Here is a 57,671-nt window from a genome sequence, read left to right on the forward strand (position 1 = left end):
TCTTGTCGTTCGGGACGCCGACGAGCGTCACGGCCTCGAGCTGTACTCCCCCGGGCACCAGCACCTCGGGCTCGAGCAGGTCGGGGTCGGCGAGCGAGAAGCGGCGGACCATCGAGGCCGCGTCGTCGAGGCCCACGGCCTGACGGACGCCCTGGACGGCGGCGTCGCCCTCCGTGACCACGAACCCGTCGTCGAGCGACGAGACCGGCACGACCAGCATGACGAAGTCGGTGGCCTTGGCGGCACGTGCGGCGTCCGACCACTCGTAGCCGTCGGCGCCCGAGCGCAGGACGTCCCACGCGGAGGCGTGGGGCGACAGCGAGAACGGGACGTGCTCGGCGAGGACGGCACCGGAGGCGCTGGTCACCGAGGCGCGGAGCGCGCGGGTCGCCCCCGAGCTCACGTCGAGCTCGGGCTCCGCCGCGGCGCCGGGGCGGAGGGCACCGGCTGCGATGATGCCGGGCAGGTTGCTCACGTGGGTCCAGTGGTAGACGCGCTGCTGCGCGAAGACCGGGACGGGGGCCGCGGCCGACTGCGCGGCGACGGCGACGGCCGCGGAGTCGCGGGCCAGCGCCGGCGTGCTGCGCAGCGACTCGGGCTTGCGCGACGCGGCGCGGCGCTTGGTGGTGAGGGTCCGGACCTCACCGTCGGCATCGAGCAGGGGCTCGCGCTTGCGGGGGGCGCAGATGTCGCAGAGCTCCCTCTCGAACCCGTGGATGCACTCGTCAGTCACTGCAGTAGTTCCTCTCGGGCGTCCGACTCGATCGGACGCAACCCTCTACGGTACGTCATGAGCCTGCGTGGCCGCGACTCAGCGATAGAGCAACGAGCGCACCTCGGACTCCGCCGAGCCCAGGCGACGCGGGTCGATCGTCTCGCCGTGCTCGTACGCGTCGACGAGACGCGGGTCGACGTACGACTTCCGCGCGATGCTCGGGGTGTTCCCCAGGACGTCCGACGCGTCGCGCATCGCCTGCGCGAGCGCCCGGCGGCGCCGACCGACCGTGGGCTGCGGTCCGCTCCGGGCGAGGCTCACGGCGGCCGCGACCGTGCCGTGCAGGGTGCGGAAGTCCTTGGCGGTGAAGTCGTCGCCGGCCCGCAGCTTCACGTACTCGTTGATCTCCGACGCGTGCAGGGGCCGCCAGGGGCTCCCGGCCTCCGGCCGCCAGGCCAGGAGGCGTGAGCGGCCGCCCCGGGTCTTGAGGCTGCGCACGACCGCAGCGAGGTCGGGGTCACGGATCTCGCTGTCCCACTCCTGGCCGCTCTTGCCGGGGAAGGAGAGCGCGACCACGTCGCCGGACACCTTCGCGTGCGAGCAGAGGAGGGTCGAGAGCCCGTGGCTGCCGTGCTCCTCCGCGTAGCGCTCCGAGCCGACCCGCAGCGAGCCGGTGTCGAGCATGCGGAACGCCGCCCCGAGGGCGCGGTCGCGGACGGGCTCGTCGAGGCGCAGGTCCATCGTGACGAACCTGCGGGCGGTGGGCAGCGACTCCGCGAGGGAGAGGGCGCGGTCGAACTTGATCCGGTCCTTCTGCTCACGCCAGGTCGGGTGGTAGATGTACTGGCGCCGGCCGGCGGCGTCCTTGCCCGTGGCCTGCACGTGCCCGTTGGGGTACGGCGCGATCCAGACGTCCGTCCACGCGGGCGGGATCCCGAGGTGGTCGAGCCGCTCCCGCACGACCGGGTCGGTGATGGTCGACCCGTCGGCGTCGCGGTAGCTGAAGCCCGTGCCCGAGCGGTGACGCGAGATGCCGGGATGGGCCTGATCGGTGCGTCGGAGGCGCGGCATCGGTCGAGTGAACACCGTCCGGTCGAACGGTGGCCGGGTCGCCGGGGTACAACGACGGCCCCCGTGCCCCTCGAGGGCTCCGGGGGCCGGCGACGGGGCCGTGGGCCCTACTCGTTGCCGATCTTCTTGTCGGCGGCGCTCTTGGCCTGCTGGATCTTGTCGGAGTGCTTGCCCCCGGTGGCCTTGTCGGCAGCGCCGGCGACGGCGTCGAGGATGCGGTCGCTGACGCCCTCCGCCTTCTCGCTCTTGAGGGCGTCCTGCACCTTGCCGTCGTTGAGGAACGACTGTGCCTTGCGGGTGATGTCGTCGAAACCGGCCATGACGTCTCTCCTGTCTGCGCCGGCGCTTCCGGCGGCACCCCATGGTGACACGCCGGACCTTGGTGACACGAGAGAGGGGGCCGGGCCCTCTCGGGCCCGACCCCCTCTCAGGAGATCAGCAGTGCTGGAGTGACCAGTACTTACTTGGCGATCTTGGTGACGGTGCCGGCACCGACCGTGCGGCCACCCTCGCGGATGGCGAAGCGCAGGCCCTCTTCCATGGCGATGGGCTGGATCAGCTGGACGGTGATCTCAGTCGTGTCGCCGGGCATGACCATCTCGGTGCCCTCGGGCAGCGTGATGACACCCGTGACGTCGGTGGTGCGGAAGTAGAACTGCGGGCGGTAGTTCGCGTAGAACGGGTTGTGACGCCCACCCTCGTCCTTGGAGAGGATGTAGACGTTCGCCTCGAACTCGGTGTGGGGCGTGATCGAGCCGGGCTTGACCACGACCTGGCCGCGCTCGACGTCCTCGCGCTTGGTGCCGCGGAGGAGCAGGCCGACGTTCTCACCGGCGCGCGCGTCCTCGAGGGTCTTGCGGAACATCTCGATGGCGGTGACGGTCGTCTTCGACGACTTCTCCTTGATGCCGACGATCTCGACCTCGTCGTTCGGCTTCAGGATGCCGCGCTCGACACGACCGGTGATGACGGTTCCACGACCGGTGATCGTGAAGACGTCCTCGACGGGCATGAGGAAGGGCTGGTCGGTCGCGCGGACCGGCTCGGGCACGTTCTCGTCGACCTGGTCCATCAGGTCGGCGACCGTGGCGGCCCACTTCTCGTCGCCCTCGAGGGCCTTGAGAGCGGAGACCTGGACGACGGGGGCGTTGTCGCCGTCGAAGTCCTGGCTCGAGAGGAGCTCGCGCACCTCGATCTCGACGAGCTCGAGGATCTCCTCGTCGTCGACCATGTCGGACTTGTTCAGCGCCACGACGATGTAGGGAACGCCGACCTGGCGGGCGAGCAGGACGTGCTCACGCGTCTGGGGCATCGGGCCGTCGGTGGCGGCGACCACGAGGATCGCGCCGTCCATCTGAGCCGCACCGGTGATCATGTTCTTGATGTAGTCGGCGTGGCCGGGAGCGTCGACGTGAGCGTAGTGACGCTTCTCCGTCTGGTACTCGACGTGCGAGATGTTGATCGTGATGCCGCGCTGCTTCTCTTCGGGCGCGTTGTCGATCTGGTCGAAGGCCGACGCCTCGTTGAGGGTCGGGTACTTGTCGTGCAGGACCTTGGTGATCGCCGCGGTGAGCGTGGTCTTGCCGTGGTCGACGTGACCGATGGTTCCGATGTTGACGTGCGGCTTGGTCCGCTCGAACTTGGCCTTAGCCACTGTGGGTCCTCCTCAGGACTCGGTTGCAGTGGGGCCGGGGGCCGGGTCGATGACCCGGCCTACCGGACACTGCGGATTGGTGTGTGTACATGTTACGCGGTCGAGGAACGGCCGCGAGATTCGGGACTATTCGCCCTTGTTCTTCTGGATGATCTCCTCGGCCACGGCCGAGGGGACTTCCTGGTACGACTCGAACGTCATCGAGTAGACGGCACGGCCCGAGGTCTTCGACCGCAGGTCTCCGACGTAGCCGAACATCTCCGACAGCGGCACGCTGGCCCGAACGACCTTCACACCACTGGCGTCTTCCATCGACGAGATCTGCCCGCGACGCGAGCTGAGGTCGCCGATGACGTCGCCCATGTACTCCTCGGGCGTACGCACCTCGACCGCCATGAGCGGCTCGAGGAGAACGGGCTGGGCCTTGCGAGCCGCCTCTTTGTAGGCGATCGACCCAGCGATCTTGAAGGCCATCTCGGACGAGTCGACGTCGTGCGCCGCACCGTCGAGGAGCAGGGCCCGGACGCCCACGGTCGGGTAGCCCGCGAGGACTCCGACCTGCATGGCGTCCTGGATGCCCGCGTCGACCGACGGGATGTACTCGCGCGGCACGCGGCCACCGGTGACCTTGTTGACGAACTCGTAGGTCGACTCGGCCGTGACCTCGAAGGGCTCCAGCGCGATCTGGACCTTGGCGAACTGGCCCGAGCCACCCGTCTGCTTCTTGTGGGTGTAGTCGTAGCGCTCGATGCCCTTCTTGAGGGTCTCGCGGTACGCGACCTGGGGCTTGCCGACGTTGGCCTCGACGTTGAACTCGCGCTTCATGCGGTCGACGAGGATGTCGAGGTGGAGCTCGCCCATGCCCTTGATGACCGTCTGGCCGGTCTCGGCGTTGAGCTCGACGCGGAACGTCGGGTCTTCTTCGGCGAGCTTCTGGATGGCCAGCGAGAGCTTCTCCTGGTCGGCCTTCGTCTTCGGCTCGATGGCGACCTCGATGACGGGCTCGGGGAAGGTCATCGACTCGAGGACGACCTGGTCCTGCGGGTCGCACAGGGTGTCGCCGGTGGTCGTGAACTTGAGGCCGATGACCGCGTAGATGTGGCCGGCGGTCACGCTGTCGACCGGGTTCTCCTTGTTGGAGTGCATCTGGAAGATCTTGCCGATGCGCTCCTTCTTGTCCTTCGTGGAGTTGACGACCTGGGCGCCCGACTCGATGGAGCCCGAGTAGACGCGGACGTAGGTGAGGCGACCGAAGAAGGGGTGCACCGCGACCTTGAAGGCGAGGGCCGAGAAGGGCTCCGTCGACTCGGGCTTGCGGATGATGACCTTCTCGGCGTCACGCACGTCGTGGCCCTCCATGGGGGGCACGTCGAGGGGCGAGGGGAGGTAGTCGATGACCGCGTCGAGCATCGGCTGCACGCCGCGGTTCTTGAAGGCCGAGCCACAGAAGATCGGGTAGACCTCGCTGTTGACCGTCAGCTTGCGGACGGCGGCCTTGATCTCGGCGACGGTGAAGTCGGTGTCGCCCTCGAGGTAGCGCTCCATGAGAGCGTCCTCCGCCTCGGCCACGCGCTCGATGAGCTTCTCGCGGTACTCGGCGGCGCGGTCGGCCAGGTCGGCCGGGATCTCCTCGATGTCGTACTTCGCACCGAGCTCGACGTCGCCCTTGGCGTCGCCGCGCCACGTGAGCGCACGCATCTCGACGAGGTCGATGACGCCCTCGAACGAGCTCTCGGCACCGATCGGCAGCTGCATCACCAGGGGCTCCGCGCCGAGGCGGTTGACGATGGTGTCGACGGTGAAGTAGAAGTCGGCGCCGAGCTTGTCCATCTTGTTGACGAAGCAGATGCGGGGCACGTCGTACTTGTCAGCCTGACGCCAGACGGTCTCGGACTGGGGCTCGACGCCCTCCTTGCCGTCGAACACGGCGACGGCGCCGTCGAGGACGCGGAGCGAGCGCTCCACCTCGACGGTGAAGTCGACGTGGCCGGGGGTGTCGATGATGTTGATCTGGTTCTTGTTCCAGAAGCACGTCGTGGCCGCCGACGTGATGGTGATGCCGCGCTCCTGCTCCTGCGCCATCCAGTCCATCGTGGCCGCACCGTCGTGGACCTCACCGATCTTGTGGGTGATGCCCGTGTAGTACAGGATGCGCTCGGTGGTCGTCGTCTTGCCAGCATCGATGTGAGCCATGATGCCGATGTTGCGGACCTTGTTCAGGTCGGTGAGCACGTCCTGTGCCACGGGTTCCTCCGAAGGGGTAGGTGGGGAGTTGTGGGAGCCGGGGAGGCGCGGTGCGGGGAGTGCCCGCAACGCACCTCATCGACTGGTTACCAGCGGTAGTGCGCGAAGGCCTTGTTCGCCTCGGCCATCTTGTGCGTGTCCTCACGACGCTTGACAGCGGCGCCGAGGCCGTTGGAGGCGTCGAGGATCTCGTTCATCAGGCGCTCGGTCATGGTCTTCTCACGACGAGCCTTGGCGTACGAGGTCAGCCAGCGGAGCGCCAGGGTGTTGGCGCGGTGCGGCTTGACCTCGACGGGGACCTGGTAGGTCGAGCCGCCGACGCGGCGCGAACGCACCTCGAGGGTCGGGCGCACGTTGTCGAGCGCCTTCTTCAGCGTGGCGACGGCGTCCTGGTCGTTCTTCGCGGCGACGCCGGCGAGGGCACCGTAGACGATGCGCTCGGCGAGGCCCTTCTTGCCGTCGAGGAGGATCTTGTTGACGAGCTGGCTGACGATCGGCGCCCCGTAGACGGGATCGGCGACGACAGGGCGCTTGGGCGCGGGTCCTTTACGAGGCATTACTTCTTGTCCTTCTTCGCACCGTAGAGGCTACGAGCCTGCTTGCGGTTCTTCACGGCCTGGGTGTCGAGGGCGCCACGAACGATCTTGTAGCGCACGCCGGGGAGGTCCTTCACGCGACCGCCGCGGACGAGCACCATCGAGTGCTCCTGCAGGTTGTGGCCCTCGCCGGGGATGTAGGCGGTGACCTCGGTGCCGTTGGAGAGCTTCACACGGGCGACCTTGCGGAGCGCGGAGTTCGGCTTCTTGGGGGTGGTGGTGTACACGCGGGTGCACACGCCACGCTGCTGGGGGTTGGACCGCAGGGCGGGGGCCTTGGTCTTGACGACCTTCGGCGTACGACCCTTGCGGACCAGCTGCTGGATGGTTGGCACTGGTTCTCCTAGATTGCGCTCTGCTCGTGCAGGGCTCTGCTCTGTCCGACCGGACGGTCGGCATCCTCGTCGTGCCTCACGCCGGCGCCGCACCCGGAGGTGCTCACCAGCGCTGAGCCCGACCGCGGCGCTGCTCGAGAGACGAGGCCGCTGGTCGTCGTGGACGGCCTGGAGGCCACCACGAGAGACGGTGCATCCGACCCCCACGACCGGGCGGACCCCGTCGTGGTGCGGATTTTTCGGGCGCGCCGTTGAGCGCACACCCGATAGAGCATAGCTTCCGGTAGGGGCTTAATCAAATGATCGCGGGCTGCCCCGGGACGGGTCGACGCGCGACGCCGCCGCGACCCCGAGCACCACGAGCCCGGCCCACAGGGCGCTGCCGAGCACGAACGGCGAGAGGACGTACCGGCCCGCGAACAGGACGGCCGCGGCGCCGTCGTCGCGCACCAGCGCGTAGCCGACCGAGCCGACGACGACCATGGCCGCCCAGACGAGGAGGGCGGTGACGAGGGCCGGGGGCAGGAGGCGCGGGGCCGGGGTGCGGGGCGCGCCCGCGCCGGGGCCGTCGGCGGTGCCCGTCGGGGCCGGTCGGCCCGGGCCGACGCCGTCGGCGGGCTGGGCCGGGAAGGTGCCCCGCGACTCCGGCGCCCTGCCCTCGGCCCGGTCGGCGACCGCGGCCGAGCGCATCAGCGCCAGGAGCACGACGAGCAGCGCCGCGGCCGCCATGGCGGGGCCGAGCAGAGTGCCGGCGTCGGGCTCGCTGATGACGTCGCGGTCGAGGAGCAGGCTCTCGAAGCCGGCCGTCGCGATGAGGAGCGCGGCGAAGAGCACCGTGCCCATGAGTGCGGACACGGCCCTGGTCATCCCGCGAGCGTACGCCGCGCCTCCGACAGGGCCCGGGCGGACGACGGGACCGCCCCGCCGCGCCTCCGGGGAGGGCGGCGGGGCGGTCCCGTCGAGCGGAGCGTCGACCCGCGTCAGGCGCGGCGGCGTGCCCGCCCGGCGCGGCCCGCGGCCACGGCGGTCAGGGCGAGGCCCAGGCCGACCAGCACGGCGGCGATGCCGAGCGGCGTCGTCGTGTCGGAGCCCGTGAAGGCGAGCTCGCCGTCGGCCGGGTCCGCGGCGGCGCGGGTGGCCGTCGGGGTGAGGCGCGTCGGAGCCCCGGCAGCCGGCGTGGTCGCCGCGGGGGCGGCCGCGGCGGGCGTCGTCGGGGTGGTCGGCACGGTCGGCGTCACCACGGCCGGGGTGGTCGGCGTCGTCGGCGTGGTCGGGGTCGTCGGCGTCGTCGGGGTCGTCGGCGTGGTGGGCGTCGTCGGGACGACGGCCGCCGCGGTGATCGCGAGGAACTGCAGGCGGTCGGTGTCGCTGTCGGTCACGACGACGGTGTCGCCGTCGACCGCGACGCCCCACGGGTTCGAGAAGGCGCAGGCGTCGGCCCCGCCGGCCCCCACGGTGGTCCAGGTCTCGCCCTCGCGGACGAGGAGGACGTCGCGGGCCTCGTCGGTGACGTAGAGGCGGCCGGCGGCGTCGACGGCGATGCCCGCGGACTCGTCGAGGCGGAAGGGCACGGCGATGGTCGACACGGTGCCGTCGGCGGCGACCACGCGCACCTCGTCGGCGGGGCGGTCGATGACGTAGACGAGGCCGTCGGCGCCGACGGCGACGCCGATCGTGCCGTCGGTGGTCTGCGGGTCGCTGGCGGGCAGCACGACGGCCCACGTGGTCTCGCCGGGGGCGAGCGCGACGACCTGGTCGGTGTAGCCGGTCGTGGCGTAGACGGTGCCGTCGGCGGCGACCGCGACGCTGGTCACGCGGTCGAAGCCGGCGTAGTCGGGCAGGGCCGTCCAGACCTGGGTGTCGGGCTGGTAGCGCAGCACGCGGTCCGCCTCGGTGTCGGCGACGACGAGGCTGTCGGCGCCGGCGGCGCTGCCGTCGAACGCGAGGCCGAAGGCCTGGCCCACGGGGCCCAGGTCGGCGCCGGGCGCGGGGGCGTCGGTGTAGGTGCCGTCGGCCGCGCGCTGGTGCAGCACGCCGGTGGCCGAGTCGAGCACCCAGATGCTGTCTCGGGCCGTGTCGACCGCGACGCCCTTGGGGTAGTCGAGGCCGTCGGCGCGGCCGGGGACGTCCTCGGACGTCGTGCACGACAGCGTGGCCGGCGCGGTGGCGGCGAAGGCGGAGGGCGCGGGGAGGAGGACGACGGAGGCGGCGAGCAGGGCCGGGATCGCGACCGCAGCCAGGCGGGTGCGACCGCTGAGGCCGCGCCTCCCGGCGTCGGTCGGGACGGTGGAGGGCAGGGCGGGGCGCGCGCCAGGGCGCGCCGACGAGGACATCGACATTCGGGTGTGCGACTTTCGTGCGGAGTGGTTCGCGACCGCGGGCGTTCGGGGCGCCCGGGACGACGAGCTGGGTGGGCTCGGCGTCGTCGTGGTGGGTGGCCACGAGGGGCAGGTCGCGGGCGCGCCCGGTCGGGATGGTCGGGCGGCTCTCCTGGAGACTACGGGCTCGGGCCCGGGAGGGCGATGTGGACGACGGGTGGTTCCCCCCGCCCGGGGGGCGTGGTGGCCCTCACCCGGGGTACACGGGGACCGGGCGGCCGGGGCGGTGGCGGGGGACACGCGCGCGGTCGTCGTCGCCGTCGTCGCCGATCGGCCCCCGACGACGCCGGTCGCCCCGGACGACGAACGAGTGGTCACGACGTGCTCCTCCGCCGGGGCGGGGAGGGCACGTCGTGACCACTCGAGGGTCGTGCAGGTGGGGGGCTACTCCCCCGCGGCCGTGCTGTCGTCGGCGTCGCCCTCGGCCTGCGCGGTCGGCGTCGTGGTGGCGTCGGTCGGGGTCGAGGCCGCGTCGAGCAGCACGTAGACGTTGCCCGAGACCGTCCAGCTGTCGGGGGCCGCGCCCTCGCTGCCGGCCTCCTCGCTGCCGGAGCTGCCGAAGGTCTCGAGGGCGAAGAGCCGGCTGCCGCCCTGGAGGGCCGCGACGAAGTCGAGGGCGTCGGAGTACGAGCCCTCGACCGTGATCGAGACCGGCACGACGGAGAAGTTCGCCGCGGTGATCGCCGGGTCGCTCACGAGGTCGGGCGCCGTGGGGGCGACGGGCTCGGCGGCCGGAGCGGCCGTGGCGGCGTCGGTCGACTCGGCCGAGGCGTCCGTGGTCGCCGCGGCGTCGGCCGGGGCGGCGGCCGCGACCGGGGCGTACGCCTCGGCCTCGGTCGTCGTGATGTCGACCACGGTCGTGCTGGTCTCGTCGGAGAGCCGGCTGACCTCGCTGATGAAGGTCGAGAGCGACGCCGACGACGGGATCGCCGTCTGCAGCGTGCCGAGCTCGGACCGCAGCGCGGGCAGGGCGTCGTTGTCGGCCTGCAGCTGGGCGATCGCCGCCCGGATCTGCTCGTTCTGCGTCGTCACCGTCGTGATCTGCTCGCGCGACGCGGTGGCCGCCGAGAGCTGCGGCTGGACGCCGAGCAGGAAGCCGAGGGCGAGCACCACGACGGCGGTGCCCATCGCGGCGAACATCATGAGTCGGTTGCGGTCCACGTCAGTCGTCCTTCTCGTCGAACCGGCCCGAGAAGGCGTCGGCGGTGATGTGCATAGTGACGGTCGCCTCGTAGACGCCGTCGGAGAAGGCGACCGACCCGGGGGTCGCGTCGGCGAAGCCGGGCAGGGTCGCGAGGCCGTCGAGCCAGACCGGCACGGCGGGCAGGGTGGGGCTGGTCGCCGTGAAGACCACGGTCGCCACGCGCGAGCCCTCGAGCGGGGACGTGCCCTGCGCGTACGACTCGAGCGGCGAGGCCTGGTCGAGCGAGACGCTCGTCACGGTGACGCCGACGGGCAGCGTGCCCTGCACGGAGCGCAGGTAGGTCGCCCAGTCGATGTCGGTGGAGCCTCCGACGGCCTGGCCCGACTCGATCAGGTCGACCTGCGACTGCGTGTCGCGCACCTCGGAGAACTTCGCCTGCTGCGCGAGCAGCGTGCTCGTCTCGCTCTGGACCACGGTGAGGTCGTCAGCCGCGGAGAGCGAGCCGAGGGTCGCGGCTCCCGAGGCGACGACGGTGGCGGCCACGAGCACGACGACGCCGAGCCAGGTGCGGCGCGTGGTCGAGGCGGCGCGACGCTCGGCCCGCACCTCCGGGGGCAGCAGGTCGACGCGGGGGGCGCCTCCCACGGTGATGGCGGCGTCTCTCTTGGACGATCTCATGCGGCGCTCCCGAGGGCGAGGCCCAGGGCCACGGTCAGGTCGGAGGGGCGGGCCCGGAGGGCCGCCTCGTCGACGGTCTTGGCGACGGCGACCGTCGCGAGGGGGTCGCCGAGGGCGACGGGGAGGCGCGTGACCTCCGACAGGGCGTCGGAGAAGCCCGGCATGGCGGAGCCTCCCCCGGCGAGCAGGATGCCCGCGACGGGGTTGGCGGGCCGCGTGTTGACGAAGTACTGGACGGTGTTGCGGAGGCTGCCGAGCAGGTCGTTGGTCGACTCGAAGATGGCCGACGACGCCGCCTGCTCCTGCGGGGTGGTGACGACGGTCGAGAGTCCGCGGGCGTGCTTGAGCTGCTCGGCCGCGGCCGGGCCCGTCTCGAGCGCGGCGGCCACGGCCTGCGTGATGTCGTCGCCGCCCGAGGGGATGATGCGGACGAACTGCGGCACGCCGTCGGTCACCATGACGACCGAGGTCGTGTTGTGCCCGATCTCGACGACGGCCACCGTGCCGACCACCCGGGGGCGGTTCACGAGGAGGCGCACGGTCGCGAACGGGATGAGGTCGACGCCCAGCGTGGTCAGGCCGGCGAGCTTGCTGGCACGGACGTTGCCCAGCACGGCGTCCTTGACGGCGGCGATCAGCAGCCCGTTGACGACCGGGCCGTTGTCGCCCACTCCCTCGCTGTACGGGTAGAAGTCGAGGAGCGCGTCGGCCACCGGCACCGGCAGCATGTCCTGCACCTGGAAGGGCAGCGCCTCCTTGATCCGCTGCGGCGACATCTTCGCGACGGTGAGGTCGCGGGCCAGCACGCGCTGGTTGCCCATGCCGAGCACGACCCGCTTGCTCTTGAAGCCGCCGGCCGACCAGAGCTGCTTGAGCGACCCGGCGACCGTCTGCGGCTCGAGCACCTCGCCGCGGCTCGCCGCGCCCTCGGGCAGCTCGACCTCGGCGAAGCGGACCACGGTCGGCTTCGCCTTGTCGGCGTCGGCCACCTCGACGGCGCGCACGGTGCGGCTGCCGATGTCGATGCCCACGATGTTCTTGCCCATCAGTGCTGCTCTCTGTCAGGTCGCCTGGTCATGCCAGGCCGAGGAGGGTGAGGTAGCCGGTGGCGACGATGCCGCCGGCGAAGACGCCGACCCAGGCGCCCGCGAGCATCCAGGGTCCGAAGGGGATGCCGCCGCTGCGCTGCACCCGGCGGGTGGCCAGCAGGACGACCGAGAAGAGGCCGCCGAGCAGGAAGGCCGCGAACGACCCGACGGCGAGCTCGGCCCAGCCGAGCCAGCCCAGGTAGAGGCCGAGCACGCCGGCGAGCTTGATGTCGCCGAGGGCCATGCCGCCCTTCCAGCCGAGGCCGAGGGCCAGGTAGAAGAGGAACATCGCCGCGAGGCCGACGCCGGCGCGGAGGAGCGCCGCCCAGTCGCCGACCAGCGCGCTCGAGGCGGCGAGGAGGACGCCGCCGACCGCGTAGCTCGGCAGGACGATCGCGTCGGGCAGGCGGTGGTGCTCGACGTCGATCACGGCGAGCGCGACGCTCGCGCCGGCCAGCCAGAGGAAGGCGAGCAGGGCGAGGAGGCGCGACACCAGCGGCAGGACCTCCGTCGGCACGTCGGTGAGCGGCCAGAGCCGCGCCGCGACGACGAGGAAGAAGACGCCCGTGGCGAGCTCGACGATCGGGTAGCGGGCCGAGATCGCGGCCGAGCAGTCGCGGCAGCGCCCGCGGAGGGCGAGCCAGCTGACCACGGGCACGTTGTCACGACGACGGATCGGCGAGCTGCACGACGGGCAGGCACTGGCCGGGCGTGCGATCGAGACGCCGGCCGGCACGCGGTGCACGACGACGTTGAGGAACGAGCCGATCAGGAGGCCGAGGCCGCCGGCGACGAACAGGGCGACGAGCCAGGGGGCGGCGGCGGTCACGAGGCGGCTCCCGTCGAGCGGTAGGCGGGCAGGACCTCGGTCTGCGTGGTGATGCCGTACGAGGTGGTCACCGGGCTGAGGAACTTCGGCGGCGCGAGGTAGCGGAGGCGTGCGTCGTAGCCGTAGGCCTTGATGTAGCCGTTCGAGCCGTTGCGCACGACGCCGCGGAAGGCCTGGGCGATCGAGCCGGTGACCGTGAGCGTGCCCCGGTCGCCGCCGCGCCCGTAGTTCTGCACGAGGAAGGAGTGGTTGACCGAGATGATCGCCGCGTCGATCTCACGACCGGAGTCGCCGAGCATGGAGGCTCCGGTGCTCGCCGAGACGGGGTTCCAGACCCAGGCGATCCCGTCGGAGGCTAGGCCGAGGATGTTGGTGCTCGCGTTCGCCTCGGCGTAGACGACGTCGCCGGTGACGTAGAGGTAGTTCTGGGCGGCCACCGTCAGCTGGCCCTGGAAGGTGCCCTTGACGAAGACGTCGCCGCTGCGGGCGCCGTAGGCGCACGCGCCGGTGCCAGGGCCGCCCGTGGTCGACGAGGTCGGGACGGACTCGCCCGCCCGCGGGTAGCCGACGTGGTTGTTGCCGCACGAGGTCTCGGTGAGGTCGCCGACGGACGCGGCGGCGTTGACGTTCTGCTTCGCGGCGCCGGCGACCGGGACGGGGATGGCCTGCACGTAGACGATGTTGTTGGCGGGCACGGTGATGGTCGCGCCCTTGGCCGAGCCGAGCTGGCCGTCGGCCGTGCCTGGCAGCCCGCAGTCGGCGGTGGCCGTGCCGGCGGTCGCGTCGGCGTTCGAGATGCGGGTCATCTTCGTGTACGGCGACTTCACCGTCATCTTGCCGTCGGCGGTGAAGACGATGTCGGTGGGGCCGGTGTACAGGCAGCCGGGCCGCGGCACGTCGCTGGGGAGGTCGGTGCGCATCTCGCGGATCTTGTCGCCGAGGGTGTCGGGCATCAGCACGCTCGAGACCTGGTCGGGCCCGGCGCCCGCGACGCGCTCCTTGAGGAACTTCTGGCCCGAGCAGGCGTAGCCGTTCGAGTCGACCTTGCTGTACGAGCGACCGTTCGTCGGGTTCGCGGTCGTGACGGTCTGCTCGAAGGTGGCGGAGCAGACGCGCATCGTGTCGTTCGAGTGTGCGGGGCCGGCGATGACGTCGCCGCCGCTGAACGCGATCTCGCCGCAGCCGTCGTCCTGCGTGCGGCCCTCCCACGAGTGCTTCTTGCAGTCGGCGTTCGACTTGCCGGTCAGCGTCGGGTCCTGCGACTCGATGTCGGTGAAGTACAGGTAGTCGATGAAGCCCTTCTGCCGCAGGTCGGCGATGACGGTGCGCGTCGCGCTGCCGACCTTGCCCGTCGAGCGGATGCGCAGGGCGCCGGTCGCGACGAACTTCGAGTTGTCGACCTCGTAGCGGAAGCTCGCCCGGCCGCCGCTCGAGGGCACGGCGGCCCAGGTGCCCGTGGTGCCGGTGCCGAAGGCCGGGTTGACCTGTGAACCGGTGGGCAGCGACACCGAGCTCGCCGTCGTCTTGCTGAAGGGCGCAGCGGGGTTGCCGAACTGCTGGTAGCTGTTGTCGTTGGCCAGGCGCGCCTGGTACTCCTCGACGCCCGCGTAGGCGGCGGAGAGCGCGGCGTTCCAGTCCTGGTCGGTGTCGGCCTTCTTCAGGCCGCTCGTCGCCACGGTGAGGGCGGTCGCCGCCATGATGATCAGCACCATGCCGAAGATGAGGGTGATGGCCATGGCCATGCCCCTGTCGTCGCGGAGGCGGTCCAGCCGGTCGAGGCGGAGCGTGCGGCGGAGTCGGATCACGAGACGGACCCCCCGAGGAGGTTCGAGAGCGAGACGGTGTTCTGCAGCGTCACGGTCTGGGCGGTGCGGGCGCCCGCGCGGTCGACCGCGAGGCTGATGCGGACGGCCGCGATGGACGACATCTGCGTCGTGGTGAGGGCGCCGGAGGCGTCGGGGACGAGCTGCTTGCCGCTGAAGTCGACGTAGCTGAAGAGGGGTGTGCCCGAGGCGGCCGTGCTGAGCACCGAGCCGCCGATGACGCGCTTCGTCGCGGTCGCGGTGAAGGTCCAGTAGTCGGCCGCGGAGGCGCCGACGACGGTCGACTCGACCAGGCTGCGGTCGGGCTGGACGGTGAACGACACCTTGCGGGGCACCGTCGCGACCGAGTCCGCGGTGTTCAGGGCGGTGGTCAGGGTCAGGGCCTCGGTCGTGGCGACGCTGAACGAGGGGGTCTCGGTGCCGCCGGGCACGGGGATGGTGCGCGCGGCGCGGATCGTGCGGGTCAGGTCGGCGAGGCCGGTCGACGCGACGCGGGTGTTGAGGTCGATCGAGCGAGCCTGACTGGTCGCCTTGGCCAGAGAGACGAAGGTCGTCGACACCACGGTGATGACGATGCCGAAGACCATCATCGCGACGAGCAGCTCGGCGAGGCTCACGCCCGCGTCGTCGCGACGGCGGGCGAGCAGCGCGCGCAGCGCGGTCACGAGGCGGGCCTCGGGTCGAGGCTGACCACGTTGGTGCCGGCGCCGCCGCCCCCGAAGATCGTGCCGAGGATCGTGCCGATCAGGCCGCTCAGGGAGACGCCGCGGAAGGTCGACGTGGTGCTGCTCGCCGAGGTGATCGCCCAGGTGCCGTAGGGCAGCGCGAGCGTGACCTCGTTGGCGGCCGTCTTGCCCTTGACGGTGAACTCGTAGGCCTGCGGGACCGCGCAGCCGGGATCGCCGTTGAGGGCGGCGGTCGAGACGGCACGGACGACCTTGTCGTTGCCGTCGGCGAGCTTGATCGTGGTGACGCCCATGGGCAGCGAGTAGCTCGCCTTCTTGTCGGAGGCCGCCACGAAGGGCTGCACCGGGGCCGTCTTGCCCGCGGCGTTGGCCGGCCAGAGCGAGGGGTCGGGCGACAGGCAGCTGCCGCCGGCGGTGCCGGTCGGACGGAAGTCGCCGGCGACCATCCGGTAGCCGGTGCTCAGGGGGTAGAGCCAGACGTCGGCCGGGGTGCCCGACGTGGTGGTCGGCGACGGGCCGCCGAGCACGGTGGTCTTGAGGTTGTCGGGCAGCAGCACGGTGCCGCCGGTGTAGTTCGCCGCGTACTTGATCGCGTAGTCGTCGCCGAGCTCGTAGGTGAACGGCACGGGGGCCGAGTCGCCCTTCGCGACGACGACGGTCTTGACCGGAGCGGCGGCCTGCGACGCGTCACGCCACGGGGCCGCGTCGGAGCGCGAGATGGTCACCTTGTACGCGCCGGGCAGGATCTTGATCGCGACGGCGCAGCCGTCGGCGTTCGTGGCGGCGGGCTTCGAGGCGGCGGTGAGGGCCTTGCCGGGCGTCGACGACCCGGTGTCGGGCTCGACGGTGACCACCAGGCCCGGCACGGCCGCGCCCTGGGAGTCCTTGACGCCGACGAGGATCGTGCCCGTGTCCTGGTCGTTGAGGCGGCTGTTCGGGGCGAGGATCGTGTCGCTGGTCACCGGGGAGTCGGGGCTCCGCATGCCGGTCCAGGTCACGGCCACCTGCAGGCGCTTGTAGAACAGCGAGCCGTTGCCGGTCGCGGCGGCCGGGGTGCACGTCGCGTCGACGCCGGTGGTGGTCTGCCAGGCGGCGGTCTGTGCGACCTTGTAGGTGACGCCGCCGACGTCCTTCGTGGTCGTGGCCGAAGTCACCTGGATGACGTCCGCGACGCCGCGGGCGACGTCGACGGCCTCGGAGGCGAGGTTCGTCGCGACCTCGCGGCTGCGGTTGTCGCTGGTGATCGAGAGGGTCAGGCCCACGGCGACGACGGAGCCGACGGTGATGACCGCGAAGACCAGGAGGGCGACGACCACCTCGACGATCGAGAGGCCGGCGTCGCGGTCGGCCGGGTCGGCGGGCCGCAGCCGGTCGCTGAGGAGCTGGAGCATGGTGGGTCACCTCCCGGTCGGTTCAGGGGTGGAGTTGCGGAGGGATGTCTCGGGGGGAGGGTGGGCGCCCTCCCCCCGAGGCGAGGGGTTGCTACTTGCAGGCGCCTTCGACGACTGCTGCAGCGTCGGTGATGCTGAAGGCCTTGCCGGTCTTGCCCGTTCCGTTGATGCAGAAGGTGGTCGTGCCCGCGGTGGGCGCCTTCTGGAAGCCGAGGGTGTTGTCCGCGCTGACGGTGTAGCCGTACTTGGCGAGGCTGGCGTCGAGGGCGGTCGGCAGGTTGCCGGTGTCGGTCTGGAAACCGATGACCGCGGTCTTGGCGTTCGAGAGGTCGCTCTTCACGGAGGCGTCACGGGCGTTGTTCTGCACGCCGAGGTACACCGGGATGGCGATGGCGGCGAGGATGCCGATGATGATCACGACGACGAGGAGCTCGATGAGCGTGAAGCCCTTGTCCTTGTCGGCGGCGAGGTTCTGGCGGCGAGCGTTGAGCTTGCCCATGAGCGCGAAGTACATGAGGGAGTCCATTCCGGGTACGGGGTGCAGGGGGAGTGATCGGCAGCGGTCACTGATCACCGCCGGGAACGATGCTGCCAGCGGGCCGCGGCCCCCGGAATCCCTTGGACGGGGGGTTATGCCCTGCGACACGGCCCCAGTCCGGGGCTCCCCCGAACGGGACAGAACCCCTGGTCACGCCTCGATCACACCCGTACGGGGCACACACGCGGAAGACCCCCTCCGGGCGACAGCTGTCGCCCGGAGGGGGTCCGGGGCAGGGCGGGTCGAGCGCTACTTGATCAGCGAGGTGATCTGGAAGATCGGCAGGTAGAGCGCGACGATCATGCCGCCCACCACGACGCCGAGGAAGGCGATCAGCAGCGGCTCGATCAGCGCGGTGAGCGACTCGGTGGTCGACTTGACCTCCTGGTCGTAGAAGTCCGCGACTTTCTCGAGCATGGTCTGCAGCGAGCCGCTGTCCTCCCCCACCGCGATCATCTGGGTCACCATCGACGGGAAGACGCCGGAGGCGGTGAGCGGGCCGGCGATGGACTCGCCCTGCCGGACCGACTCCGCGACCTCGACCAGCGCCTCCTCGAGCACGTAGTTGCCCGAGACCTCGCCCACGATCCGCAGCGCGGTGAGGATGGGCACGCCGGCGCCGATCATGTTCGAGAAGTTGCGGGCGAAGCGCGCGATCGCGATCTTGCGCAGCAGCACGCCGAAGACCGGCAGCTTGAGCTTCAGCGGGTCGAGGCGCGAGCGCACCTTGACGCTGTTCTTGTTCGTGCGCCACCAGATCGAGAACACGATGCCGAGCACCAGGGCGACGGGCACCACGTACGGCATCGCCTGCGACGCGTAGACGAGCATCATCGTCGGCAGCGGCAGCTTGCCGCCCAGGTTCGTGAACATGTCCTGGAAGATCGGGACGATGAAGAGCAGCATCACGACCACGGCGACGAGCGACATCACGAGCACGACGACCGGGTAGGTCATCGCCGACTTGATCGTGCCGCGGAGGGCGACCTCCTTCTCGAAGTTCTCGGCCGTCGACTCCAGCGCCTTGTCGAGGAACCCGCCGACCTCGCCCGCCTTGATCATGTTGATCATCAGGGGCGGGAAGTCCTTGTCGTGCTTGCCGACCGCGTCGGAGAACGAGACCCCCGTCTCGACGTCGTCACGCACCTCCCCCATGATCTTCGCCAGGCGCTTGCTCTCGACCTGGTCGGCGAGGATGGTCAGGGTGCGCAGCAGCGACAGGCCCGACCCGATCATGGTCGCCATCTGGCGCGACATGACCGCGATGTCCTTCATCTTCACGGCCTTGTCGCCGAGGCCCGGGATCGACACCTCGCGCTGCAGGCCGGTGCCGGCCGCCGCCTCCGAGATCGAGATCGGCTGCACGCCCATCGTGCGCAGGCGCGTGATGACCGCGCCCTCGCTCGAGGCGTCGACCTTGCCCTTGACGACCTTGCCCGCCGTGTCGCGCCCCTTGTAGGCGTAGGCGACCGCGCCGGCCATCAGGCGTCGCCCCGCGAGAAGGCGTCGCCGAAGTCGATGCCGCTGTCGAGGCCCTGCGACTCGCTCTTGTTGATGACGCGCGTGACGAGACGGTCGAAGCCCTCGCGGTCGTGCACCTTCTCCATCGCGGCCTTGTGCGTCACCACGCCCGTGTTGACGAGGTCGGCGAGCTTCTGGTCCATGGTGTGCATGCCGAGGTCACGGCCCGCCTGCATCGACGAGGCGATCTGGTAGGTCTTGCCCTCGCGCACGAGGTTGCCGATGGCCGGCGTCATCATCATGATCTCCGTCGCGACGACCCGGCCGCGGCCGCTCGCCTTGGGCAGCAGGGTCTGGCAGACGACGCCGCGGAGCGTCGAGGCCAGCTGGGTGCGCACCTGGTCCTGCTGGTGCGGCGGGAAGACGTCGATCACGCGGTCGATCGTCTGCGCGGCGCTCTGCGTGTGCAGCGTCGCGAAGACGAGGTGCCCGGTCTCGGCGGCCGTGAGCGCCACCGAGATGGTCTCGAGGTCGCGGAGCTCGCCGATCAGGATCACGTCCGGGTCCTGGCGCAGCACGTGCTTGAGGGCGGCGGCGAAGCTGTGGGTGTCGTGCCCGACCTCGCGCTGGTTCACCAGCGAGCGCTTGTGCTGGTGCATGAACTCGATCGGGTCCTCGACCGTGACGATGTGGTCGGCCCGGGTGCGGTTCACCAGGTCGATCAGCGCGGCGAGGGTGGTCGACTTGCCGGAGCCCGTGGGGCCCGTGACGAGCACGAGGCCGCGGGGCAGCTTCGCGAAGGTCGACACCGACTCGGGCACGCCCAGCTCGTGCAGCGGCTTGATCTCGGTCGGGATGAGGCGGAACGCCGCCCCGAGCGAGCCGCGCTGCTGGTAGAAGTTCACGCGGAAGCGCGACTCGTCGGAGAGCGACCAGGCGAAGTCGAGCTCGAGCTCGTCGTCGAAGCGCTCCTGCTGCTCGGGCGTGAGCAGGCTCGCGAGGGCCGAGGCGACCGTCTCGGCGTCCCACGGCTCGGGCGAGGTGTGCGTCGGCTGCAGGGAGCCGTCCACGCGCAGCGTGGGAGCGGCGTCGACCGTGACGTGGAGGTCGGAGGCTCCGCGCTGCACGACCTCGATCAGGGCGGCGACGAGACCGGGGTGCGCCGTGGTGCGGGCGTGCTCGTGCAGCTCGATGCCGAGGTCGGTCGCGGAGACGACGGGCAGGGCGGCCGTGACCGGAGTCGCGGGCGAGGCGACGGGGGCGGCGTGCTGCGGCTGGGGCGGCGCCACGGCGGCCGCCGCGGGGAGCACGGGGCGGGCGGCGGGAGGCGTCACGGGCACGGGGGCGGAGGCGGAGGCGGAGGCGTGCATGACGGGCGCCGGGGCCGGAGCAGCGGCCGGAGCGGCAGTCGGCTCCGCGACGGCCACCGGGGCGACGGCCACGGGCGCGACCGACACCGGCGCGACCGACACGGCCGGCTCGTCGGCCATGTCCGCGATCGCGTCGAAGCGCGGGTCGCTCCAGCTCGGCGTGGCCGGGGCGCGCGTGAGCCCCGCGACCGCCGGCGACGACGGGGCGCGACCGCTGCCGACCTCGGCCGCGGCGGACGCGACCGCTGCGCCGAGGGCCTCGGCGAGGCGCGCGGCCCGCCGGCTCGAGGGCGCGGGCGTCGGGGTCCAGCCCAGCACCGCCTCCTGGTCGCCCTCGAGCGCGTAGACGTGCTTCGTCGGGTCGACGGGGGGCGAGGCGGGCACGAGCGTCACCGGCGCGGGCGGCTCCCACGACGTCGCGGGCGTGTCGGTGCTGACCTCGCGGCCGGGTCGGCCGGGGGCCCACCCGTCGGCGGCGTGGGGCTCGTCGGGGATCTCGTAGACGCTCATGCGGCGGCCTCCGGGGCGGTGGTGGCGGATCGGGTCTCGGGGGCGACGACGCGCGTCGCGGGAGCAGGTGCCGCAGCCCCGGCGGGGGCCGGGGCAGGGGCGGAGGAGGCGCGGGGCCGGGTCACGCGACCACCCGCAGGATCTCCTCGACGCTGGTGAGGCCGAGCTTCGCCTTCTCCCAGCCGTCCTGGCGGAGCGTGAGCATGCCCTGCTCGCGGGCGGTGCGGCCGATCTCGGCGCTCGAGGCGCGGGTCACGGCGAGGCGCTCGATCTCCTCCGAGACGCTCATCACCTCGTGCAGGGCGATGCGCCCGCGGTAGCCCGTGTTGGAGCACTGCTGGCAGCCGACGGGCTGGAAGACCGTCGGGTCCTCGCCGTCGCGCAGCTCGAACTTCAGCGCGGCGAGCTGCCGCGGCGAGTAGTTCGTGGGCTGCTTGCAGCGGTCGCAGAGGCGCCGGGCGAGGCGCTGGGCCACGACGCAGTCGATGGCGCTGCCCACGAGGAAGGGCTCGATGCCCATCTCGGTGAGGCGCGTGATGGCGCTCGGGGCGTCGTTCGTGTGCAGCGTGCTGAGCACGAGGTGGCCGGTCAGCGACGCCTCGATGGCGATCTGCGCGGTCTCGTGGTCGCGGATCTCGCCGAGCAGGACGACGTCGGGGTCGGAGCGGAGGATGCTGCGCAGCGCGCTCGCGAACGTGAGGCCGGCCTTCGGGTTGACCTGCACCTGGTTGATGCCGCGCATGCGGTACTCGACCGGGTCCTCGACCGTGATGACGTTGATCTCGGGGCGGGCGACGGCGTTGAGCGTCGTGTAGAGCGTGGTCGACTTGCCCGAGCCCGTGGGGCCCGTGACGAGGATCATGCCGTACGGCTTCGAGTACGACGCCGCGTAGACGTCGAAGTTGCGCTCGAGCAGGTTGAGGTCGCGGAGGCTCATCGACGTGTTCGAGTTGTCGAGGATCCGCATGACGACCTTCTCGCCCCACACCGTGGGCAGCGTCGCGACGCGGAGGTCGATCTGACGGCCGCCGTGGCGGACCGACATGCGGCCGTCCTGCGGCTTGCGGCGCTCGGCGATGTCGATCTCGCTCATGATCTTGAGGCGCGAGATGACGCCGTTCTGGATGGCCTTCGGGGCCGGCTGCATCTCGTGCAGCACGCCGTCGATGCGGTAGCGGATCCGGACGTCGGTCTCGCTCGGCTCGATGTGGATGTCGGAGGCGTGGTCGGTGATCGCCTGGCTCACGAGCAGGTTGACGAAGCGCACGATGGGCACGTCGTCGTCGGGGCCGTCGGTGATGTCGGCCGCCGCCTCCTGCGCCTTCTCCTCCTCGAGCGTGCTCGTGAGGTCGTTGAGCTCGTCGTCGGCGCGGAGGTAGCGGTCGATCGCGGCGAGCAGGTCGCCCTTCTCGGCGACCACGGGGTCGACGCCGATGCGGAGGCCGGCGCGCACGTCGTCGATGGCGAAGACGTCGCCCGGGTCGGCCATCGCGAGCAGCAGGCCGCCGTCGCGCACGCCGATGGGCAGCACGCTGTGGCGGCGACAGACGGCCGCGGGCACCATCGTGACGGCGGCGCGGTCGACGGGGTAGTCGATCAGCTCGACGAAGTCCATGCCGGCGGCCTGCGCACGGGCGCGGGCCACCTGCGAGGTGGTCACGACGCCCTGCGACAGGAGCTCGCGGATGGAGGCCTCCTCGTCGGTGGAGCGGCGACCGACGCGGTCGAGGTACTCCATGGGCAGCAGGCCGTGCAGGATCAGGATCTCGGTCATGGAAGCCACGGGACGTACCTCCTCGGTACAGCCGCCGCGGGTGGTCGGGATCGCGTCGGCACGGTCGCCCGGGTCGGGAGTCCGAGCGGTGTCCACGCTAAGGCGAGCGGCCCTCGGGGGCACGTCCCAGAGCGGGTGCCCCCGCAAGGGGGCACAGGGCGTCACCCGTCGCCGCGGCCGGCCGTGCAGGAGGCCTGCGGGAGGCGCGGGCCGACTACCCGAGGACGCGCTGGTACAGCACGTGGTCCTGCCACCGCCCGGCGATCCGGAGGTAGCTCGGCGCCGTGCCGATCAGCGTGAACCCCGACGCCTCGAGCACGCGCCGGGAGGGCACGTTGTGCGGCAGGGCGCTCGCTTCGAGGCGGTGCAGCCGCAGGCGCGTCGCGGCGAGGTCGGCCACGACCGCCACGGCCGCCCGGGCGAGGCCCCGGCCCGTCCGCTCCCGGTCGACCCAGTAGCCGACCGAGGCGGCCTGGACCGGGCCACGGACGATGTGGTTCAGCGAGATGCCGCCGACGACGCGGTCGCCGTCGGGGCCTCGCTCGACGAGGTGGAGGGGCAGGGCCTCCCCCGAGTCCGCCGCCGCGATCCGTGCCGTCAGCAGGGCGAGCTGGCCGGCCGGCTCGAAGAACGAGGCCGGGCGAGCAGGGTCCCAGGGGGCGAGGTGGTCGCGGTTGCGCGCCTGCGCGGCCGCCAGCGACGCGGCGTCGCCGACCCGCGCCTCCCTCAGGGTGACGTCGTCGGTGAGGGCCTGCTCGAACTGCACCCCACCGAGCGTAGGCGCGGGCACGACGAAGGGCCCCGGCTCTCGCAGGTGCGAGAGCCGGGGCCCTTCGTGGTGCTGGGCCTCCTGGGGAGGTGCGGGTCAGGTCAGACCCTCACCGCGCCTCCCCGGGGGTGCTCAGTTGTAGGTGCCGGGCGTGAAGTCGTCCGACGAGAACGAGTCGAAGTCGACGAAGCTGAGGTCAGCCTCGTTGAACGACGCGTCGTCGGTGAAGACGCGGTTGGGGTACCGCTCGGCCTTCGCCTCCTCCGTCGCCTCGACCGACACGTCGCGGTAGCGCGACAGGCCGGTGCCCGCGGGGATCAGCTTTCCGATGATCACGTTCTCCTTGAGGCCGACCAGCGGGTCGCTCTTGCCCTCCATGGCGGCCTGCGTGAGCACGCGGGTCGTCTCCTGGAAGGACGCGGCGGACAGCCACGACTCGGTCGCGAGGGAGGCCTTGGTGATGCCCATGACCTCCTGTCGAGCCGACGCCGTGCGCTTGCCCTCGGTGAGCGCACCGCGGTTGATCTCGTTGTACTTCGACCGGTCGACCAGCTCGCCGGGGAGCAGGTCGGTGTCGCCGTGGTCGACGACGGTGACCTTGCGGAGCATCTGACGGACGATGACCTCGATGTGCTTGTCGTGGATCGGCACGCCCTGCGAGCGGTAGACGTCCTGGACGCCACCGACGAGGTGCTGCTGCACCGCACGGACGCCCTTGACTCGCAGGACCTCCTTCGGGTCGACCGCACCGGCGATGATCTGGGCACCGAGCTCGACGTGCTGACCGTCCTCCACGAGGAGGGTCGAGCGCTTGAGCACCGGGTAGATCACCGGCTCGTCGCCGTTGTCGAGGTTGAGGATGACGCGGCGGGCCTTGTCGGTGTCCTCGATCGTGATGCGACCCGCGCCGTCGGCGATCGGGGACGCGCCCTTGGGGGTGCGCGCCTCGAACAGCTCCGTCACGCGGGGGAGGCCCTGCGTGATGTCGTCGGCCGAGGCCGAACCACCGGTGTGGAAGGTGCGCATCGTCAGCTGCGTGCCGGGCTCACCGATCGACTGGGCCGCGATGATGCCGACGGCCTCGCCGATGTCGACCAGGTTGCCGGTGGCCAGCGAACGGCCGTAGCACTGGGCGCAGACGCCGACGGCGGCCTCACAGGTCAGCACGGAGCGGACCTTGATCGACTCGACGCCCGCGGCGACCAGCTGGTCGATGAGGACGTCGCCGACGTCCGCACCGGCCTCGGCCACGACGGTGCCCTGCGGGTCGACCGCGGCGGCCGCGAGCGACCGGGCGTAGACCGTGTTCTCGACCGTGGCGTCGCGCACCATGACGCCGTCGGCGTCGGGAGCGGCGATCGGCAGCTCGAGACCGCGCGAGGTGCCGCAGTCGTCCTCACGGATGATGACGTCCTGCGACACGTCGACGAGTCGACGGGTCAGGTACCCCGAGTCGGCCGTACGGAGGGCCGTGTCGGCCAGTCCCTTGCGGGCACCGTGCGTCGCGATGAAGTACTCGGCCACCGACAGGCCCTCGCGGTACGACGAGATGATCGGGCGGGGGATGATGTCGCCCTTCGGGTTGTTCACGAGGCCTCGCATGCCGGCGATGTTGCGCACCTGCAGCCAGTTACCACGAGCACCCGAGGTGACCATGCGGTTGATCGTGTTGTCGACCGGGAAGTTCGACCGCATCTCGGCGGCGACCTCGTTCGTGGCCTCCGTCCAGATCTTGATCAGGTCGGCACGACGCTCGGCGTCGGAGATGAGGCCCTTGTCGAACTCGGCCTGCACCGCCGCGGCCTGCTTCTCGTAGCCCGCCACGATCTCCGGCTTGCGCGGAGGCGTGAGGACGTCGGAGAGCGCGACCGTGACACCGGAGCGCGAGGCCCAGTAGAAGCCCGCGTCCTTGATGTTGTCGAGGGCCGCCGCGACGGCGACCTTCGGGTAGCGCTCGGCGAGGTCGTTGACGATCGTCGAGAGCATGCCCTTGTCGGTCACCTGCTGGACGAACGGGTAGTCCGCCGGCAGGTTCTCGTTGAAGAGCGCACGGCCGAGGGTCGTGTCGAGCAGGATGTCCTGGCCGACCTCGTAGCCCTCGGGGCCCTCGCCCTCGGCGAAGTGCACGCCGTTCATGCGGATCTTGACCATCGCGTTGAGGTCGAGCGAGCCCTGGTCCTTGGCGAGGATCGCCTCGGACACCGACGAGAAGGCACGGCCTTCGCCGGTGGCGCCCTCGGTGACCGTCGTCAGGTAGTGCAGGCCGATGATCATGTCCTGGGCGGGCAGGGTCACCGGTCGGCCGTCGGACGGCTTCAGGATGTTGTTCGACGCGAGCATCAGGATGCGCGCCTCGGCCTGGGCCTCGACGGACAGCGGCAGGTGCACGGCCATCTGGTCGCCGTCGAAGTCGGCGTTGAACGCCGCGCAGACGAGCGGGTGCAGCTGGATGGCCTTGCCCTCGACCAGCTGGGGCTCGAAGGCCTGGATGCCGAGACGGTGCAGGGTGGGCGCGCGGTTCAGCAGCACGGGGCGCTCGCGGATGATCTCCTCGAGCACGTCCCACACCTGCGGGCGCGAACGCTCCACCATGCGCTTGGCCGACTTGATGTTCTGAGCGTGGCTCAGGTCGATCAGGCGCTTGATGACGAACGGCTTGAACAGCTCGAGCGCCATCTGCTTGGGCAGACCGCACTGGTGCAGCTTCAGCGTCGGGCCGACGATGATGACCGAACGACCCGAGTAGTCGACGCGCTTGCCGAGCAGGTTCTGGCGGAAGCGACCCTGCTTTCCCTTGAGCATGTCGCTCAGGGACTTCAGGGCGCGGTTGCCGGTGCCGGTGACGGGACGACCACGACGGCCGTTGTCGAACAGTGCGTCGACGGCCTCCTGCAGCATCCGCTTCTCGTTGTTGACGATGATCTCGGGGGCACCGAGGTCGAGCAGTCGACGGAGGCGGTTGTTGCGGTTGATGACGCGGCGGTACAGGTCGTTCAGGTCGCTGGTCGCGAAGCGGCCACCGTCGAGCTGCACCATCGGGCGCAGCTCCGGCGGGATGACCGGGACGACGTCGAGCACCATCGCGGCCGGCGAGTTGCCGGTGGCGAGGAAGGAGGAGACGACGCGCAGTCGCTTGATCGCGCGGATCTTCTTCTGGCCCTTGCCCTCCGAGATCTGCAGGTGCAGGTTCTCGGCCTCGGTCGCGAGGTCGAAGGCCTCGAGGCGCTTCTTGATGGCCTCGGCGCCCATGTGGGCCTCGAAGTACATGCCGAAGCGGTCCTGGAGCTCGTGGAAGACGGCGTCCTCGGGCTTGAGGTCGCCGACCTTGAGGGTGCGGAAGTCCTCCCACACGCGCTCGAGGCGGTTGATGTCCTCGTCGAAGGCCTTGCGGGTCTGGCCCATCTCCTTCTCGGCGACGTCCTTCGCGCGACGCTTCTGGTCGCTCTTGGCGCCCTCCTCCTCGAGCACCGCGAGGTCGTCCTCGAGCTTCTTGAGGCGGTCGGCGATGCGCGTGTCGCGCTGCGACTCGAGCTGCTTGATCTCGAGGCGGAGCTCGTTCTCGAGGCCGGGCATGTCGGCGTGACGGCCCTCCTCGTCGATCGAGATCACCATGTAGGCCGCGAAGTAGATGACCTTCTCGAGGTCCTTCGGGGCCATGTCGAGCAGGTAGCCGAGGCGCGAGGGCACGCCCTTGAAGTACCAGATGTGCGTGACGGGGGCCGCGAGCTCGATGTGGCCCATGCGCTCACGGCGCACCGACGACTTCGTGACCTCGACGCCGCAGCGCTCACAGACGATGCCCTTGAAGCGGACTCGCTTGTACTTGCCGCAGGCGCACTCCCAGTCACGCGACGGCCCGAAGATCTGCTCTCCGAAGAGGCCGTCCTTCTCGGGCTTCAGCGTGCGGTAGTTGATGGTCTCCGGCTTCTTGACCTCACCGTGCGACCAAGCACGGATGTTGTCGGCCGTCGCGAGGCCGATCCGCAGCTCATCGAAAGTTGTTGCTTCGATCAAAATTCAGTCCCTTGTCAGAAAGATTCGACGTGTCGTTGTGGGAGGGGGCTCAGATTTCGTCGACGTTCGACGACTCGAAGCGCGAGGAGATGTTGATGCCGAGCTCTTCGGCGGCACGGAAGACCTCGTCGTCCGTGTCGCGCAGGCTGACCGTCTGGCCGTCGGCCGAGAGGACCTCGACGTTCAGGCAGAGCGACTGCATCTCCTTGATGAGGACCTTGAAGCTCTCCGGGATGCCGGGCTCCTGGATGTTCTCGCCCTTGACGATCGCCTCGTAGACCTTCACGCGGCCGAGGATGTCGTCGGACTTGATCGTCAGGAGCTCCTGCAGCGCGTACGCGGCGCCGTAGGCCTCGAGGGCCCACACCTCCATCTCTCCGAAGCGCTGTCCGCCGAACTGCGCCTTACCACCCAGCGGCTGCTGCGTGATCATCGAGTAGGGGCCCGTCGACCGAGCGTGGATCTTGTCGTCGACGAGGTGGTGCAGCTTGAGGATGTACATGTACCCGACCGAGATGGGGTTCGGGAACGGCTCACCCGAACGACCGTCGAACAGGCGCGCCTTGCCGGACGAGCCGATCAGGCGGTCGCCGTCACGGGTCGGCAGGGTCGAGTCGAGGAGGCCCTCGATCTCGCGCTCGGCGGCGCCGTCGAACACCGGGGTGGCGACCTTGGTGCCGGGAGCGGCGCTGAGCGCCTCCGGGGGCAGGTTCTTGGCCCACTCCTGGACGCCCTCGACGTTCCAGCCCTGCGCGGCGATCCACCCGAGGTGGATCTCGAGCACCTGGCCGAAGTTCATTCGACCGGGGACGCCGAGCGGGTTGAGGATGATGTCGACCGGCGTGCCGTCCTCGAGGAAGGGCATGTCCTCCACGGGGAGGATCGTCGAGATGACGCCCTTGTTGCCGTGGCGGCCGGCGAGCTTGTCGCCCGCGGTGATCTTGCGCTTCTGGGCGATGAACACGACCACGCGCTGGTTGACGCCCGAGCCGAGCTCGTCGTCGCCGTCCTGCGAGTCGAAGACCTTGACGCCGATGACCGTTCCCTGCTCGCCGTGGGGCACCTTCAGGGACGTGTCGCGGACCTCACGGCTCTTCTCGTTGAAGATCGCGCGCAGCAGGCGCTCCTCGGCGCTGAGCTCGGTCTCGCCCTTCGGCGTGACCTTGCCCACGAGGATGTCGCCGGGGCGGACCTCGGCGCCGATGCGGATGATGCCGCGCTCGTCGAGGTCGGCCAGCAGGTCCGGGCTGACGTTGGGGAGGTCACGGGTGATCTCCTCCTTGCCGAGCTTCGTGTCGCGGGCGTCGACCTCGTACTCCTCGATGTGGATCGAGGAGAGCGTGTCGTCCTTGATGAGGTTCTGCGACAGGATCATCGCGTCCTCGTAGTTGTAGCCCTCCCACGGCATGAACGCGACGAGGAGGTTCTTGCCGAGCGCGAGCTCGCCGTTCTCCGTCGCCGGGCCGTCGGCGATGACCTCGCCGACCTCGATGCGCTGACCGGCGTCGACGATCACGCGGTGGTTGTAGCTGGCGCCCTGGTTCGAGCGGTCGAACTTGCGCAGGTAGTACTCCTGCGTGCCGCCCTCGTCGAGCTGGACCACGACCACGTCGGCCGAGACCTCGGTGACGACGCCCGCGGCGTCGGCGGTGACGACGTCACCGGCGTCGATCGCGGTGTAGCCCTCCATGCCGGTGCCGACCAGGGGGCTCTCGCTGCGGACCAGCGGGACGGCCTGGCGCTGCATGTTGGCGCCCATGAGGGCGCGGTTCGCGTCGTCGTGCTCGAGGAACGGGATGAGCGAGGTCGCGACCGACACCATCTGGCGCGGCGAGACGTCCATGTAGTCGACCTCGTCCTTGGCGACGAGCTCCACCTCGCCGCCCTTCTTGCGGACGAGCACCTTGTCGTCGACGAAGTCGAAGCCGTCGGTGAGGGGGGCGTTCGCCTGGGCGACGACGTAGTCGTCCTCCTCCGACGCGGTGAGGTAGTCGATCGTCGCGGTGACGTGACCGGCCTCGACCCGGCGGTAGGGGGTCTCGATGAAGCCGAACGAGTTGATGCGCGCGAACGAGGCGAGCGAGCCGATCAGGCCGATGTTCGGGCCTTCCGGGGTCTCGATCGGGCACATGCGGCCGTAGTGCGAGGGGTGCACGTCTCGCACCTCGACGCCGGCGCGCTCACGGGAGAGACCGCCCGGCCCGAGGGCCGAGAGGCGACGCTTGTGCGTCAGGCCCGAGAGCGGGTTGTTCTGGTCCATGAACTGCGACAGCTGCGAGGTGCCGAAGAACTCCTTGATCGCGGCGACGACGGGGCGCACGTTGATCAGGGTCTGCGGGGTGATCGCTTCGATGTCTTGAGTGGTCATGCGCTCGCGGACGACGCGCTCCATGCGGGAGAGACCGGTGCGGACCTGGTTCTGGATCAGCTCGCCGACCGCGCGGATGCGACGGTTGCCGAAGTGGTCGATGTCGTCGACGTCGAGGCGGAGCTCGACGGCGTTGCCGTCGCGCGTGCCGTCGATCGTCTTCTCCTCGGCGTGCAGCGAGACGAGGTACTTGATCGTCGCGACGATGTCGTCGACGGTCAGGACCGAGTCGCCGAGGGGCGCGTCGATGCCGAGCTTGCGGTTGATCTTGTAGCGACCCACCTTCGCCAGGTCGTAGCGCTTCGGGTTGAAGTAGAAGTTGTCGAGGAGCGCACGCGCGGCCTCGGCCGCGACCTGCTCGCCGGGACGGAGCTTGCGGTAGATGTCCTTGAGGGCCTCTTCCTTCGTGAGGATGGCGTCCTTCTCGAGGGTGGCCTCGATGGACGCGAAGCCCTTGAACTTCTCCGTGATCTCTTCGCTCGTCAGGCCGAGGGCCTTGAGGAAGACGGTGACGCTCTGCTTGCGCTTGCGGTCGATGCGGACGCCGACCTGGTCGCGCTTGTCGATCTCGAACTCGAGCCAGGCACCGCGGCTCGGGATGACGCGGGCCGAGTAGATGTCCTTGTCGGAGGTCTTGTCGGAGGCGCGCTCGAAGTAGACGCCGGGGCTGCGGACCAGCTGCGACACGACGACGCGCTCGGTGCCGTTGATGATGAACGTGCCGCGCTCGGTCATGAGCGGGAAGTCGCCCATGAACACGGTCTGCGTCTTGATCTCACCCGTGAGGTGGTTCATGAACTCGGCGTTGACGTAGAGGGGGGCGGCGTAGGTCTTGCCGCGCTCCTTGCACTCGTCGATCGAGTACTTGGGGTCTTCGAGCTCGGGCGCGGTGAACGACAGCTGCATCGTCTCGCCGAGGTCCTCGATCGGGGAGATCTCCTCGAAGATCTCCTCCAGGCCGGAGTGGAGGGCGAGGTCGGTGCGACCCTGCTCGGTGGCCTCGGCGAGGCGCTGCTTCCAGATGTCGTTGCCGACGAGCCAGTCGAAGCTCTCGGTCTGGAGCGCCAGGAGGTCGGGGACCGTCAGCGTGTCGGTGATCTTGGCGAACGAGAGGCGCGATGCGCCACGGCCGTTCTTGGGTGAGTTGGTGTTTGCGGTGTTCGCAGCAGCCAAGGAAGTAACCTCCGTGGACCCCGTCGGGTCATCACTGTCGGACAGTATGAGTGAGTGGTTGAACGGCCCTCCCGGAGCCGTCGGGGCGTACAGTCCGAGGACCAGCCCGTTCCGACGACCGGACGCGCCCCCGCCGCGATATTCGGAGGCCGTCTCGAGGTGCGTCGTCGACCGCAATATGACGACGGGACGCACGGGGAGCGCAAAGGTCAATACTATGCAGCCGGGACACGCCTGGCAAGCCCTGTCGTTGACTCTCAGCGGAACCTTCGGTATAACGCGGGAGCGGCCCGTGTGTTCCCGCCCCCGAGGGGTGGGAAGCTGGGCCACATGGCTGCTGCGCACGACGACCCCTCCGGCGAGATCACCATCGGCGCCGGCCTCGCCCGCGTCGACGAGGACCGCCACCGACCCGGCGCGTTCACGCTCGTCGTCGACGGCACCCCGCAGTCGCACGTCGACCTCGACGACCCCACCCACCTCGCCTTCGAGTACGTGCGGCGCATCGGCCACGCCATCGACCTGCTGCCCGAGGGGCCGGTCACGGCGCTGCACCTCGGAGCCGGCGCGCTGACGCTGCCCCGCTACGTGGAGGCCACCCGCCCGGGGTCGCGACAGCAGGTGGTCGAGCTCGAGGCGGACCTCGTGGCGCTGGTGCGCGAGAAGCTGCCGCTGCCGAGGGGCGCCTCCATCAGGGTCCGCTACGGCGACGCCCGCGAGGTGATGCTGAAGCTCCCGGCCGGGCTGCGCGGCACGGTCGACCTGCTCGTCGTCGACGTCTTCGGCGGCTCGCGCATCCCCGCCCACGTGACCTCGCTCGAGTTCTACTCGGCCGCGGCGGAGTTCCTCTCCCCCACCGGCATGCTGATCGTCAACTCCGCCGACGGGGCCGGGCTCGCCTTCGCCCGCGGCCAGGCGTCGACGCTCTCCACGGTCTTCGACCACGTCGCCGCCGTCGCCGACCCGGCCACCCTCAAGGGCCGCCGCTTCGGCAACGTCGTGCTGATCGGCTCGCCGTCGCCGCTGCCGACCGACCGCATGCCGCGGCTCTACTCGTCGGACCCGCTGCCGGCCAAGGTCGTGCACGGCCGCGAGCTGCGGGACTTCGTCGCCGGCGCCCCCGTGGTCACCGACGCGACGGCGGTGCCGTCGCCCGAGCCGTCGCGGAGCGTGTTCGGGGCGCGCTGACCGCACGTCACGGCGAGGCACCACGTCTTCGCACGGGAACCACGCCGCGGCGGGGTTCCGGTGCGAGAACGTGGTGTCTCGCGGGCCGAGCGGGCGCGGGCGGGGGCAGCGCGCCTACTGGTCGGCGCGGGCGCGGGCGCGCCGAGCGCGCGGCGGCTACTGGTCGGCGCGGGGCGCGGGGGCGCCGAGCGCGGCTCGGAGGCGGGCCTCGGCGTCGTCGGGGGCCGCGGCCGCCGCGACGTTGGCCTCGGAGACCGCCTGGACGACCTCCTCGCGCTGGATCTTCACGCCGCGGGGGGCGTCGATGCCGATGCGCACGCCCTCGCCCCGGGAGTCGAGGACGGTGATGACGATGTCGTCACCGATGAGGATCCGCTCCCCGACCTTGCGCGTCAACACCAGCATCGGGCCAGCTTAGCGACGTGAGGGTCGCTGGCTACTCGCGCCACCCCACGGGCACGCCGAGCAGGTGCACCGTGCCGGGGGTCGCGGTGTCCTGCGCGCCGACGACCGCGACGGCCGCGACGGGCTGCACCGTGCGGACGGCCTCGACCCAGCGCGCCGTGTCGTCGTGCTTGCGGCCCACGTCGACGGCGACCCAGAGCTGGTCGGCGCCGATCGAGCGGAGCGCCTCGGGGGCGTCGTCGTCCCACGCGAGGGCGGTGACGACCGACGAGCCCTCGTGCACCCCGGTGGCCCGGGCGAGGATGGCGCTGCGGCGGTCGGAGACGTCGACCGAGCGCAGCCCGAACGCCGACGCCATCTGCGCCGCCACCCGGAACGCGTCGCCAGGGCGGCCCACGACGACGACGAGGTCGCCGGCGCCGCGCAGCAGCCCCGGAGCGGCCGGCAGGTCGGCCTGCCCGGCCGCGGCGAGCGCGGGCGACGTGGTGGCGGCGGCCGCGGCGAGGAACTCCGCGGCGGTGGTCAGCGGGCCCGGCCGGGCGTCGTCGGCGGCGGCGGGGGCGACGACGGGGTCGACCGCGATGCCGTTGAAGGTGAAGTCGTCCATGATGTCGGCGAACGCGTCGGTGCGGGTCGAGACGTCGGCCGGCGACGGGACCGGCACCGCGCCTCCGGCGGTCGACGAGGAGGCGGTGGTCGCGGCCGCGGCGGAGGCGGCGGCCGCGGCGGCACGGGCGGCGCGACGGGGGCTGTCGACGGCGCCCGCGTCGGCGGTACGCGGCAGCACGACGACCTCGGGTGCGGGGCGCCGGGCGGCTCCCCCGCCGGCGAGCACCTCGTCGAAGGGGTCTCGCGCGGGCGAGGGGGCGGCGGCCGCGGCGCCGGGGCCGGTCCCGTCGTCGAAGCCGTCCGCCGCGTCGGCGTCGGCGAGGAGCGCCGCGATGCCCGCCCGCGAGGCGGGCTGCGTGATGGTCACCCGGGCGACCGGGCGGTCGGTGGTCGGGTCGGGCACCTCGACGGTCACCTCGTAGTGCTTGCGGGCGAAGAGGCCGCCCACTCCCCCGACGGTCACCTTCTGGGCGGCGACGACCCGGGCGCCGGGCCCGTGCACCGCGCGGGCCTCGGCGGCGAGCTGCTCGAGCGACTCCCCGCTCATCTGCACCCTGCGCGCCACGTCAGGCCGCCGTGATCGGGTCGGCCGCGCGGACGACGCCGACGGTCTCGATGGTCGAGCCGGCGGCCGTGGCCTCCTGGTACGAGAGAACCGGCAGGCCGTTCTGCTGCGCCGACACGAGCCGGTGGATGGCGGGGCGGAGCGCGGGCGCACAGACGAGCACCGCGCTGAGGCCCTGGGCCTCGACGCTCGCGACCGAGTCGCGCAGCGAGCCGAGCACCTGCTCGACCCGGTGGCCGTCGAGCAGGATCTGCGTGCCCTGGTCGCTCGGCCGCAGCCCCTCGAGCATCGACTGCTCGAGGCCCGGGTCGATCATGATGACGCGCAGCACGGCCCCGTCGAGGTAGCGCGCGGTGAGCGCGGGCCCGAGGGAGGCGCGGGCCGCCTCGATCAGCCCCTCCGGGTCGGTCGACTGCTTGGCGCGGAGCGTCAGCCCCTCACAGATGCGCGCGAGGTCGTTGATCGGGATGCGCTCGGCGAGCAGCCCCTGCAGCACGCGCTGCAGCTCGGCGAGCGACAGCATGCTCGGCACGAGGTCGTCGACGGCGGCGGCGTTGACCTGCTTGACGCCCTCGGTGAGCACGCGGACGTCCTCGCGGCTGAGGAGGCGGGCGGCGTTGTCGCCGATGATCGACGAGAGGTGCGTGACGAGCACCGAGACGCGGTCGATGACGGTCGCGCCGGTCATCTCGGCGCTGTGGCGCATCTCGGCCGGCACCCACTTGCCGGCGAGGCCGAAGACGGGCTCGATCGTGACCGTGCCGGGCAGCGAGTCGAGCTGGTCGCCGAGGGCGAGCACCGAGCGGGCGGGCGCCTGGCCGCGGCCCGCCTCGACGCCGGCGATGCGGATCGAGTAGGTCGACGGCGGCAGGTCGACGCTGTCGCGGGTGCGGACGGGCGGCACGACGATGCCCATGTCGACGGCGATCTTGCGGCGCAGCGCCTTGACGCGGCCGAGCAGGTCGTCCGAGGCCCCGCTGACCATGTCGACCAGGTCGGGCGCGAGCAGGATCTCGAGGGCGTGGACGCGCATCTGCTCGAGGAGGTCCTCCGTGGTGTCGGTGGGGGCCGTGGGCGGGACCTCGGCCTCGAGGGCCGCCCGCGCCTCCTCGGCCTTGGCCTTCGTGCTGAGGCGCTGGGCGATGATCAGCAGCGTCGCGCCGATGACGAGGAAGGGGATAATCGGCATGCCGGGGATGAACCCCATGCCGATCGCCGCGACGCCCGCGATGGCGATCGCGATGCGCGACTGCCCGAGCTGCGCCGCCGCCTGCGAGCCCATGTCGCTGTCGGCGCCCGAGCGGGTGACGATCATGCCGGTGCTGACCGCCATCAGCAGCGCGGGGATCTGCGTGACGAGGCCGTCGCCGATGGTGAGCAGGCCGTAGTGGCCGAGGGCGTCGGCGGGCTCCATGCCGTTCTGCAGCACGCCGATGGCGATGCCGCCGATCAGGTTGATGACGATGATCAGGATGCCCGCGATCGCGTCGCCCTTGACGAACTTCGACGCGCCGTCCATCGCGCCGTAGAAGTCGGCCTCGGCGCTGACGTCGGCGCGGCGCTGCTTGGCGACCTCGTCGGTGATCAGGCCCGCGTTGAGGTCGGCGTCGATGGCCATCTGCTTGCCGGGCATCGCGTCGAGGGTGAAGCGCGCGCCGACCTCGGCGACGCGCTCGGCGCCCTTGGTGACGACGACGAACTGGATGATGACCAGGATGCAGAAGATGACGGCGCCGATGATGATCGAGCCGCTCACCGCCACGTGGCCGAACGCCTCGATGACGTGGCCGGCGAAGCCCTCGCCGAGCACGAGGCGCGTCGACGCGACGTTGAGGCCGAGGCGGAACAGCGTCGCCACGAGCAGCAGCGACGGGAAGACCGAGAAGTCGAGCGGCTTCTTCACGAAGAGCGTCGTCAGCAGGATCACCAGCGCGAGCAGGATGTTGCAGATGATCAGCACGTCGAGCATCGGGGCCGGCACGGGCACGACGAGCAGCAGCACGATCGCGACCACGCCGACGGGCACGGCGAGCTTGGGGAGTGTCTTCTTCATCAGGCGGTTCCTCCGGTGACGGACGGACGGGGAGCAGTGGGGGCACCGGCCGGAGGCGCGGTTCGGGAGGCGGCGTCGCGCGCGACCCGCAGGCGGCGGGGCATCGCGTCGGCCTCGAGCGAGCCGGGCGTGAGCACGCCGGCGACCTCGTCGGGGGTGGTGGGGCGGGGGTTGGCGTGGGTGCCGGCGACGGCGGACGCCCCGCGGGCCTGGAGGGCCATCACGAAGGTCAGCACGCGCGCGACCGGCGTGTAGAGGTCGACCGGGATCTCGTCGCCGAGGCCGCAGGAGGCGTGCAGGGCACGGGTCAGGGGGACGTCGCGGACGAGCGGCACGCCCGACTCCTCGGCGCGGGCACGGATCGCGGCGGCGACGGCGCCGGCGCCCTTGGCGACGACGCGGGGCGCCGACTTGCCGGGCTCGTAGCGGAGCGCGACGGCGTAGTCGGTCGGGTTGACCATGACGACGTCGGCGTCGACGATCGCGCCCATCATGCGGTTGCGGCTCATGGCGAGCTGACGCGAGCGGCGCTGCGACTTGACCAGGGGGTCGCCGTCGCTGCTCTTGCTCTCGTCGCGCACCTCCTTCTTGGTCATGCGGGTCTTCTTGCGGTTGCGGCGCATGACGACGAAGACGTCGGCGGCGGCGAGCAGCAGCCCGGCCACGATGGCGGCGCGGAGCAGGATGCCCGTGCCGGCCTCGGCCTCGGCGAGCAGCGCGGAGACGCTGAGGCCGCCGCCGCTCATCAGCACGGGCATCAGGCCCTGGATGGCCATCCAGAGCACGACGCCGACGACGGCGGTCTTGATCAGGGCCTTCGCGCCGTTCCAGAGGGCCTGGGTGCCGAAGGTGTTCTTGATGCCGGCGAGGAGGTTGAACTGCTCGTAGTTGCCGGTCATCCGCTTGATGTGGACGCCGCCCTGCACGATCGCGGTGACGAGCACGGCGACGCCGACGACGGCCAGCATGGGCGCGATGGTCGCCGCCATCGACCCCACGCCGTCGCCGAGGAGGGCGACGACGGTCGTGTCGTCGGGGTGGCGGATGATCTCGCCGATCGAGAACAGCTGGTCGGTGCCGGCCTCGGCCCCGCGCTGGATGGTGCTGGGGATCATGACCGCGGCGGCGCCGACTCCGATCCACGCGCTGAGGTCCTGCGAGCGCGACAGCTGGCCCTTGGAGTGCACCTCCTTCATCCGCTTGTCGGTCGCGGCCTCGGTCTTCTCCCCGGAGTCGTCGGCCACGGCTACCCCACCCCCAGGAGCATCTTCGAGGCGTCGCCGGTCAGCGAGCGCACGACGCCGGGCAGGGCGAGGAAGACGCCGCCCGCGAGCATCACGGTCATCAGGATCTTGAGCGGGAAGCCCATGGCGTAGGCGTTGAGCGCGGGGGCGACGCGGCTGAGGAGGCCGAGCCCGACGTCGGCGAGGAAGAGCACGACGGCGAGGGGGCCGGCGATCTGCAGGGTCGCGAGGAACATCTGCGAGACGCCGTGCGCCATCATCTCGACCGGGCGGGAGAGGTCCATGCCGAGCCCGAGCGGGAACGCGTCGAACGAGCGGGTCAGCCCGCCGATCAGCAGCTGGTAGCCGCCGCTCGCGAACATCAGCGCCAGCGCCGTCATCTGGAAGAGGCGGGTGAACTGCGCGCCGTTCACCATCGACTGCGGGTCGAACGCCTGCGCGAGCGTGAAGCCGCCGAAGAGGTCGATCAGGCTGCCCGCGGCCTGCACGGCCGAGAACGCGAGGAACACCAGGAACCCCAGCACGGCGCCGACGACGACCTCGAGCACGAGCGCCACCACGAACTGCCCGGTGGCGAGCGACTCGTACCCGGGCGTCACGCGCGGCGCGACGGCGAGGCCGAGGCCCACGCCGAGCATCGCCTTCACGCGGCCAGGGAAGGCCTTGTAGGAGAACGGCGGCGCGATGACGATGAACGCCGTCATGCGCACGGCGGCCAGCATCGTGGCCTCCAGCCAGCTGAGGTCGAGGGTCACGGTCGGGCCTAGCCGCCGCTGAGGAGCTGCGGGATGCGGTCGAAGACGGCCGTCGTGAACGAGACCATCTCGGAGATCATCCAGTGCCCGCAGACGATGAGGGCGACTCCCACCGCCACGGCCTTCGGCACGAACGAGAGGGTGACCTCCTGGATCTGGGTGATCGACTGCAGGAGCGAGATCGCGAAGCCGACGACGAGGGAGGTGATCAGCACGGGGGCGGCGAGCTTGCCCGTGATGATCAGCGCCTGCATCGACAGGTCGAGGACGGCGTTGGAGTCCATCAGCTGCCCACCTGGTAGCTCTCGATCAGGCTCGTGATGATGAGGCCCCAGCCGTCGACGAGCACGAACAGCAGGATCTTGAAGGGGAGCGAGATCATCACCGGCGGGAGCATCATCATGCCCATCGACATCAGCGCGGCGCTGACGACGAGGTCGATGACGAGGAAGGGGATGAAGATGACGAAGCCGATGATGAAGGCGGCGCGCAGCTCGCTGATCATGAACGACGGGATGAGCGTGAGCATCGGCACGTCGGTCTGGTCGGCGGGGTTCGGCTGGTCGGCCGAGCGGGTCATCAGCGCGAGGTCCTCCTCGCGGGTGTGCGCCAGCATGAACTCGCGGAGCGGCGCCGAGCCGGCGTCGATCGCGCCCTGCAGGTCGAGCTGGCCCGAGAGGTAGGGCTGCACGGCGTCGTCGTTGATGTGCCCCAGGATCGGCGCCATGATGAACAGGCTCAGGAAGAGCGCGAGGCCCGCGAGCACCTGGTTCGGCGGGATCGACGGCAGCGCGAGCGCGTTGCGGGTCATCGCCAGCACGACGAAGATCTTCGTGAACGACGTCATCATCAGCAGCAGCGCCGGGGCCACGCTCAGCAGCGTGATGCCGATCAGCGTGACGACCGCCTGGCTGGGCGTGCCGTCGGGGCCGGTGATGTCGATGTCGAGGCCGCCCGTGCCGGTGCCGTCGGTGACGGTCTGGTCGGTGTCGGTGTAGTCGGTGGGGGTCGTGCCGGCGGTGCCGTCGGTGCTGCCGACGGCGGGCGCGGTCGGGTCGACCGGCGCCACCGGCGAGACGGGGGCGGGCGCCGGGGCGGCGCTGGCGCTCTGGCCGATCAGCATCAGCAGGGCCGAGGCCACGACCATCGCCAGCAGGCCGACGACGACCGTGCGGGCGAGGCGGGTGTCGGCGAAGCGCACGGGGGCGGCGTCGATCGAGACGAAGCTGCTGCGGCGGGTGGGGCCCCCGGCGAGCGCACGGCCGCGCAGGCCGTCGCGCAGCGTCGGGGCGACCCGCGCGACGAGCGCGGAGCCGAAGGAGGCGCGGGTCGGGCGGGCGAGGGAGGCGCGGGTCATCCGGCGCGTCCGGCCCGCAGGGCCGCGGCCGCCTGGCGCCACGTGCCGGGGGCGAGGATCGAGCCCTCGAGCGGGGTCGAGGCACGGCCGCGGCGGCGCTCTCGCGGGTCGCGCGGGGCGCGGGCGGCGGTGGCCGACGCGGAGGCGACGGTCGCGGCGCGGCGGGCGGCGCCGCGGGGGCGGAGGAGCTCGGGGGCCGGGGCGACGGCGACGGGGGCCTGTGCGGCGGCGGCGGCGGCCGACGCGGCCGGGACGGCGGCCACGGGCAGCGGGGGCTGGGTGGCGAGGACGGCCTCGAACGACATGGGCGCGGGCGCGGGCACCACGGCGGGGGCCGGGGCGGTGAGGGGGGCGATCGGGGTGACCCGCGCCTCCTGCGGGGCCGTCACGGGCGCGACCGGGGCCGGCACCAGCGCCAGCGGCGCGGGGCCGGGCACCTCGGCGGCCGAGAGGACCGTGACCGACGACTCGGTGACGCCGAGCACGAGGCGCTCGCCCTCGACGTCGACGACGACGACGCTGGCCTTGGCGCCGAGGCCCTGACGGGCGACGACGGTGACCGGGGCGGCCGACTTGCCGGAGCCCCGGACGCCCTTGACGAGGCGCTTCTGCAGCACCCACAGCAGGGCGAGCACGACGCCCAGCGAGAGGGCGACGCGCAGCGCGACGAAGAGCGTGTCCACCGGTCAGACCAGGCCGTCGGCGACGTCGAGGATCTTGGTGATGCGGACGGCGTAGTCCTGGTCGACGACGACGACCTCGCCGTGCGCGATCAGGCGGCCGTTGAGCAGCACGTCGGCGGGGGCGCCGGCCGAGCGGTCGAGCTCGATGACGGCGCCGGGCTCGAGGCCGAGCACGTCGCGCACCGACATGCGGGTGCGGCCGATCTCGACCGTGAGGGCCATCTCGACGTTGTTGATGCGGCCGAGGTTGCCGGCGACGGAGTCGAACAGGGGCGACGAGGAGGCGCGGGCCGGGCTCGACCCCACGGTGCCGCCTTCGCGGATGCGGATCGCGAACCAGCCGGCGGGCTGCCCCGCGGCGGTCAGGTCGAAGACCACCGTGTCGGGGTCGGCGAGGAGCGCGTCGGCGGGCTCGCGGCGGCTCTCGCCGAGCACGCCCACGCCGAGCACGCCGGTGGCGGCCTCGAGGGCGGGGCGGAGCACGTCGCCGACGGAGACGAGGGGCGAGTCGGTGCCGGCGGCGGCGGTCAGCTGCTCCATGTCGACGAGCACGAGCGCGGTGTCGGCCGAGACGGCGCCGACGAACGAGGTCATGACGACGCTCGACGCGGCCGTGCGGCGGCCCTGGGCGACGACGGCCTCGAGCGGCACGGCACGGAGCGGCGACGGCGTCGGCAGCACGGAGACGAGCGCCTCCGCCGCGGCGGTGTGCAGGGTGATGGTCGTGCCGGTCATGAGGTTCCTTCTTCGGTGCCGGTCAGGGAGGTGGAGACGACGATGCCCGCGAGGCGGGAGCCGTTGGCCCCGACGGCGGCACGGCCGACGGACTGGCCGTCGACGGTGATCTCGAGCGGTCGCGAGCGCGGGTGCGGCAGGGGCAGCAGGTCGCCGACGGCGAGGCCCAGCACGACGCCGGGGCGGACGGAGGCGGGGGCCAGCTGGAGCGCGACGCCCACCGGCACGGCGGCCAGCTGCGCGCCGAGCAGGCGACGGGCGTCCGCGGCGCCGACCGTCGGGTTCGACTCGCCGAGCTGGGGCAGCAGCACCTCGGCCGGGATGGCCACGGTGCCGAGGGCGGTGCGCTCGCCGACGCGGATCTCGAACGTCGCGACGATCATCAGGTCGGACTTCTGCGCCGCCTGGGCGAACTGCGAGTTGTACTGGAAGCCGCCGACCGAGACCGCGTCGACCAGCAGCGAGCCGAACGAGTAGCGGAGGTCGTCGAGCGCGTCCTCCATCAGGCGGCGCACGAGGGCCTGCTCGACGGGCGAGAAGGTGCGGTCGGGCATCGCGTGCGGCTTCGAGGCGCCGAGCATGTGGCTGACCCAGCCGAGGGCGGCCGAGGTCGGGAACTGCACGACCGCCTTGGGGCCGACGCCCTCGAGCGGGCAGAGCACCATCGCCGTCGTGGCCGGCAGCGACGAGGCGTACTCGTCGTAGGTCAGCATCTGCACGTGCTCGCAGGTGACCTGCGAGAGCACGCGGACCTTGGCGGTCAGCTGCGTGCCCCACTGGCGCGCGAAGGTGTCGAAGGCGAGCTCGAGCACCCGCGAGTGCTCGCGGGCGAGCGTCGTCGGGCGGCGGAAGTCGTAGACCTCGACCTGGCGCGCCGACCGGGCGACCGGCCCGGCGGCGGGCGCGGGGTCGGCGGGCGCCGACGCGGGCGCGCTCGTCACGGCGGGGTCGAGGAGGGTCACGGACGGACCTATCGGCCCGTGCCGTCACCGCGTTAGAGGTGCGTCGTCAGTGACCCCCGGACTGGGCCCCCTCGTCGTGCGACTCCTCCTTCTTCTCGCTCTTCTCGGACTTCTTCTCGTCCTTCTTCTCCGTCGGGGCCGCGGCGGCCTCCGCGGGGGCCGCGGGCGCGACCGGCTCGGGGTTCCTGCCCGCGGTCACCGCGCCTCCCGCTGCCTCGGCCGCCTGCTCGAGCTTCGGCAGCAGGGCGCTGACGTCGTCGCTCTGGTTGGAGAGCACGACGATGTCGACCCGGCGGTTCGCCGCGAGGTCGGCGTCGGTGCTGCCCTGCACGAGCGGGCGCGACGAGCCGAAGCCGACGGCCTGGGCGTGCTCGACCGGCAGGCCGCCGCGCTCGACGAGGTCGCGGAGCACCTGCGTCGCCCGGGCCGACGAGAGCTCCCAGTTCGTGGCGAACGGCGCCGTCGAGCTGCGCTGGTCGGCGTGCCCCTCGACCGAGACGTCGTGCGAGCTGTCGCGGAGCACGGGCGCGATCGCGTCCATCACCCGGGTCGCCTCGCCGCTGAGGTCGGCGCTGTTCGTGCCGAAGAACGTCTCGGAGCCGACGAGCCGCACGGTCAGGCCGCGGGCGTCGGTCGCGAACTGCACGTCGGCGCTGAGGCCGGAGCCCTCGAGGTTGCCGGCGATGGCCTCCTTGATGGCGGTCAGGTCGTCGAGCTCGGACTGCGCCAGGGCCTGCGCCGCGGCCGCCTGCTCGGCGGTCTGGGCCTCGCCCGACGCTGCCGCCTTGCTCATGTCGGTCTCGTCGCCCTCGGAGTAGCCCTCGCCCTCCTCCGTCACGTCACTCGCCGGCACCACGGTGCCCGAGGCGCTGTCGACCTTGCCGACGTCGGTCTGGCCGAAGCCCGTCGCGAGCGAGTTGCGGAGCGCGATGTACTTGTCCTGGTCGACGCTCGACATCGCGAACAGCACGATGAACATGCACATCAGCACGGTGACCATGTCCATGTACGAGGCGAGCCAGCGCTCGTCGGGGTGCTCCTCCTCGGCGTGGGCCTTCTTCTTCCGCCCGCCGCGGCTGCCGCTCACGCCGCGAGCCCCTGGTCGTCGGCGCCGGCCTTCGCCTTCGCCCCCTTGGCGCCGCCCTTGCCCTTGGCGTCGGTCAGCGCGTGGGTCGGCACCATGGCCTTGAGGCGCTCGCCGAGGAGGCGCGGCTGGCTGCCCGCCTGGACGGCCAGGACGCCCTCGATCAGCAGCGTCATGCGCGCCTCGTCGAGGTCGGCGAGCTTCTTCAGGCGGCCGGCGAACGGCAGCCAGAGGAAGTTCGCGCTGAGGAGGCCCCAGAGGGTCGCGACGAAGGCGGCCGCGATCAGCGGGCCGAGCTCGTCGGGCGACGCCAGGTTCTCGAGCACGTGGGTGAGGCTGACGACGGTGCCGATGATGCCGACGGTCGGGGCGTAGCCGCCGAGGCTGTTGAAGAACTTGCTCGCGGTGCGGTCGGCGGCGAGACGGGACTCCATCTCGTCCTCGAGCAGGATGCGGAGCTCCTCGCCGTCGGTGCCGTCGGCGATGTTCTGCAGCGCGCCCTTCATGAACTGGTCGGTCGACTTCTCGGCCTCGGCCTCGAGCGAGAGCAGGCCCTCGCTGCGCGCCTTCTCGGCGAGCGCCACGATCTCGTCGATGACCGACTGCGGCGGGATCACCTTGCCGGTGAACGCGTGCGGGATCTTCTTGAAGCTGAGCAGCGCGTCCTTGATCGTCGTGCCGGCGATGCCGACCGCGATGGTGGCGCCGAAGACGAGGAGCATCGGCGCCGGCAGCAGCAGGCCCTCGACGTGGACGCCCTCGAGCTTGATCATGCCGAAGAGGGCGCCGAAGGCGAGCAGGATGCCGATTATCGTCGCGGGGTCCACGTCAACGCTCCAGGGTGGTGGTCGCGGGGGCGGCGGTGGGAGTCGCGGCGGCGGTGGCCGTCGCGGTCGCGGTCGTCGGGAAGGGCGAGACGAGGCCGGAGCCGCTCGAGCCGCGGACGATGCCGAGCTGCGGGCCGGTCGACGTGCGCGAGCCGAGGGGCTGCGTCGCGGGGGCGGCGGCGTGCGGCTCGTCGTAGGCGATGGCGACGATGCGGGCGCGGTAGCGGGCGATCATCTCGATCACCTCGGCCATGGGCTCGGTGACGATGTACTTCGCCCCGTCGACCATGATCAGCGTCGTGTCGGGCGTCTCGTGGATCCGCTCGATCAAGTCTGGGTTGACAGCGAATCTGCTGTCGTTGAGTCGCGTGACGACGATCATCGGCCCGTCCTAGGTCTGTGTTCTCCCGCCACCGTCCGTGGGGCGAGCGAGCGCTCGTCCTGAGCTGCTCAGGGGGGACTATCGGCCGGGGGCGGGCCGCCGTTAGGCGGCGGCCACCGCGGTGTCCGCACTTCGGCGGACGCGCGCCGCGAGCGGCGCGTCGGCGCGTCGCCGCGTCGCCTCGTCGAGGTGCCCCGTCCTGGGCCCTCCGAGGCGTCGCGGGCCCAGGACGGGGCACCTCGATGCCCGCGGTCGCGGCGGAGACCGACCGATCGGTATGGTGTGTGGCACATATCAGTCGTGACCCCTCGGAAGAAGGCAGCCTTGAGCCACTCGCACCCCTCCCCCGCGCCCCTCACTCCCGGAGCGACGCCCGACGTCGTCGTGCACCGGCCGACCTGGGCGGCGTTCTGGGTCTCGGCGAAGACGCGTGCCCTCATCTTCGGGGCCGCGATGCTGTTCGTGGCGGTGCGCTCGGGCCCGTCGGGCCTCGTCGCCGTGGTGGTCGCCCTCGCCGTGGCCGGGGTCGGCTTCGCGGTGTTCCTGCGGACCGCCACGGTCACGGTCACGCCGACGTCGGTGAGCTACCGCCGTCTCGGCCGCACGAGCACGGTGGCGCTCGACGGGCGGCAGCGCGGCCTGCTCTGCGTGATGACCCAGGGCGTCCAGGGCATCCCGTGGCTGGGGGTCGTCGGCCCCGCCGGCGAACGCGTCGGCCTCAGCGGCGCCTACTTCGACGGCGCGGTGCTGGGCGACGTCGCCACCCGCGCGGGCGTCACGGTCGTGCCGGCCGAGCAGCGCCTCACGGGGAAGGAGGCGCACGGCATGGCACCGGGGTCGGTGCCCGCCCTGCTGCACCGCCCCGCCCTCGTGGCGCTGATCGCGACTCCCGTGGTCCTCGGGGTGATCGCCGTCATCGCGATCCTTGCCTAGTGGTGCCGAAGGTCAAGCAGGTACTCGCAGCGATCGACGAGATGGAGTCACGATGAGCATCGTTCTCGACACCCCCGAGGTGCGGCACTACAGCTACGCGGTGGCCTGGTCTGCGGAGGACCAGGAGTACGCCGCCACGGTGGCGGAGTTCCCGTCGCTCTCGTGGCTCGACGCCGACCAGGACGCAGCCCTGACCGGGCTCCGCGGCCTCGTGGCCGACGTCGTCGACGATCTCGTCGCCTCCGGCGAAGACGTCCCGACACCGTTCGGAGAGCGACGCTTCAGCGGCGAGTTCCGTCTGAGGACGACGCCGGACGTGCACCGCGGCTTGACCATCGCCGCAGCTCGTCAGGGCGTCAGCCTCAACCGTTACGTCAACTCCCTGCTCACGCGCGACTGAGGGCGCTCACGCAGAACGACGCACGCCCTCAGCCGAGCGACCACCCGGGCGAGGGCGAGCAGGCGCGGGCGGGCTGGCAGGATGTCCCGGTGACCGACACCCCCGCGAACGACGGCACGCGCGACGCCACCCCTGTCGCCCGTCCCTCCTCCCCCACCGCCGAGACCGCTGCCGCTGCCGACGGCGCGACCACGCCCACCGGTGCGACGCCGACCTGGTCGACGCCCGAGTCGACCGGGCCGGACGCCGCGCTGTCGCCCGACACGGCGACCCCGCTCGTCGACGACCCGGCCCTCACCGAGAACTCCGTGACGGTCGACGCCAACAAGCACACGCTCGCCGAGAACGTGATGGGGGTGGTGACGGGCGTCTTCATCGCCTCCTTCGGGCTGTTCCTGCTGAAGGAGAGCGGCTCGGTCTCGGGCGGCACCGCAGGCCTCGCCCTGCTGGTCAGCTACGCGACCGGCCTGTCGTTCGGGCTGCTCTTCCTGCTCGTCAACGTGCCGTTCTTCGCCCTCGCGCTCTGGAAGAAGGGCGTGGGCTTCACGCTCCGCACCGTGATGACCGTCGCGATGGTCTCGGCCTTCTCGTACCTGCACCCGGTCGCCCTCGGCATCGACGAGCTGAACCCCGTCTACGGCACCCTCGGCGGCAACCTGCTCGTGGGCGTCGGCCTGCTCATCCTCTTCCGCCACGGGGCGAGCCTCGGCGGCATCAACATCCTCGCGCTGATCCTCCAGGAGAAGGTCGGCTGGCGCGCGGGCTACGTGCAGATGGTGATCGACGTCGCCATCGTGCTGTTCTCGCTGACCGTCGTCTCCCCCTGGGTCGTGCTCGTCTCGGCCGCGGGCGCCGTCGTGCTCAACCTCGTGCTCGCGCTGAACCACAAGCAGGGGCGGTACCTCGGGCGGACGTGAGCCGCGGGGCACCCTCGCGCCCTAGGGCGCCCAGAGCGTCCAGAGGAGCACGACCGCGACGGCCTGGAGCACGACGCTGGCGACGATCGTGACGACCACGCGCCTCCTCGTAGCCGACAGCTGCGCGTCGGCGAAGAGCGGCGACAGCGGCAGCAGCATGCGGAAGCTGCTCTGCTGCGGCAGGAACACCGCCACCAGGTAGGCGACGTAGCCGATCGTGTACGTCTGCAGCTCGAGCCCCAGGCGACCCGACCGCCGCACGAGCCCGACGGCCAGGACGGCGATCAGCACCGCCGCGGCGACCACCCCGAGCCACCCGCCCATCGCCGCCCCGAACCGGAACCACGGCGTGAACGGCACGAAGCCGTCCGACCCGATGTAGTCGCGCCACCACGACGACTCCGTGGCGAAGTAGCCGTCGCGCTCGCCCGTGACGAGCGCGACGACGACCGGCCAGGCGAAGCCGGCCGCCGTGACGACGAGGCCCGCCGCCCAGATGCGCACGTGCTCGGCGACCGGCTCCCGCTCGCGGCGCACGAGCCGCACGAGCCAGGTCAGGCCGAGCGCCGCCGACAGCGCGAGGGCCCCCGGGTGCGCGAACGCCGCCAGCACCCCGAAGACCGCGAACCAGAGCCACCGCCGGGCCGTCATCGCGAGCAGCGCCGCGAACATCAGCAGCAGGAACAGGCTCTCGGCGTAGGGCACCTGCAGCACGAACGACATCGGCGAGACCGTGAAGAAGACGGCGCCCCAGAAGGAGGCGCGGGCCCCGAAGCGCCGCAGCATCAGCCGGTGGAGCACCAGCGTCGCGCCCGCCCCGGCGAGCGTCGCGACGACGAGAGCGCCGACAAGCCAGCTGCCGCCGACGACCGGCGCCACGAGCTTCACGACCGCGGGGAACAGCGGCATGAACGCCCAGGCGTTCTTGACGACCTGGCCGTCGTCGTTCCGCGGGAGCTCGGACGGGTAGCCGCGCTCGGAGATCTCGGCGTAGAACCGGGCATCCCACGACGAGAGGTAGCCGGCGAAGCCGGGGCCACCGTCGTGCTGCGCCCAGTTCGAGGTCGCGGTCAGGGCGTAGGTCGCCCCGAGCAGCACGGTGCTGAGCAGGCGCGCGAGGGCGTAGACGGCGAGGAGGCGGAGGGCCGTCGCGAGGGCGCTGGCAGCTGGCGCGGGCGGGGCCTCCGGAGCGGCGTCGAGGCTGAGGCCTGGGCCTGGGCCGGGACGGGGGGCGGGCGGCGTGCGGTGCGCCTCCGTCCCGGTGCTCATCTCCCTTGTCTACGCACCGGGCCCTGGGAGGCCCGCTCCCGCGTACCCCGCTCGTCGGGGCGTCGAGTGGTCGCGATCTGCTGCTCGCCGGCCTCTCGGACCGCAGATCGTGACCACTCGGCGCGTGCCCGCCGCCGTGCGGCGAAGAACCCCGTTCCGTTCACCGAACCCCGGGAGAACGGGGTGCAGTGAACGGAACGGGGTTCGTCCGGGCCGAGCAGGCGCGGCGCGGCGCGCGTCGAGCTAGCGCTTGAGGTTCGTGAGCTCCTGCAGCACCTCGTCGGAGGTGGTGATGATGCGGGCGTTCGCCTGGAAGCCGCGCTGCGCGACGATCAGGTTGGTGAACTCCTGCGAGAGGTCGACGTTGCTCATCTCGAGCGTGCCGCTCGAGAGCGAGCCGACACCGGGCGAGCCGGGGATGCCGAGCGCGGCGCCGCCCGAGTTGGCCGTGGCGCGGTAGCCCGACGCCCCCGCCTTCTCGAGGCCGCCGGGGTTGGTGAAGGTGGCGAGCGCGATGCGGCCGAGGGCGAGCGACTCGCCGTTGCTGAACTGGCCGACCAGCGTGCCGTCCTTCGAGAGGGTGAAGCCCTGCAGCGTGCCCGCCTCGCGGCCGTTCTGGTCGGTGACCGCGACGGTGTTGAGCTGCGCGAAGCCGGTGATCTTCGACAGGTCGACGGTGATGCCGTCGACGACCATCGAGCCGGCGCCGACCTGCGCGCCGTCCTGGAAGGCGAGGGTCGTGTTGCCGCCCGCGCCCGAGCCGTCGGTGCCGACGACGTTCCAGCCGCCCGCCGTGCGCGTGAACGACAGCGTCAGGGTCTTCTCCGTGCCGAAGGCGTCGTACACCTTCGTGTCGCGCGTGAGCGTCGAGCCGACGGCGGTCTCGGAGGGGAGGTTGCCGGCCACGTTCGCGGCGGTGGTCGCCGTGGCGGGGGCCGCGCCGTTGAGGGGCAGCGTGATGTCGCCGATGGCGCCGCCGTCGTTGACGACGCCGTCCGCGGCCGAGTAGCCCTGCACGATCTTGCCGTCGGCCGACACGAGGCGGCCGTCGGCGTCGAAGTCGAAGGCGCCGGCGCGCGTGTAGAGGGTGTCGTTGCCGAGGCGGGTGACGAAGAAGCCGTCGCCCGAGATCATCAGGTCGGTCGCCTTGCCGGTGGCCTGGGCCGAGCCCTGCGCGAAGTTGGTCGAGATGCCCGCGACCTGCACGCCGAGGCCGACCTGGGCGGGGTTGGTGCCGCCGATGCCGGTCTGCGGCCCGCCGGCGCCCTGGGTCATCTGCGACAGGGTGTCCTGGAACTGCGTGGTCGAGGCCTTGAAGCCCGCGGTGTTGACGTTGGCGATGTTGTTGCCGGTCACGTCGAGCATCGTCTGGTGCGAACGGAGGCCCGAGATGCCGGAGTAGAGGGAGCGGAGCATGGCAGCTGCCTTTCAGGGAGCATGAGGGAGGCGCGTCCTGCGCGGGGAGACCGGTCGCGTCCTGCAGCCGGTGTGGTGCGGGGAGCTACGGGGCGGTGGGAGCGGTCGGGGAGGTCGGCGCGGTGATGCCCGAGATGAGGTCGAGGGCGACCTCCTTGCCGGCGACGGTGACCTTGGGCACCGAGTCGGCGAAGGAGACGCTGGTCGCGGTGCCGGTGATGCTCTTGCCGTCGGCTCCGGTGTAGCTGACCTGCTGGCCGACGAGGTTCGAGGCCGCGATGCGCATCTGCAGCGAGAAGCCCTCGTTCGCGGTGGTGGTCTGGTTCGTGACCTGCTCCATCATCGCGAGCTGGGTGGTCTGCGAGATCATCGCGTTCGTGTCCATCGGCGACGACGGGTCCTGGTTCTTCAGCTGCGTGACGAGCAGCTTCATGAAGATCTCGCTGTCCATGGTCTGCTTCGGGGCGCGGCCGGCGCTGGCGGCGGCCATCGCGGCGGCCTGCGTGGCCGGGTCGACGGTTCCGGAGATCTGGTCGATCGAGGGCATGTGACGGGACTTCCTGGTCGGGGTCGTGAGGTCGAGGGGAGGCGGCGGGCGCGATCGGTCAGGCGAGCACGTCGAGCGAGGTGACGGGCCCCGAGGAGGCGCGGTGCACGCCGTCCGCGCGGGCGGCGGCCCCGAGGCCGGTGCCGGAGCGCCGCAGCCGCTCGTCGTCGGGCGCCCGCCCGGCGGCGCCGTCGCCCCGGCCGTCGCGATCGCCGGTGCCCGCGGCCGCGCCCCGGTCGTCGGAGGGGGCGTTCTGGCCGGAGAGGTCGATGCTCGCCTGCACCCCCGACCCGCCGAGGTCACGGCGCAGGTCGGGCAGGATCGCCCGGACCGCCTCGCGCCCGGCGTCGGACGCCGCGAACATCTCGACGTGCATGCCGTGCGCGCCCACGTGGGCACGGACGGTCACGGGCCCGAGGGCCTCCGGGCTGACGCTGACGGTCACGACGTGGGTGCCGGGGCCGGCGGCGGCCAGCGAGAAGAGCGGCCGGTGCAGCTGCGGGGTGAGGGAGGGCGCCGGGGCCGACGGGGCCGCGGCCGGGGCGGGCGTGGCCGCCGCGGTCGCGCTCGGGCCGGAGGCGGGGGCCACGACCGGCACGGCGAGGAGGGCGGCGGGGCCGGGGTCGGCGGGGGTCGGGGCGGCCGCCGCCGCGCCGGGCGCGGAGCCCGTGGCGGCCGTGCTGCCCGTGGCGGAGCTCGACGCGGCAGGGCCGGCCGGGGCCGCCACGAGGGTCCCGAGGTCGGGCGTCGTCGACGTCACGACGACGGGCGCGGAGGCGGTCGTCGCTCCGACGGGACCGCCCGCGGCCGTGGGGTCGCCGGCGGGCACGGCGGGGGCCGGCGCCGGGGCCACGGGCGAGGCGGCACTGCCCGTGGACGGGGCGGCGGGCGACGGCGCGACGGGACCCGGCAGGGCCGGGGTCGACGTGGTCGGTGCGGAGGTGGCGGGAGAGGCGACGGAGGCGGCGGCCGGGGAGGCGACGCCGCTCACGTCGCCGAGGGCACCCGCGGCGCTACCGTGCGCACGGGAGGTGCCGGGGACGACTGGGCCGGTGCCCGTCGACGTCGGGGGCAGGCTCGCCGTCGCCGAGGCGAGGACCGCCGCGGCGCCGGACGACGTGCCGGGCAGCACCCCGGCCACCGGCGAACCGACGACTGCGGCGGGGTCGACGGCGGCGGTCACGCGATCCGTGGTCGTGGTCGTGGTCGGAAGGGCCTCGGTCGTCGGCGTCTCGACCATCGTCGGAGCGGTGCCGAGCCACGGCGCGGTCGCGGCGAGGACGGCCGTCGGGAGCGGACCCGACGCAGCCGGGACGACGGCGGCGGACGTCGCATCTGACGTGGCGGAGACGGCGGTGCCGGACGCGGGATCGACGACGGCCGCGGCCGCGTCGTCCGCCGCGGGAGCGGTCTCGCTCCGCGCTGCTCCACTCCGGAGTGGATCAGCGACCCCGGCGGGCGTCGCGCCCGTGCCGGGGGCGTCGCCGACGCGCGTCGGGGCAGAGGCACGGTCGTCCGCGCCGACGGGGCGAGCGGGGTGCGGCTGGACCCGCGACTCCCCCACGGCCTCGCGGGTCAGCCGGGCGGCGGCCGCCCGGGTGGCGACGACGTCACGGGCGGCGCCGGCGTCACGCGACGACCCGGCGTCGCGCGCCGAGCCGGCGTCGCGCGCCGAGCCAGCGTCGCGCGACGAGCCGGCGTCGCGCGCCGAGCTCATCGCCGCGCCGAAGGCCCCGAGCGCAGCCGCGCCCGAGGAGGGGACGGCGCCCGAGCCGAGCCCGGCGGCGCGACCCGACGCGGGCAGCGCCGACGGCGCCGGCGGCGCGGACGGCAGCGTGCGCAGCCCGCTCACGAGGTCGCTCCCGACCGCATCAGCTGCTGCAGCTGCGCGGTCATCAGGTCGACGTTCTGCACGGAGCCGGCGGCGGCCGCCGCGGCGCCGACCGACGACACCGGCGCGGTGCCCGCCGTCGCGGGCACGACGCGGCGGATGGTCGCGAGGTCCGAGTCCTTGTACCAGTTGTTCACGATCTGCACGTCCTTGCCGGGGCGCGGGGCGTGCAGCACCTTGCCGTCGCCGAGGTAGATCACGATGTGCCCCTCGCCCTTCGGCACGAGCAGGTCGCCCGGCTTCGCCTCGGCGAGCGACGGCACCTCGGCGCCCATGTCGGCCTGATCGGGCACGACGCGGGGCATGGCGACCCCGAGGTCGGCGAACACGCGCTGCACGAGCCCGGAGCAGTCCATGCCGCTCGCGTCCTCGCCGCCGAACACGTAGGGCACGCCCAGGTACTTCTTCGCGGTCTCGACGACGTCGGGGCCGGTCGCCCCGCTGCCCGAGGCCACGGCGCCCTTCACGGCGTCGACGGAGGCGGTGGTCGAGAGCGAGCCCGCACCGGCGGCCGAGGAGGCGGCCGGTGTCGCCCCGGTGCCGGCGAGCGCGTCGGCGAAGGCGCCGGCGGACGCGGCGGACGTGCCGGTGCCGGTGCTGGCGGCGGCGGCGCCGCCGAGCAGCGCGGCCGCCCCGCCGGTGCGGAGCTGGGCGATCTGGCTCTGGATGTCCTGGATGCGTGACAGGACCTCGGTCACGGGGCTCACGAGCGTCCTCCGGGAGGGGTCGAGGGGGAAGGCGGGAAGGGCGAGGGAGTCGCGGTGCCGGCGCCCGGTGCCGGCGCCGCGGTCGGGGCGGGCGGGGCCCACGACTGCGTCGCGATCTCGTCGAGGGCGACCTGCTCGTCGTGCAGGTCCTCGGCGGCGGAGAGCACCGCGTGCTTCTCCTCCAGCTTCTCGAGCCCGATGGCGGCGCGGCGGGCCTCGCCGAACGCGGCCTGGGCCTCGGCGGCCTCGGCCTGGCGGCGCTGCGTGACGGCGTCGAGCTCGGCGAGCATGCCCCGGGTCGAGGCGCGCGACGCGGCGACCGCGCTGAGCATGGCCGCGTCGGTGATGGCCACGGGGCCGTCGTCGAGCGTGCGCCGCGCCGCGAGCCGCGCGTCGGCGGCCGTCCGCAGGCGGCCGTTCGCGTCGGCGAGGCGGCCGGCCGCGATGTCCTGCTGCGCGTGGCGGAGCCGGAGCAGGCCCGCGAGGGAGAAGGAGCGGGCCATCAGGCACCTCCGAGTCGAGCGGTGAGCTGGGCCAGGCGTCCCCACGACTCGGCCGAGGGGGCCTGGTCGTCCATGGCCTGCTGGAGGAAGGCGTCGATGGAGCCCTGGTGGTCGACGGCCGCGTCGACGAGCGGGTTCGTGCCGCGCTGGTACGCGCCCACGTCGAGCAGGTCCTGCGCGGCACGGCGGGCGGCCATGACCTTGCGGAGGCTCGTCGCCGCGGCGCGCTGGGCCGGAGTGGTGACCTTCGAGGCGACGCGCGAGACCGAGCCGAGGGCGTCGACGGACGGGAAGTGGCCGGTCACCGCGAGCTTCCGGTCGAGCACGACGTGCCCGTCGAGGATGCTCCGCGCGGCGTCGGCGATCGGCTCGTTGTGGTCGTCGCCGTCGACGAGCACCGTGTAGAGGCCCGTCACGGAGCCGACGCGGTCGGTGCCGGCGCGCTCGAGCAGCTCGGCGAGCACCGAGAAGGTCGACGGCGGGTAGCCGCGGGTGGCCGGGGGCTCGCCCACCGAGAGGCCGATCTCGCGCTGCGCCATGGCCACGCGGGTCAGCGAGTCCATCATCAGCACGACGTCGGCGCCCTCGTCGCGGAACGACTCCGCGATGCGGGTCGCGACGAACGCGGCGCGCAGGCGCATCAGGGCCGGCTCGTCGCTGGTCGAGACGACGACGATGGAGCGCGCGAGGCCCTCGGGCCCGAGGTCGTCCTCGAGGAACTCCCGCACCTCCCTGCCGCGCTCGCCGACGAGGGCGACGACGCTGACCTGGGCGTCCGTGCCGCGGGCGATCATCGAGAGCAGCGACGACTTGCCGACGCCCGAGCCCGCGAAGAGCCCGACGCGCTGGCCGCGGCCGACGGTGGTGAGGGTGTCGAGCACGCGCACGCCGAGCTGCAGGGGCGTGTCGATGCGGGCCCGGTGCATGGCGGAGGGGGTCTCGTGGTGCAGGCCGACGAGGTCGACCGGACGGCCGTCGGGGCGGCGCAGCGGGCCCTTGCCGTCGATCGGGCGGCCGAGGCCGTCGAGCACGCGGCCGAAGAGGCCGGCGCCGGTCGGCACGAGCAGCGGGCGGCCCGTGGAGCGGGCGGGCGTGCCCGCGGTGACGCCGGTCAGTCGACCGAGCGGCATGCAGCGGAGGCCCTCGGGGGTGGTCGCGACGACCTCCGCGAGGGTGGCGCCGGGAGCGCCGGGGCCGGCGGAGTCGCCGACGGTGACGACGTCGCCCACGGCGGCGTCGAGCCCCTGGACGGTGATGCCTAGGCCCACGGCGCTGACGACGCGCCCCACGCGCTGCGGGAGGGCGGCGACGCGGGCGGCCGCGACGATCGCGCCGAGGTGGGCGGCGAACGGGTCGCCGGTGCGCTCGGCGGAGAGGTCGAGGGGAGTCGCGGTGAGCGTCACGAGGCCACCTCGTCGCCGTCGCCGAGCAGGGCCGTGCGTGCCCGGCCGAGCGCCGTCGACAGCCGGGCGTCGACCAGGCCGGTGGGCAGGTCGGCCTCGGCGTCGCCGGGGCGGAGCGACGGGTCGGCGACGACCTCGACGCCGGCCGAGCGGGCGGCGTCGGCGACGAGGGAGGCGTCGGCCGGGTGCAGGCGCACCCGCACGACGACGGAGGGGTCGAGGCCGTCGAGGGCCCGGGCGAGGGCGGCGCGGGCCGTGCGGCCCCCGCGCGGGTCGCCGTCGCGCGAGCGCTCGGAGGCGGCGACCTCGTAGCCGACCACCGCGGAGGCGAGGTCCAGCGCGGTCGCGACCAGCGCCTCCTCGGCCTCGTGCAGCACGGGCACGACGCGCTCCTCGAGGGCGCGGCCGGCGGCCGCCAGGGCAGTGAGGGAGGCGGCGGTCGCCTCCTGCAGGCGCGCCAGCGCGTCCGCGTGCTCGGCCTCGAGCACGGCTCGACGGGCCGTCAGCTCACGGTCGGCGGCCCGGAGCCCGGCGGCGTAGCCCGCGGCGTGGCCCGAGGCCTCGGCGCGCGTGCGGCGCTCGACGTCGGGGTCGGCCTGGTCGGTCGCACGGGCACCGGTGAGCGACGGGTACACGAGGCGCGAGAAGGCGTCCTGGGCTGACGGGGCGTCCGGTCGGGACATCACGGGATCGAGCACAGAGCAGCCGTTCGACGGTGGGGAGTGCGGCCGATCCGTGGCCAGGGAGGTGAGCGATCCGTGCTCAGCTGCGACTCTCGGCGGTCGCGCGGGGGGCGTTAGCGCTCGCCCCGAAGGGGGGCCGGGCCGCCGGCCGGCGGCGGAGAACGAGAGGGATCCGGCGCGGAGCACCGGGGACGCCGCGATCCCGGGGCCGCCGCCGGCCGATCACTCTCAAATTTGAGAGAGAGGGCTGCCGAGGGCGGGCGGGCGCCGCGGGGGGCGGCCGGGCTACGCGCCGGGGCGGGCCCCCGAGGGGCCCGCCCCCNTAGTCGACGAGGGCGTCCTCGTCGGCGCGGTGCACCGTGATGGCGCCCTGGGCCTCGAGCTCGCGGATGGCGCGCACGACCTCGGCCCGCGCCTCCTCGACCTGCGACTTGCGCACCGGGCCCATCGACTGCAGCTCGTCGTCGAGCAGCTCGCGGTTGCGCTCGGAGACGTTGCCCCGGATGACCTCGGTGACGGCGGCGAGCGCGCCCTTCATGGCGGTCGCCAGCACGGCGGCGTCGATGCCGCGGAGCACCTGCTGGATGTCGCGCGACTCGAGCTTGACGATGTCCTCGAACGTGAGCATGCGCGAGCGGACCTCCTCGGCGAGCGCCGGGTCGCGCTCGTCGAGGCCGTCGAGCAGGGCGCGCTCGGTGGCGCTGTCGCTGCGGTTGATGATCTCGACCAGGGGCTGGATGCCGCCGACGACCTCGACCTGCTCGCGCGGCGCGACGACGGCGCCGGCCCGCACCTTGAGGGTGGTCGCGACGATGCCGACGGCCTCCGGGGTCGCGGTGCCCATCGTGGCGATGGCCTGGGCGACGTCGGCGCGCACCTCGACGTCGAGACCGGCCAGCACGGCGGAGGCCTGCTGCGGCCGGAGGTGCGCGAGCACGAGGGCGATGGTCTGCGGCAGCTCGCCGTCGAGCAGGGTGATGACCTGGCCCGGGTCGGCCTCGTCGAGGAACTCGAAGCTCTTGCCCATCGCGTTCGAGGCCAGGCGCTCCATCACGCCGGCGGCGCGCTCGGAGCCGAACGAGGCCTCGAGCAGGCCGACGGCGACGTCGTGGCCGCCGCGGCGCTGGTAGCGGCCGCTGACGCTGAGGTCGTGGAACTCCGCGACGGCCGACTCGGCCACCGCGGGGTCGACGCGGCGCAGCCGGACGATCTCGGCGGTGATCTCCTCCGCCTCCTCCTCGCTGAACTGCTTCATCACGGTGGCGGCGCGCGTCTGCTCCATCTGCATGAGGATGACGGCGACCTTCTGCGCACCGGTCAGGGGGGCGCCGCCCGCACCGGGTGCGGCGGTGCCGAGCCCGGCCAGGGGCACCAGGCTCACGAGCCGACCCGCTGGTCCATCAGGCCGCGCAGCAGCTCGGCGGTCTTCTCCGGGTCGCGCTCGGCGAGGGCGTCGATCTCGGCGCGCTTGCGCTCGGCCGACACGTGCTCGGGCGAGGGCTCGGGGGCGTCGACGCTGAGCAGCTGGGTGGGCGCGTCGTCGCCGAGCATGCGGCGGCCGGAGGCGCCGGCGTCGCCGAGGTCGAGCGGCACCGTGGCGTCCCAGGTCTGGGCCGGGGCGCCGGCGCTCAGCTCGCCGAGGTCGATCTCCTCCCGGGCCTGGCGGCGGCTGCGCTTCGCGAAGACGATCATCGCGACGATGATCGCCAAGGCGATCGCGCTGACGATGCCGACCGTGCGGACGGTGCTCCACATGGCGGCGTCCGCGGCGGCGGCGTCGGCGGCGGCGAGCGCCTCCTTCGCGGCGTCGGCACCCGAGGTGTCGAAGTCGACCAGGGCGACCTTCACGTCGTCGCCGCGGGCCGCGTCGATGCCGGCCGCGGCCGTGACGAGGTCGTTGATGCTCTGCAGGTTGACGTTCTTCGCCGCGTTCGCGTCGAGGGCGACCGAGACGGTCTGTCGGCTGACGCCTCCCGAGGGCACGCTCATCGTCTCGGTGGTCTTGTCGACCGCGTTGTTCTTCGTGGCCGACTCGTTGACGTAGCCGTCGTCGCCGGCGGCGCCGCCGGCGGCCGTGCCGCCCGCGGTCGCGGTGTTGTTCGGCACGGCGATGTTGTCGGGGCCGAGCACGCCCGTCGCGCCGGTGCCGCCGGCCCCGGCGGCTCCCGCTCCGTACTGCTCCGTGGTGCTCGACTCGCTGAGCGCGATCGGGCCCGTGGTGGGCTGCGAGAACGACTCGGTGACGCGCGTGCCGGCGTCCTGGTCGAGGTCGGCGGCGACCACGACCGACGAGTTGCCGACGCCCACCACCTTGTCGAGCATCGCCTGCACCGACGACTGGACCTTGGTCTCGTAGTCGCCCGCCTGGTCGCCCGCGCCTCCCACGGCCCCGGTGCCGATCTGCGACAGCACGGCCCCCGAGGCGTCGGTGACGGCGACGTCGGTGGTCTTCATGCCCTCGACGGAGGCGCTGGTCAGGTTCACGATCGCCTGCACCTGCTGGTCGGTGAGGGTCGCTCCGCCCTGCGTCTCGACGAAGACGGAGGCCGTCGGGTCCTTCTGCTCGGAGACGAAGACGCTCTCCTCCGGCACGGCGAGCTGCACGCTGGCGGTCTTCACGCCCTTCATCGCCATGATCGTCTTGGCGAGCTCGCCCTCGATGGCGCGCTTGTAGGTGACGTCCTGCTGGAACTCCGACGAGGTGACGCCCATGGTGTCGAGCAGCGAGTAGCCGCCCTCGCCGTTCGTCGACGGCAGGCCCGCCGCTGCCGCGGTGAGGCGCTCCTGGTAGACGCTCTCCTCGGGCACGAGGATCGTCTGGCCGCCGGCCGTCAGCTGGTACGGCACGCCGTCGGCCTTGAGCTGCTCGACGATGGCGCTCGCGTCGACGGGGTCGATGCCGCTGAACAGCGGGGTGTAGGTCGGCTTCGTCAGCCAGCTCGTCAGCGCGAACGCGCCGAGCGCGAGGGCCGCGACGAGGATGACGACGATGGTCTTCTGGGCGACCGAGAAGCCGGCCAGGGTGGCGCGCAGCTTGTCGAGCGTGCCCTTCAGTGCGGTGGGCATCAGGCCTGCATCCTCATGATCTCGGTGAAGGCGTCGACGGCCTTGTTGCGGACGGCGCTGACCAGCTCGAGGGTGACCTGGGCGCGCGTGGCGGCGATGGTGGCGTCGTGGATGTCGGTGAGGTCGCCCGTGACGGCCTTCACGGCGAGGGTCTTGGCCTCGCCCTGCAGCTGCTGGAGGCCCTCGACGGCGCCGACCATGCTCGCGCCGAAGGTCGCGCCGGAGGCGGTGGGCGCCCCGGCCACGCCGGTCACGTCGGCGACGCCGCCGGCCCCGCCCGCGCCTCCCGCCTGCATCAGCGACGACACGTCGGCGTAGCCGGTCGGCTGAACGGCTCCGAGAGCCGGGATCCCTGCGACAGGCATCAGCCACGTCCGATCTGTAGTGCGGCCTCGTAGGCCGTCTTGGCACGGTCGACGACAGCGGCGTTGGCCTGGTAGCCGCGCTGCGCCATGATCAGGTCGCCCATCTGGGCGCC

The 57,671-nt window shown here is 72.3% G+C and carries 51 protein-coding genes and 1 pseudogene (1 of these 52 cut by a window edge); 4 read left to right on the forward strand and 48 right to left on the reverse strand.

The features are described from left to right. The 23 genes from ASF82_RS12250 to rpoB all read right to left on the reverse strand — a co-directional run. Positions 1 to 733 (reverse strand): DarT ssDNA thymidine ADP-ribosyltransferase family protein (locus ASF82_RS12250; RefSeq protein WP_082514611.1); only part of this gene is annotated, 733 nt, incomplete at its 3' end. A gap of 78 nt (positions 734 to 811) precedes the next feature. After that, on the reverse strand, positions 812 to 1,786 hold the full coding sequence (locus ASF82_RS12255) for a DNA topoisomerase IB (protein WP_056057400.1): 975 nt from the start codon (positions 1,784 to 1,786) through the stop codon (positions 812 to 814). A gap of 107 nt (positions 1,787 to 1,893) precedes the next feature. Beyond that, a complete protein-coding gene (locus ASF82_RS12260) occupies positions 1,894 to 2,106 on the reverse strand; it encodes an Rv0909 family putative TA system antitoxin (protein ID WP_056057403.1) in 213 nt (70 codons plus the stop codon). 140 nt (positions 2,107 to 2,246) lie between these two features. Next, complete coding sequence (tuf, locus tag ASF82_RS12265; RefSeq protein WP_056057406.1) at positions 2,247 to 3,440, reverse strand: elongation factor Tu; 1,194 nt, start codon at positions 3,438 to 3,440, stop codon at positions 2,247 to 2,249. A gap of 126 nt (positions 3,441 to 3,566) precedes the next feature. Further along, positions 3,567 to 5,684, reverse strand: a complete 2,118-nt coding sequence (gene fusA, locus ASF82_RS12270; protein WP_056057409.1) for an elongation factor G — start codon at positions 5,682 to 5,684, stop codon at positions 3,567 to 3,569. A gap of 86 nt (positions 5,685 to 5,770) precedes the next feature. After that, entirely contained in the window at positions 5,771 to 6,241 is a 471-nt protein-coding gene (rpsG, locus tag ASF82_RS12275; protein ID WP_056057412.1) for a 30S ribosomal protein S7, read from the reverse strand. Continuing rightward, positions 6,241 to 6,615, reverse strand: coding sequence for a 30S ribosomal protein S12 (gene rpsL, locus ASF82_RS12280; protein WP_043593380.1), 375 nt, complete (start codon positions 6,613 to 6,615; stop codon positions 6,241 to 6,243). Before rpsL ends, rpsG begins: the two co-directional genes overlap by 1 nt. 291 nt (positions 6,616 to 6,906) lie before the next feature. Continuing rightward, positions 6,907 to 7,482 carry a DUF6121 family protein gene (locus tag ASF82_RS12285; RefSeq protein ID WP_156370124.1) on the reverse strand — a complete coding sequence of 192 codons (576 nt, stop codon included), beginning with the start codon at positions 7,480 to 7,482 and terminating at the stop codon, positions 6,907 to 6,909. A gap of 113 nt (positions 7,483 to 7,595) precedes the next feature. Continuing rightward, complete coding sequence (locus tag ASF82_RS12290; protein ID WP_056057420.1) at positions 7,596 to 8,954, reverse strand: NHL repeat-containing protein; 1,359 nt, start codon at positions 8,952 to 8,954, stop codon at positions 7,596 to 7,598. Between the two features lie 423 nt (positions 8,955 to 9,377). Then, positions 9,378 to 10,154: a hypothetical protein gene (locus ASF82_RS12295; protein ID WP_056057425.1), complete on the reverse strand. Its 777-nt coding sequence runs from the start codon at positions 10,152 to 10,154 to the stop codon at positions 9,378 to 9,380. Position 10,155: 1 nt separating this feature from the next. Beyond that, a complete protein-coding gene (locus ASF82_RS12300; protein WP_156370125.1) occupies positions 10,156 to 10,815 on the reverse strand; it encodes a hypothetical protein in 660 nt (219 codons plus the stop codon). Beyond that, on the reverse strand, positions 10,812 to 11,861 hold the full coding sequence (gene pilM, locus ASF82_RS12305) for a type IV pilus assembly protein PilM (RefSeq protein ID WP_056057433.1): 1,050 nt from the start codon (positions 11,859 to 11,861) through the stop codon (positions 10,812 to 10,814). The genes ASF82_RS12300 and pilM overlap by 4 nt, the downstream gene beginning before the upstream one ends. 28 nt (positions 11,862 to 11,889) lie before the next feature. Then, positions 11,890 to 12,732: an A24 family peptidase gene (locus ASF82_RS12310; protein ID WP_056057436.1), complete on the reverse strand. Its 843-nt coding sequence runs from the start codon at positions 12,730 to 12,732 to the stop codon at positions 11,890 to 11,892. Next, positions 12,729 to 14,537: a hypothetical protein gene (locus ASF82_RS12315; RefSeq protein ID WP_056057437.1), complete on the reverse strand. Its 1,809-nt coding sequence runs from the start codon at positions 14,535 to 14,537 to the stop codon at positions 12,729 to 12,731. The genes ASF82_RS12310 and ASF82_RS12315 overlap by 4 nt, the downstream gene beginning before the upstream one ends. Beyond that, entirely contained in the window at positions 14,534 to 15,220 is a 687-nt protein-coding gene (locus ASF82_RS12320) for a type II secretion system protein J (protein ID WP_056057440.1), read from the reverse strand. The genes ASF82_RS12315 and ASF82_RS12320 overlap by 4 nt, the downstream gene beginning before the upstream one ends. Next, entirely contained in the window at positions 15,217 to 16,632 is a 1,416-nt protein-coding gene (locus tag ASF82_RS12325; RefSeq protein ID WP_056057443.1) for a carboxypeptidase-like regulatory domain-containing protein, read from the reverse strand. The genes ASF82_RS12320 and ASF82_RS12325 overlap by 4 nt, the downstream gene beginning before the upstream one ends. A gap of 91 nt (positions 16,633 to 16,723) precedes the next feature. Beyond that, positions 16,724 to 17,158, reverse strand: coding sequence for a type II secretion system protein (locus tag ASF82_RS16365; RefSeq protein ID WP_369814276.1), 435 nt, complete (start codon positions 17,156 to 17,158; stop codon positions 16,724 to 16,726). A 261-nt stretch (positions 17,159 to 17,419) separates the two neighbouring features. Continuing rightward, positions 17,420 to 18,652: a type II secretion system F family protein gene (locus ASF82_RS12335; protein ID WP_056057450.1), complete on the reverse strand. Its 1,233-nt coding sequence runs from the start codon at positions 18,650 to 18,652 to the stop codon at positions 17,420 to 17,422. Further along, positions 18,652 to 20,511, reverse strand: coding sequence for a type IV pilus twitching motility protein PilT (locus tag ASF82_RS16330; RefSeq protein WP_304437982.1), 1,860 nt, complete (start codon positions 20,509 to 20,511; stop codon positions 18,652 to 18,654). The genes ASF82_RS12335 and ASF82_RS16330 overlap by 1 nt, the downstream gene beginning before the upstream one ends. 121 nt (positions 20,512 to 20,632) lie before the next feature. Continuing rightward, entirely contained in the window at positions 20,633 to 22,294 is a 1,662-nt protein-coding gene (locus ASF82_RS12345; protein WP_056057451.1) for a GspE/PulE family protein, read from the reverse strand. A 205-nt stretch (positions 22,295 to 22,499) separates the two neighbouring features. Then, positions 22,500 to 23,051, reverse strand: coding sequence for a GNAT family N-acetyltransferase (locus ASF82_RS12350; RefSeq protein ID WP_056057454.1), 552 nt, complete (start codon positions 23,049 to 23,051; stop codon positions 22,500 to 22,502). A gap of 135 nt (positions 23,052 to 23,186) precedes the next feature. Then, positions 23,187 to 27,068: a DNA-directed RNA polymerase subunit beta' gene (locus ASF82_RS12355; RefSeq protein WP_056057458.1), complete on the reverse strand. Its 3,882-nt coding sequence runs from the start codon at positions 27,066 to 27,068 to the stop codon at positions 23,187 to 23,189. A gap of 49 nt (positions 27,069 to 27,117) precedes the next feature. Continuing rightward, a complete protein-coding gene (gene rpoB, locus ASF82_RS12360; RefSeq protein WP_056057461.1) occupies positions 27,118 to 30,609 on the reverse strand; it encodes a DNA-directed RNA polymerase subunit beta in 3,492 nt (1,163 codons plus the stop codon). A 330-nt stretch (positions 30,610 to 30,939) separates the two neighbouring features. Between rpoB and ASF82_RS12365 the strand changes: the two genes are divergently transcribed. Next, on the forward strand, positions 30,940 to 31,797 hold the full coding sequence (locus ASF82_RS12365) for a spermidine synthase (protein ID WP_056057464.1): 858 nt from the start codon (positions 30,940 to 30,942) through the stop codon (positions 31,795 to 31,797). A gap of 156 nt (positions 31,798 to 31,953) precedes the next feature. On the opposite strand, the gene csrA is transcribed toward ASF82_RS12365, so the two are convergent. From csrA to ASF82_RS15320, 13 genes are all read right to left on the reverse strand, one after another. Then, positions 31,954 to 32,202 (reverse strand): carbon storage regulator CsrA, encoded by a 249-nt coding sequence (gene csrA / locus ASF82_RS12370; protein ID WP_056057467.1) that lies wholly within the window; start codon positions 32,200 to 32,202, stop codon positions 31,954 to 31,956. 31 nt (positions 32,203 to 32,233) lie between these two features. Next, on the reverse strand, positions 32,234 to 33,358 hold the full coding sequence (locus ASF82_RS12375; protein WP_156370127.1) for a hypothetical protein: 1,125 nt from the start codon (positions 33,356 to 33,358) through the stop codon (positions 32,234 to 32,236). Between the two features lie 19 nt (positions 33,359 to 33,377). Then, positions 33,378 to 35,429 carry a flagellar biosynthesis protein FlhA gene (locus tag ASF82_RS12380; RefSeq protein ID WP_056057471.1) on the reverse strand — a complete coding sequence of 684 codons (2,052 nt, stop codon included), beginning with the start codon at positions 35,427 to 35,429 and terminating at the stop codon, positions 33,378 to 33,380. Then, the gene (locus ASF82_RS12385; protein ID WP_056059113.1) at positions 35,429 to 36,625 is read right to left on the reverse strand and encodes a flagellar biosynthesis protein FlhB; all 1,197 of its coding nucleotides are present in this window, start codon (positions 36,623 to 36,625) and stop codon (positions 35,429 to 35,431) included. The genes ASF82_RS12380 and ASF82_RS12385 overlap by 1 nt, the downstream gene beginning before the upstream one ends. Positions 36,626 to 36,675: 50 nt before the next feature. Then, positions 36,676 to 37,395 (reverse strand): flagellar biosynthetic protein FliR, encoded by a 720-nt coding sequence (locus tag ASF82_RS12390; RefSeq protein ID WP_056059116.1) that lies wholly within the window; start codon positions 37,393 to 37,395, stop codon positions 36,676 to 36,678. A gap of 41 nt (positions 37,396 to 37,436) precedes the next feature. Then, positions 37,437 to 37,712, reverse strand: coding sequence for a flagellar biosynthesis protein FliQ (gene fliQ / locus ASF82_RS12395; RefSeq protein WP_056057474.1), 276 nt, complete (start codon positions 37,710 to 37,712; stop codon positions 37,437 to 37,439). Continuing rightward, positions 37,712 to 38,575 (reverse strand): flagellar type III secretion system pore protein FliP, encoded by an 864-nt coding sequence (gene fliP / locus ASF82_RS12400; protein WP_235491331.1) that lies wholly within the window; start codon positions 38,573 to 38,575, stop codon positions 37,712 to 37,714. The genes fliQ and fliP overlap by 1 nt, the downstream gene beginning before the upstream one ends. A 206-nt stretch (positions 38,576 to 38,781) precedes the next feature. After that, on the reverse strand, positions 38,782 to 39,468 hold the full coding sequence (locus ASF82_RS16190; RefSeq protein ID WP_056057477.1) for a flagellar biosynthetic protein FliO: 687 nt from the start codon (positions 39,466 to 39,468) through the stop codon (positions 38,782 to 38,784). A gap of 3 nt (positions 39,469 to 39,471) precedes the next feature. Continuing rightward, positions 39,472 to 40,203: a flagellar motor switch protein FliN gene (fliN, locus tag ASF82_RS12410; RefSeq protein ID WP_056057482.1), complete on the reverse strand. Its 732-nt coding sequence runs from the start codon at positions 40,201 to 40,203 to the stop codon at positions 39,472 to 39,474. Then, positions 40,200 to 41,165, reverse strand: a complete 966-nt coding sequence (locus tag ASF82_RS12415) for a flagellar motor switch protein FliM (protein WP_235491278.1) — start codon at positions 41,163 to 41,165, stop codon at positions 40,200 to 40,202. Before ASF82_RS12415 ends, fliN begins: the two co-directional genes overlap by 4 nt. Before the next feature lie 46 nt (positions 41,166 to 41,211). Continuing rightward, a complete protein-coding gene (locus tag ASF82_RS12420) occupies positions 41,212 to 42,252 on the reverse strand; it encodes a flagellar motor protein MotB (protein ID WP_082514613.1) in 1,041 nt (346 codons plus the stop codon). Further along, entirely contained in the window at positions 42,249 to 43,076 is an 828-nt protein-coding gene (locus ASF82_RS12425; protein WP_056057484.1) for a motility protein A, read from the reverse strand. The genes ASF82_RS12420 and ASF82_RS12425 overlap by 4 nt, the downstream gene beginning before the upstream one ends. A 1-nt stretch (position 43,077) precedes the next feature. Next, a complete protein-coding gene (locus ASF82_RS15320) occupies positions 43,078 to 43,458 on the reverse strand; it encodes a flagellar FlbD family protein (RefSeq protein WP_082514614.1) in 381 nt (126 codons plus the stop codon). A gap of 324 nt (positions 43,459 to 43,782) precedes the next feature. Here ASF82_RS15320 and ASF82_RS12435 point away from each other — a divergent pair, with 324 nt between their 5' ends. The 3 genes from ASF82_RS12435 (at position 43,783) to ASF82_RS12445 (ending at position 45,708) form a co-directional block, all read left to right on the forward strand. Then, positions 43,783 to 44,391, forward strand: coding sequence for a hypothetical protein (locus ASF82_RS12435; protein WP_156370129.1), 609 nt, complete (start codon positions 43,783 to 43,785; stop codon positions 44,389 to 44,391). A 52-nt stretch (positions 44,392 to 44,443) separates the two neighbouring features. Next, a complete protein-coding gene (locus ASF82_RS12440; RefSeq protein ID WP_056057490.1) occupies positions 44,444 to 44,791 on the forward strand; it encodes a type II toxin-antitoxin system HicB family antitoxin in 348 nt (115 codons plus the stop codon). An 89-nt stretch (positions 44,792 to 44,880) separates the two neighbouring features. Then, positions 44,881 to 45,708: a YitT family protein gene (locus ASF82_RS12445; protein WP_369814277.1), complete on the forward strand. Its 828-nt coding sequence runs from the start codon at positions 44,881 to 44,883 to the stop codon at positions 45,706 to 45,708. A gap of 21 nt (positions 45,709 to 45,729) precedes the next feature. Here the strand turns inward: ASF82_RS12445 and ASF82_RS12450 are convergent, their stop codons facing one another. From ASF82_RS12450 to ASF82_RS12505, 12 genes and pseudogenes are all read right to left on the reverse strand, one after another. Beyond that, positions 45,730 to 46,977 carry a mannosyltransferase family protein gene (locus ASF82_RS12450; protein WP_056057494.1) on the reverse strand — a complete coding sequence of 416 codons (1,248 nt, stop codon included), beginning with the start codon at positions 46,975 to 46,977 and terminating at the stop codon, positions 45,730 to 45,732. Positions 46,978 to 47,220: 243 nt separating this feature from the next. Beyond that, complete coding sequence (locus tag ASF82_RS12455; RefSeq protein ID WP_056057496.1) at positions 47,221 to 48,393, reverse strand: flagellar hook protein FlgE; 1,173 nt, start codon at positions 48,391 to 48,393, stop codon at positions 47,221 to 47,223. A gap of 85 nt (positions 48,394 to 48,478) precedes the next feature. Beyond that, positions 48,479 to 48,940 carry a flagellar hook assembly protein FlgD gene (locus ASF82_RS12460; protein WP_056057499.1) on the reverse strand — a complete coding sequence of 154 codons (462 nt, stop codon included), beginning with the start codon at positions 48,938 to 48,940 and terminating at the stop codon, positions 48,479 to 48,481. A 58-nt stretch (positions 48,941 to 48,998) separates the two neighbouring features. Further along, a complete protein-coding gene (locus ASF82_RS12465; RefSeq protein ID WP_056057501.1) occupies positions 48,999 to 50,792 on the reverse strand; it encodes a flagellar hook-length control protein FliK in 1,794 nt (597 codons plus the stop codon). Further along, positions 50,789 to 51,538 (reverse strand): C40 family peptidase, encoded by a 750-nt coding sequence (locus ASF82_RS12470; RefSeq protein WP_235491279.1) that lies wholly within the window; start codon positions 51,536 to 51,538, stop codon positions 50,789 to 50,791. The genes ASF82_RS12465 and ASF82_RS12470 overlap by 4 nt, the downstream gene beginning before the upstream one ends. Then, positions 51,535 to 52,041 (reverse strand): flagellar export protein FliJ, encoded by a 507-nt coding sequence (locus ASF82_RS12475; RefSeq protein ID WP_200932002.1) that lies wholly within the window; start codon positions 52,039 to 52,041, stop codon positions 51,535 to 51,537. The genes ASF82_RS12470 and ASF82_RS12475 overlap by 4 nt, the downstream gene beginning before the upstream one ends. Beyond that, complete coding sequence (locus ASF82_RS12480; RefSeq protein WP_056059126.1) at positions 52,041 to 53,369, reverse strand: FliI/YscN family ATPase; 1,329 nt, start codon at positions 53,367 to 53,369, stop codon at positions 52,041 to 52,043. Before ASF82_RS12480 ends, ASF82_RS12475 begins: the two co-directional genes overlap by 1 nt. Positions 53,370 to 53,440: 71 nt before the next feature. After that, on the reverse strand, positions 53,441 to 54,127 hold the full coding sequence (locus tag ASF82_RS12485) for a FliH/SctL family protein (RefSeq protein WP_156370131.1): 687 nt from the start codon (positions 54,125 to 54,127) through the stop codon (positions 53,441 to 53,443). A 323-nt stretch (positions 54,128 to 54,450) separates the two neighbouring features. Continuing rightward, positions 54,451 to 55,493: pseudogene (gene fliG, locus ASF82_RS12490) on the reverse strand (flagellar motor switch protein FliG); the annotation flags it as partial. Positions 55,494 to 55,504: 11 nt separating this feature from the next. Beyond that, a complete protein-coding gene (fliF, locus tag ASF82_RS12495) occupies positions 55,505 to 57,193 on the reverse strand; it encodes a flagellar basal-body MS-ring/collar protein FliF (protein ID WP_056057509.1) in 1,689 nt (562 codons plus the stop codon). Continuing rightward, on the reverse strand, positions 57,193 to 57,558 hold the full coding sequence (gene fliE / locus ASF82_RS12500; protein ID WP_056057513.1) for a flagellar hook-basal body complex protein FliE: 366 nt from the start codon (positions 57,556 to 57,558) through the stop codon (positions 57,193 to 57,195). Before fliE ends, fliF begins: the two co-directional genes overlap by 1 nt. Beyond that, positions 57,558 to 57,671: the 3' end of a flagellar basal body rod protein FlgC gene (locus ASF82_RS12505; protein WP_056057516.1), read on the reverse strand. The gene runs 282 nt beyond the window's last position; the window shows 114 of its 396 coding nt (coding positions 283–396); its start codon lies off the right edge, out of view; the stop codon is at positions 57,558 to 57,560. The genes fliE and ASF82_RS12505 overlap by 1 nt, the downstream gene beginning before the upstream one ends.

Origin of the sequence: Frigoribacterium sp. Leaf164, assembly GCF_001423665.1 — a bacterium.
GTDB lineage: Bacteria > Actinomycetota > Actinomycetes > Actinomycetales > Microbacteriaceae > Frigoribacterium > Frigoribacterium endophyticum.

Excerpts from the sequence above, each read along its gene's own strand:
- ASF82_RS12460 (WP_056057499.1), bottom strand. The coding sequence starts at position 48,940 with ATGCCCTCGATCGACCAGATCTCCGGAACCGTCGACCCGGCCACGCAG.
- ASF82_RS12375 (WP_156370127.1), bottom strand. The coding sequence starts at position 33,358 with ATGAGCGGGGAGTCGCTCGAGCAGCTCGCCGCCGAGGCCCGCGCGGTG.
- ASF82_RS12485 (WP_156370131.1), bottom strand. The coding sequence starts at position 54,127 with ATGTCCCGACCGGACGCCCCGTCAGCCCAGGACGCCTTCTCGCGCCTC.
- fliE (WP_056057513.1), bottom strand. The coding sequence starts at position 57,558 with ATGCCTGTCGCAGGGATCCCGGCTCTCGGAGCCGTTCAGCCGACCGGC.
- ASF82_RS15320 (WP_082514614.1), bottom strand. The coding sequence starts at position 43,458 with ATGATCGTCGTCACGCGACTCAACGACAGCAGATTCGCTGTCAACCCA.
- ASF82_RS12365 (WP_056057464.1), top strand. The coding sequence starts at position 30,940 with ATGGCTGCTGCGCACGACGACCCCTCCGGCGAGATCACCATCGGCGCC.
- fliN (WP_056057482.1), bottom strand. The coding sequence starts at position 40,203 with ATGACCGGCACGACCATCACCCTGCACACCGCCGCGGCGGAGGCGCTC.
- ASF82_RS12285 (WP_156370124.1), bottom strand. The coding sequence starts at position 7,482 with ATGACCAGGGCCGTGTCCGCACTCATGGGCACGGTGCTCTTCGCCGCG.
- ASF82_RS12440 (WP_056057490.1), top strand. The coding sequence starts at position 44,444 with ATGAGCATCGTTCTCGACACCCCCGAGGTGCGGCACTACAGCTACGCG.
- ASF82_RS12385 (WP_056059113.1), bottom strand. The coding sequence starts at position 36,625 with ATGAAGGAGGTGCACTCCAAGGGCCAGCTGTCGCGCTCGCAGGACCTC.
- ASF82_RS12390 (WP_056059116.1), bottom strand. The coding sequence starts at position 37,395 with ATGCTGGCCGCCGTGCGCATGACGGCGTTCATCGTCATCGCGCCGCCG.
- ASF82_RS12260 (WP_056057403.1), bottom strand. The coding sequence starts at position 2,106 with ATGGCCGGTTTCGACGACATCACCCGCAAGGCACAGTCGTTCCTCAAC.
- ASF82_RS12290 (WP_056057420.1), bottom strand. The coding sequence starts at position 8,954 with ATGTCGATGTCCTCGTCGGCGCGCCCTGGCGCGCGCCCCGCCCTGCCC.
- ASF82_RS16330 (WP_304437982.1), bottom strand. The coding sequence starts at position 20,511 with ATGAGCGTCTACGAGATCCCCGACGAGCCCCACGCCGCCGACGGGTGG.
- ASF82_RS12380 (WP_056057471.1), bottom strand. The coding sequence starts at position 35,429 with ATGAAGAAGACACTCCCCAAGCTCGCCGTGCCCGTCGGCGTGGTCGCG.
- fliP (WP_235491331.1), bottom strand. The coding sequence starts at position 38,575 with ATGGTCGTGGCCTCGGCCCTGCTGATGCTGATCGGCCAGAGCGCCAGC.
- ASF82_RS12475 (WP_200932002.1), bottom strand. The coding sequence starts at position 52,041 with ATGGCCCGCTCCTTCTCCCTCGCGGGCCTGCTCCGGCTCCGCCACGCG.
- csrA (WP_056057467.1), bottom strand. The coding sequence starts at position 32,202 with ATGCTGGTGTTGACGCGCAAGGTCGGGGAGCGGATCCTCATCGGTGAC.
- rpsG (WP_056057412.1), bottom strand. The coding sequence starts at position 6,241 with ATGCCTCGTAAAGGACCCGCGCCCAAGCGCCCTGTCGTCGCCGATCCC.
- ASF82_RS16365 (WP_369814276.1), bottom strand. The coding sequence starts at position 17,158 with ATGGACTCCCTCATGTACTTCGCGCTCATGGGCAAGCTCAACGCTCGC.
- ASF82_RS12300 (WP_156370125.1), bottom strand. The coding sequence starts at position 10,815 with ATGAGATCGTCCAAGAGAGACGCCGCCATCACCGTGGGAGGCGCCCCC.
- pilM (WP_056057433.1), bottom strand. The coding sequence starts at position 11,861 with ATGGGCAAGAACATCGTGGGCATCGACATCGGCAGCCGCACCGTGCGC.
- ASF82_RS12455 (WP_056057496.1), bottom strand. The coding sequence starts at position 48,393 with ATGCTCCGCTCCCTCTACTCCGGCATCTCGGGCCTCCGTTCGCACCAG.
- ASF82_RS12325 (WP_056057443.1), bottom strand. The coding sequence starts at position 16,632 with ATGCTCCAGCTCCTCAGCGACCGGCTGCGGCCCGCCGACCCGGCCGAC.
- ASF82_RS12450 (WP_056057494.1), bottom strand. The coding sequence starts at position 46,977 with ATGAGCACCGGGACGGAGGCGCACCGCACGCCGCCCGCCCCCCGTCCC.
- fliQ (WP_056057474.1), bottom strand. The coding sequence starts at position 37,712 with ATGGACTCCAACGCCGTCCTCGACCTGTCGATGCAGGCGCTGATCATC.
- ASF82_RS12255 (WP_056057400.1), bottom strand. The coding sequence starts at position 1,786 with ATGCCGCGCCTCCGACGCACCGATCAGGCCCATCCCGGCATCTCGCGT.
- fliF (WP_056057509.1), bottom strand. The coding sequence starts at position 57,193 with ATGCCCACCGCACTGAAGGGCACGCTCGACAAGCTGCGCGCCACCCTG.
- ASF82_RS12335 (WP_056057450.1), bottom strand. The coding sequence starts at position 18,652 with ATGGCCGGCGCGGTCGCCTACGCCTACAAGGGGCGCGACACGGCGGGC.